Source organism: Acinetobacter sp. 5862 (genome assembly GCF_024494585.1).
Lineage (GTDB): Bacteria > Pseudomonadota > Gammaproteobacteria > Pseudomonadales > Moraxellaceae > Acinetobacter.
This window is the reverse complement of sequence record NZ_JANHGP010000034.1, coordinates 1-57,671: the sequence shown is the minus strand read 5'-3', so window position 1 is coordinate 57,671 and position 57,671 is coordinate 1. Positions and strand designations below refer to the sequence as shown.

Below are 57,671 nucleotides of genomic sequence, written 5' to 3'. Positions count from 1 at the left end.
CTAGTCGAACTACTTTGCCATGGCTATCTATAAGTTGAAATTTTGGTGCAGTTTCTGGCGATATAAGACGCATTATGATAAGACCATATATTTTAAAAGGTATGCATTGTGTTTAATATAAAAAAGCCCTGATTATTGATCAGGGCTTTTTAGAATCTTGGCTCTTCCACCTGGGCTCGAACCAGGGACCTGCGGATTAACAGTCCGTCGCTCTACCGACTGAGCTATGGAAGAATAGTAGTTTGGCTCTCCAACCTGGGCTCGAACCAGGGACCTGCGGATTAACAGTCCGTCGCTCTACCGACTGAGCTATTGGAGAATCTGATGCGCATTTTAGGGATGAATTTCAGATGCGTCAATAAGAATAATAAATAAAATGAATCGTTTGCTTGATAAATATGCTTTTTAATTTTTAATTATAAAAAAACTGCCCGAAGTGGGCAGTTTTTATTCAAGAAATAAAAATTATTTCTCAACACCTGCTGGTTGACCAGCAAGTTTTGCATTTGCATAGTCCCAGTTCACTAGGCTTTCTAGGAAAGTTGCGATGTATTTTGGACGTAAGTTACGGAAGTCGATGTAGTAAGCATGTTCCCAAACGTCAATGGTTAATACCGCAATTTGACCATGAGCAAGCGGAGTGTCTGCATTTGAAGTTTTGGTAATTGATAATTTACCATTGATTTCATCGGCAACCAACCAAGCCCAACCTGAACCGAACTGAGTTGTTGCAGCAGTGGTAAATTCTTCTGCAAATTTTTCATAGCTACCAAAAGCTTCTTCGATTTTAGCTGCGATTGCGCCTGTAGGCTTGCCACCACCATTTGGTTTCATGCTGTTCCAGTAGAATGTGTGGTTCCAGACCTGTGCAGCATTGTTAAAGATACCTGCTTTAGAAGCATCGCCAGCAGATGCTTTGATGATTTCTTCTAAAGTTTTACCTTCAAGGTCAGTGCCTTTGATTAGGTTGTTTAAGTTAACAACATAAGTATTGTGATGTTTATCGTGATGGTATTCTAAAGTTTCGCGAGTAATGTGCGGAGCTAAGTCATCATAGCCATATGGAAGTGCAGGTAAAGTAATGGTTGTCATGTTCCAATCCTTGCAATTGCTGGGTTTTAAGTTAAGTGGCTCTATTGTAGATGATTCCAAACATAATAGGGCAGTCTTTTAAAGAACGATATACAATAAAGGTTCAATTAAAAACGATAAATAAAATCGGATTCGTCAATTCTATTAAATTGGATTATTTAGTTCAAAATAGATCGTTTCTACAGCAAACTGATTTGTAATTGCTTGAGCAAGACGTTGTACGCCATATCGTTCCGTTGCATGATGACCACAGGCAAAATAATGAACCCCTAATTCTTTAGCTTCATAAAAAGTGCGCTCACTGACTTCGCCAGAAATATAAGCATCACAATCTTTTTCTGCTGCTTTATTAATAAAATCTTGAGCGCCGCCTGTGCAAAATCCTACTTTTTGGATTTGAGTTTTCTCGCTCGGCAAATGAATCACATTAAAATCAAAAATAGCCTGTAAATTTGTTTTAAATTGCTCTGGGCTTAATGGACTTTCCAAATAGCCTATATTTCCAATCGGATGCTTTTCGAATGGATCTAAAGCTTCTAGTTTTTGTAAACCGATTAAGTCTGCAATTGCGGCATTATTGCCAAGTGTGGGATGTGAGTCTAAAGGCAAATGATAGGCGATCAGTGAAATGTTGTTTTGAATGAGTTTTTTAATGCGATTGCCACGCATCCCTGTGATTGGGTAGGGTTCACCTTTCCAGAAATAGCCATGATGAACCAGCAAGGCATCCGCCTGTTGAGCAATTGCCGCATCAATGGCATCTTCAGAGGCAGTGACAGCACAAACAATTTTATTGACTTTGGACTTGCCCTCAATTTGTAGCCCATTCGGTGCATAGTCCTTAAACTCATTTGCTTTTAATGTCTGATTACACCACTGCACAATGTCATGCAAATTTGCCATGCGATTCCTCAAATGCTTTACATCTATACAAGTATCCATAAAACCATATTTTTGAATGTAACTAAAGCTAGACAAAACTTTTTTAACTTTTACATTGCTTTAAATCAATTTACTTTACAATATCTGAAAGTTGTTCTTCTTCAATAAATAAACTTGTCCATAACATAATTTTGCCTAGAGGATAATAAACGTGCGCCGTGCATTTACATGGTTACCTTGGGTTTTACTCGTTGTTGTTATATTTAGTTTTCTGGCTTGGCAGAAATCACATCAGCCGAAACCAACAGTCGCTGCTGATGGCGTCAAAATGCCTGCTGAAAAGGTTGAACCTCTGATTGATACAACTCGAACAGGTGGTGTTGTTTCGTATAGTGCTGCCGTAAAAGTTGCTGCGCCTGCTGTGGTGAATATCTTTACCACTCAGAAAGTGAAACAGATGAATCATCCTTTATTGAATGATCCTGTATTTCGTGAGTTTTTTGGTAATCAAGCCCCTCAACAGCCTCAAAATGAAAATAGTTTAGGTTCAGGTGTTATCGTTCGTGCAGATGGTTATATTCTAACGAATAATCATGTGATAGCTCAGGCAGAGCATATTGTGGTAGCATTGCATGATGGTCGTCGTGCTGAAGCGAAAGTCATTGGTACAGATCCTGATACTGATTTAGCTGTGATTAAAATTGAGTTAGACAAGCTTCCTGTCCTACCGTTTAAACTCAGTGGCAATGAAGTTGGCGATGTTGTACTTGCAATCGGTAATCCATTTGGCGTGGGACAAACAGTTACGCAAGGGATTATTTCGGCGACAGGTCGTTCAGATTTAGGTATCAATACCTATGAAGACTTTATTCAAACTGATGCGGCGATCAATCCAGGTAATTCAGGTGGTGCATTAATTGACGTTGCGGGGAATTTAATCGGCGTAAACACTGCGATTTTCTCTCAATCAGGCGGTTCGTTAGGGATTGGTTTTGCAATTCCAGCGAAAATTTGTCAGCAAGTATTAAATTCAATTTTGAAAGATGGTCGTGTTGTTCGTGGTTGGTTAGGTATTAGCTTAATTCCTAATACCATGGATGAGGACGTATTGGCTGCGAAACCTGTTGGAGTCGTTGTTGCTGATGTCTTGCGTGATGGTCCAGCAGATGCTGCAGGTGTAAAACGCGGCGATAAAATTATTCAAGTCAATAATGAGCAAATTACTTCAGCTTCACATTTAATCAACTATGTTGCATTGCAAGCACCACAAAGTGTGATTGATGTGGTGGTTGAACGCGATGGTAAGCAACAGAGCATGCAAGTTAAAGTTGGAGAGAGAAAAACCCAACAAAACGCGCAGTCGCAATATATCCCATTGCCTAAGCCTCAAGACTAATATGATCTTATGATTTAATTTGAATATGAAAGGCTACTGAGGTAGCCTTTTTATTTATGAAAAGAAAAAAGCTTGCTGATAAAGGTCGATCAGCAAGCTTTTTGCAAATTTTGGAGTTTTTTATTTTTTATTACACCATCGAAATTTGATGATTTGATGACAGTTTTTTTATAATTAGATTACAACGATTCAATATCAGTATTTATAATCCATTTGCAACCATAACTTTTGAGTATCTACAGAAAACTCTTCCGCTTGATAATCTGAGAATTTTGCTAGGGCAGACAAACCTTTAATAGGCAAAGCATGAGAATAAGAAATAGAGAATTCTTGACCATAATTCATATTTTTTTCATCACTACGATATTGATGTAGTTCAGTGCCTAATTTACCTTTATCAAATACATTAAAACTTGATGAAATGTACAAGTCAGTTAAACCATTCACGGGCGTTGCCAAGAATAAGTCAGCCCATCCGTTAAACTTATGTTTAGTCGCTAATGGGGTTTGAAATGCAATTTTTCCATCATCACTACCAAGCACTTCATAGCCAAGTGTGATTTCACCCAGTGCTGAGCCTTTATCCGTGATGCTATAACCTAATTCTAATCCATAATAATCAGCATCATAATTTATAGGTTGTTCAGCATATTCACTTTGTTTGGCATATTCAGCAACGTATCTAAAATTGTTTTTCTTACCTGTTAAGCGTAAGCCATAGGTTTGATTTGACCAAGCACTTAAATCCTCGAAATCCATCAAATACCCATATAGTGTTGCGTTCAACAATGGGTTGTAATTCATTTTAGCTTGAATTAAGTGAATTTGACTGTTTTGTTTACCATCTTGGGCTGCTACAAATTTAGGTTTTACATCTTCACTACCAAAAATAGTATTGACTTGATCAATATAGCCATAATACAAACCAAACTCTTTGCAAGGTTTAATATTTAAGCTAATCGCATCAAAGGTTTGATCATTTTGACGCCAAGCTACGGAGCCTACAAAGCGCTGATTATCTAAATTAATAGCTTGACGACCAATACTTAAATCAAACTTTGGACTATAAGCATATTTTAAATAAGCTTGATTCAATTGTAGGTTTTGAGGATCAGGGACTGTACTGTAGTTTGTTTCAGCATTACGTGTGCTATTGAAATGATCATTAATTTCGACAGTTCCTTCTCCTTGCACAAATGCGCTTAAGCCATGCCAAGAGCCAGTTTCCAGTGAAGGGCGTAGTCTCAAAGTCCAAGCATCAGCATTTTTTAGTTGGTTATCTTGGTCAACTAATTCGTAACGTAGGCGACTATCGAGAGAAAATTGAGTTTGACTTAAAAAGTTATCTGCGGCAAACGTCGTAGTTGTTAAAACACTGAGCATAGCAAAGCTAAGAAGATTCAATTTCATATTGAGACCCCTGAGAGATTATAATTTCTGGATTTAATTTTGATTGTGCAGGGGAAAGGTAAGTTTCCCCGCACTAAGTGAATGATGATTAAGAGGTGATAGAGTTGCGTTCAAGCATAGCTTGGTCAAACAGTTGTTGTTCTTTCGTTTTATGTTCTACAGAGAAGCGGATGAGAATGACACCGAAAGCGGCCACAGTTACAAGACCACCTAAAATCATGAGGCAAGTTTGAACATCTAGTAAGCCTTTAAGTAGGAAGCCTGCTGCAACCGCACCAACATTACCACCAGCCCCAATAATGCCCGCCACACCACCAAGTGCATTACGGTCAATGAAAGGAACTAAAGCATAAGTTGCTCCACAAGACATATGCGTGAATAGCGCGAAGACAGTCATGCTAATAATAGCAAGAGCTACAGTATTCATTTGTGAGAAGAGAATCAGGAACAAGCCTTCACATAAGATAAGAATAAATAATACTTTTGTACGACCATCTAAACCTTTTGAAATCGCAACTTTATCTGAAACAATTCCACCTAAAGCACGAGCGAATAAGGCAAGTAGACCGAAGATACCCGCAGTTAAACCTGCTTCTTTTAAACCCATGTTGAAGTGGTCAACATAGTACATTGCGGCAATGTTATGAATGAAGATTTCGATACCGAAACATGCTGCGTAAGAAACAAATAGAATCCAAACACGATAGTTACGAGCAGCTTGCATTAAGATAGCAACACCACCTTTTTTACCGCTACCAACTTCAACACCGTTTGCACGTAATTCTTTAAAGTCACCTTGTGGACAGTCTTGTGTAAGTTTCCAATAAAGTACACCAACAATTACCATCATAATGCCAGGTACAAGCAACGCAATTCTCCAACCCATTGCTTGTTCAACGCCAAACATCACAATTGCACCGAGAATTAATGGCATGATTGCTTGTGTTGCACCTCCACCCGCATTTCCCCAACCTGCAGAAGCCGCATTGGCTGTGCCAACAACATTAGGTGCAAACATGACACTAGTATGATACTGGGTGATGACGAAGCTCGCACCAATTGCACCAATCAAGAGACGGAAAAACAAGAACGATTCATAAGTATTTGCTGCTGCAACACCGAAAACAGGGATACTGCCAACAATGAGAAGAGCAGTATAGGTTTTGCGTGGTCCATACTTGTCACAGAGTGGGCCAACAATGAGTCGGATCAGAATTGTGATTGCAACCGCAGCGATATTGATGTTTGCGATTTGGTCTTTGGTTAGATTAAATTCACCTTTGATGACTGGCATTAAGGGTGCACAAGCAAACCAAGCGAAGAAACATACAAAGAATGCGAGCCAAGTCATATGAAAAGCACGCATGGCAGGCGTTGAAAAGCTAAATAATTTTATTTCAGTTGCTTTTTTAGCATTTAGATTCATTTTTGAAGACATAACCTTCCCCTGAACTGAACGAAATATATTTTTGCTATGCAATATTTCTGCATACACAAACCGAACAGAACGGACTTCATTGGCCGTCAGCAAATTTTTTTATGAATCATCGTTGATTCATGATGCTTTTTACTAAGCAAGGGGTGTGCCAAAAAATAAATTTGATCAAAATTTAAAATTAACTACATGATTATAAATATATAATTATATTTATAATATTATTTGTATTGATGAATGCTATTTATCAATGAATCTCATATGCTTTATTGATATTTATGTTTCTTCATTATTTCGAAAATGATTGCAATTGGTGCATGTTTTTTATGAATGATGATTTAAAAGGTGGCGATAAATAAAAAAACAGCCGAAGCTGTTTTTAAAGTTTTGTCTAAAAACGATAGCCAACGCCTAAATAAGTAATAAGTGGGTCTATATCAATTTTAGTATTTGCTTGGATCAACTCTTTACCTGTATTGCGGTCAGTCACATAAATTTTTGCTTCATTATTCATTTTTGAATAAGAAACTGACCCAACGGCAAACCAATTTGGATTGAAATCATAAGTTGCGCCTACTGTGACAATCGGAGCAAAAGTATCAGTCGCTTCCAATTCGACAATAGGATCTGCTGATGATGTCTTACCATCTAAGGCAGCTCCTGCTTTGCCGTCATGGATATTTTGGATCATGTGACCAGCTTTTACTAAATCAGATTCTATGCCCGAGTTCATTTTAAGATCATTAAAATAAGCATACATCACACCTGCTCCAACGTAAGGTCGGAATTTATTGACGCCTGATTTACCAAACTGGTAATGGAGTTCTACCGCAGGTAGCCAAGCACGTGCAGTTGCTGCTTTGCCTCCTTGGGTCAGATCTGTGATATGAAGATCCTGTTTTAAGTCAATATCACCTAAAATAGTACTTGCTGATCCACTTAATGGCGCGTATATGTCGCCTTTCCCTTTAATATCAACTTTTGGAGGAATTCCGGCCTTAATCTCTAGAGATAAATTATCAGTAAAGTGATAATTTGCCATAATACCAACGGTATCTACATTGTCTGCTTCTAAACCTGTTCCTTGGCTTTGCCAGTTAGATAATCCTTTAATGGTAGCTGTACCTGTTGCAAGACCCGATACAGTATCGGTTGGCCATAAATTAATCGCACCGTAAACGATAGGATTGGAATCTTTGACTGCTGCATCTAGTACGGCTTGTTTAGACACATCACCTACTTTAGATTGTGTTCCCTCAGCTACAGTCGTATTGATATTAATAGGATTTGCAGAACCTTGTGGCATGGCATGTAACCAACCAGCTGAAAGAGAGAAACGTTTGAAACCATCTCCATCTTTTAAACTAAAATAAGGTGACTCCGCAAAGCTCATAGTGGGTAGGGTTGCAGCAATTCCTACTGCAATGCATAGCATGCGTTTTTTCATAGTGAGGACTCCATGTCCGATTTATAAGGAACTTTTTATTCTGATAAAAATAACGTTTTTTACTAAATGGTTTGTTTAGTTAAAATTTAAAATTGTTATGCTTATGAAGACTTTTGTTTGATTTAGATGAATTAATGAAGAAATTATGAATATGAAAAAAAGCTACCGAAGTAGCTTTTCTTTAACGAAATAAATTACATAAAACGCGATAAATCTTCTTCAGGGCGAGCAGTAAGTACTTCGATGCCTGTTTCTGTTACCAAAATGGTATGTTCATATTGAGCTGAAAGCTTGTGGTCTTTAGTAACCACAGTCCATTTATCACCTAAAAGTTTTGTTTGCCAAACCCCTGCATTGACCATTGGCTCAATCGTAAACGTCATGCCTGCTTCTAAGCGCATACCCGTACCTTTCTGACCATAGTGTAAAACTTGTGGTTCATCATGGAAAACATTGCCAATACCATGGCCACAATATTCACGCACAACACTAAAACGTTCAGACTCAACATATTGTTGGATTGCATGTCCAATATCACCAAGATAGGAGCCGTGTTTAACCGTAGCCATACCACGATACATAGCTTCTTGTGCAACTTGGCAGAGACGATTTGCAAGAATAGAAGTCTCTCCACCGACGATATACATCATGTTGGTATCGCCGTGATAACCATCTTTAATGACTGTTACATCAATATTGAGAATATCACCATTTTTTAAAACTTTACTTTCAGAGGGAATACCATGACAAACGACATGGTTAACTGAAGTACAAATCGAATGTTGAAATGCTGGGCGACCAGGTGCAGCGCCATAGCCAACACATGCTGGAATTGCTTGTTGTACATTTTCAATGTGATTACGACAAATTGTATCAAGTTCTAGGGTATTTACGCCTGCTTTAATATACGGCTTAATCATGTCTAAAATTTCAGCCGCCAGTTTTCCTGCAACACGCATCTTTTCAATTTCTTCGGGCGTTTTGATTAATCGACGAGGAGCTGTATAAGTCGTGTTCATGATCTCTAAAAACTTTTGGTAATTTGCAAGCGTCTATGGTATAAATAGCCGCCTATTTTATCAAATGCTTTTCGTTACAATTTTGCTTATAAAAGTTGTGCGAAAAACTGATGAATAGTTATCAAAAATCCGCACATATATCGACACATTACTCTGGGTGCCTAGCAATAGGTGGAGAATGCGGATATATGGAGGCCTAACCCAAACTTTAAGGTAAAGAAAATGGCAGATTACAACGTAAGCATGCGCGACCTTCTTCAAGCAGGCGCACACTTTGGTCACCAAACTCGTTTTTGGAATCCAAAAATGCGTCAATATATTTTCGGCGCGCGTAACAAAATTCACATCATCAACCTTGAGCATACTGTTCCTGCGTTAAATGATGCTTTGAACTTTGTTAACAATCTTGCAAGCAAAAAGAATAAAGTATTGTTCGTTGGTACTAAACGTGCTGCTTCTAACATCATCCGTGAACAAGCTCAACGTGCTGGTCAACCTTATGTAGATCACCGTTGGTTAGGTGGTATGTTGACGAACTGGAAAACACTTCGCCAATCTATCAACCGTTTAAAAGATCTTCAAACTCAATCTCAAGATGGTACTTTTGCTAAGCTTACTAAACGTGAAGCTTTAGAGCGTACTCGTGAGATGGAAAAACTTGAACGTGCTTTAGGCGGCGTTAAAAACATGGGTGGTTTACCTGACGCATTATTTGTAATCGACGTTGATCACGAAGCGATTGCAATCAAAGAAGCGAAAAACTTAGGTATTCCTGTAATCGGTATCGTTGATACAAACTCTAACCCAGATAACGTTGATTATGTTATTCCTGGTAATGACGATGCGATCCGTGCAGTAACTTTATATGCATCAGCTATGGCAAATGCAATTCTTGCTGGTAAAGAATATGCTCAATCACAAGCGAATGCACAAGCTAAAGGCGATGACGCTGCAAAAGACGCTTCTGAGGCTTAATGCGGTTTGACGCAAGCTTGTCATTTTTGCGACATGTAATGGTGGCAAATTAAGCGTCGAGATTGCAAACGGTCCAGAGTTTCTTTGGGCCGTTTTTGTTGAACAGATTTATTTTCTACCGATTTTAGGAGATCAACATGACTGCAATTACTGCAAGCATGGTAAAAGAATTACGTGACCGTACTGGTCTTGCAATGATGGAATGCAAAAAAGCATTAACAGAGGCAGGCGGTGACATTGAACTTGCGATTGATAACCTTCGTAAATCAGGTCAAGCAAAAGCTGCTAAAAAAGCAGGTAACATTGCTGCTGATGGTGCGATCACTATCATCCAAAACGGTAATAAAGCAATTCTTGTTGAAGTTAACTGTCAAACTGACTTCGTTGCTAAAGACGAAAACTTCAAAAACTTCTCTGATAAAGTTGCTGCTGCTGCACTTGCTGCAAATGAAACTGATGCTGCAAAAATTGCTGAACTTAAGCTTGAAGATGGCGCAACTGTAGAAGAAGCTCGTGTTGCACTGGTTCAAAAAATTGGTGAAAACATTCAAGTTCGTCGTGCTCAAATCGTTGAAGGCGAAAACTTGGCTGTTTATAAGCACGGTTTAAAAATCGGTGTTGTTGTTTCTTACACAGGTGATGCTGACACTGGTAAAGGTATTGCAATGCACGTTGCTGCGTTCAACCCAGTTGCTGTAAATGCAGAAGCTGTTCCAGCTGACTTGATCGCTAAAGAGAAAGAAATTGCTGAAGCGAAAGCGTTGGAATCTGGTAAGCCAGCGAACATCGTTGAGAAGATGGTAAGTGGTTCAGTTGAGAAATACTTGAACGAAGTTGCACTTGACCGTCAAATGTATGTAATCGACAACGACAAGAAAGTTGCTGATGTATTGAAAGCAACGGGTACAGTTGTAGCTCAATTCGTTCGTTTCGAAGTGGGTGAAGGTATTGAGAAGAAAGCTGAAATGAGCTTTGCAGAAGAAGTTGCTGCTGCTCAGGCTGAAGCTGCGAAGTAATTCGTATCTTTTCAAAAAACCCAGCCTTGTGGCTGGGTTTTTTATTGGTTCTTTTTTACATCCCCAAACTATGACTCATCGTGTTGCTGTTTGAATTGTGCCAATGCCTCAATTCGATACTGAATGAGCATTTCGCCAATCTCAGGCCCTGTGATGTGTTCAGGTAAATCCTGTGCCCGAATATTCCGTACAATTTGCATTGCATCCAGAATATATTGGGCCTGTGGGTAAGGACGGTCTTCCAGACCTAGGCGGCCTTTTGCGTCACATTCACATGCTTGTACAAATGCCTCAACCTTTTCTGGTTTCCGTAGAACGTCCAAACGTTGTAGTAAACGCCATAAAGTACCTGGTTTTAAACTCTTAGCCTGATGGCACTTTAAATGCTCTTTACAGACGGTGAGGGCCAGACTCTTGAGTTGAGAGGGAACCTTTAAGCGGTCACACACCTCTGTTACGGGTTGCAAACCACGTTCCTCATGCATGATATGGCGTGGCAGCTCTTCAACAGGGGTCAATGCCTTGCCCAAATCATGGACCAGAACAGCGAAGCGTACATCTAGTCCATAGTTGGCCTGACAAGCTTGTTTTAGTGCCATTAAGGTGTGTACACCACAATCTATTTCAGGGTGGTACTCTGGGCGTTGAGGAATACCAAATAATGCATCTATCTCGGGAAACAGTACTTTTAGTGCATCACAATCTCTTAATGTTTGAAAATAGATATCGGCATGATCTTCCATTAATGCACGAGAAGTCTCTTTCCATACACGTTCAGGTGTTAAAGCATTCAGTTCCCCTGAATTGGCAATCCTTTTCATTAATTGCAAAGTTTCTTCTGCAATTTCAAATCCATAACTAGCATAACGAGCAGCGAAGCGAGCAACACGTAGCACACGTAAGGGATCTTCTGTAAATGCATCTGAAACATGGCGTAGGATTTTCTGATCAAGATCTTTTTGACCACCATATGGATCATAAACTTGTCCAGTTTCATCCATTGCCATTGCATTGATGGTTAAGTCACGGCGAATTAAATCTTCTTCTAATTTAACAGTGGTATCAGTAAAAAATTGGAATCCGTGATAGCCAATGCCTGATTTTCTTTCAGTACGTGCTAGTGCATATTCTTCTTTTGTTTTTGGATGAAGAAATACAGGAAAATCCTTTCCAACGGGTTGGTAGCCTTCAGATAATAATTGTTCAGGTGTTGCTCCAACCACAACATAATCTTTTTCGTGATAGGGATGCCCGAGTAAATGATCTCGAACAGCACCGCCTACTAAATAAACTTGCATAAAAAACCTCTATTCTTCACACAATCATGCTACAGAATAGAGGTTTTCTCAAGCACTAAGCATAGCTTTTAATGTTAAAAGCCATGCTTAAACTGTATCAGTTTTGGCTTTGCTGAATTTCAGCAACAGTTAAAGCTGTCATATTCACCAGACGACGGGTAGTTGCTGTCGGTGTTAAAATATGAACTGGTTTTGCTGCGCCTAACAAGATTGGACCAATCGTTACATTATTACCAGATGTTGCTTTTAACAAGTTGAATGAAATATTTGCAGAATCTAAATTCGGCATAATCAACAAGTTTGCTGAACCTTTAAAGCGTGAATTTGGAAATGCAAAATGACGAATATTATCATCTAATGCAGCATCACCGTGCATTTCACCTTCAACTTCAAGTTCAGGCGCTTGTTCAGAAAGTAAACGATAAACTTCACGCATTTTCTGAGCACTTGGATCAACTTGATCGCTTCCAAAACTTGAGTGAGAAAGCAAAGCGACACGAGGGGTCATACCAAAACGACGCACTTCTTCGGCTGCTAAAATAGTCATCTCTGCAAGTTGTTCAGCAGTTGGATTGGTATTTACATAGGTATCGGCAATAAACAAGTTACGATCTTCAAGCATTAATGCATTGAGTGTAAAGAATGTACTACGACCTTCTTTTAAACCGATCACGTTTTTAACGAAATCTAAATGGATATCGTAGCTCGCATAAGTACCACATAGCATACCATCAGCTTTACCGAACTTAACTAGCAGTGCGGCGATTAAGGTTGAACGACGACGTGCTTCACGTTGCGCATATTCAACAGTTACGCCTTTACGTTGCATTGTATTGTAGTAGTCTTTCCAGAAATCATCATATAAAGGATTGTTTTCTTGATCGACGATTTCAATATTGACACCGTGCTGTAAGCGTAAACCGAGTTTTCTGATATTGTCTTCAATAACGGCTGTACGACCAACAAGAATTGGTTTAGCCAGACCTTCATCTACAACAATTTGAACCGCACGTAATACACGTTGATCTTCACCCTCGGCATATGCAATACGCTTAGGGTCAGTTTTCGCTTGTGAGAAAATTGGTTTCATTAAGAATGCTGAGTTATATACAAACTCAGAAAGTCTTTGACGATATGCAGAGAAATCTTCAATTGGACGTGTCGCAACACCAGAATCCATTGCAGCTTTAGCAACCGCAGGCGCGATTTCTAAAATCAAGCGTTGGTCTAGAGGGCGAGGGATCAAGTAATCACGACCGAATGATGCAGATTTTTCACCGTAAGTCGCAGCATCTGCTTCAATATGTGCCATACGTGCAATCGCATGTACACAAGCAATTTTCATATCTTCGTTGATCGTTGTAGCACCGACATCGAGTGCACCACGGAAAATATATGGGAAACAAAGTGCATTGTTTACTTGGTTTGGATAGTCTGAACGACCAGTTGCCATAATCACATCTGGACGAACTTCGTGCGCATGTTCAGGTAAGATTTCTGGATCTGGATTTGCAAGTGCAAAAATAATTGGGTTTTCAGCCATTTCTTTAACCATTTCTTTGGTTAAAATTCCCGCTGCAGAAAGACCCAAGAACATATCTGCGCCAGCCATTACTTCATGTAATTGAGTCGCAGAAATATCTTGAACGTAACGTTTTTTCGATTCATCAAGTCCTTCACGTGAAGTTGTTAAAAGGCCACGAGAATCAGCTACAATAATATTCGATTTATTTACGCCTAATGCACAAAGTAAATCTAAACATGACAATGCAGCAGCACCAGCACCTGATGCAACGATTTTAATTTCATCAATTTTCTTGTTCACAATCTGCAAGGCATTCAACAATGCTGAGCCTACAATAATACTGGTACCATGTTGATCATCATGGAACACAGGAATCTTCATGCGTTCACGAAGTTTCTTCTCGATATAGAAACATTCAGGTGCCTTGATGTCTTCCAGGTTGATACCGCCAAACGTTGGTTCCAATGCGGCAACGATATCCACGATCTTGTCTGGATCATTTTCCGCAATTTCAATATCAAATACATCAACACCAGCAAACTTCTTGAATAGAACGCCTTTACCTTCCATAACAGGCTTAGAAGCAAGAGGACCAATGTTTCCTAAACCAAGCACGGCTGTACCATTACTCACGACGGCAACCAAATTTCCACGTGCTGTATATTTTGCAGCAGCAGAAGGGTCACGTTCAATTTCCAGACATGGAGCAGCAACACCAGGAGAATATGCAAGCGCTAAGTCTCGTTGGTTTACGAGTTGCTTACTCGGTGTCACGCTGATTTTTCCAGGCGTAGGAAATTCATGGTAATACAAAGCGGCTTCTTTTAAAGATTGATCGTCCATCTGAGTCTCGATTGTTCCGATAATAATCAGGCATATACATGGCTGATGATTATATTAAGATAAGTGCACAAGAATATAGCACTAGTTCATGTTTTCGCCCAGTCAAAAAAGCTTATTTTCACTGAACGTATAGGCTTATTGACAATTTATATTGAGTGTAAATTAAACTGCCAAAAGCTCAAAATATGGTTTTAACTGGAATATCTTGCAATTGCTAGACGCATATGTTGCTGTAAGTATTCAGTTGCATGTACGGCAGTTAAGGGTTTGGCAAATAAGTAACCCTGTAATATGTCACAGTTTTGTCGTTTCAAATATTCACATTGCTGTTCTGTTTCAACGCCTTCAGCGACAACTTTTAAGCCAATTGTTTTACCCATGGCAATCATAGCATTAACAATCGCATCTTGTTTTGCATTACCAATTTTTGAAATAAATGCCCGATCAATTTTTAAGATGTCAATTGGATATTCGGTGAGGTAGGCGAGGGAGGAATAGCCCGTTCCAAAATCATCTAGTGCAATGGAAATATTGCGTTCCTTGAGTGCACATAAAACTGTTTTGACATTTTCCGTATTTTCCAGAAAAGCGGATTCGGTAATTTCCAACTCAAGATCTTTGCCTGAAATTGCATAGGTATCCAGAACCGTGTCAATATCATGCAGTAACTGACCTCGCAGGATTTGCTGTGCCACAATGTTTACAGCAATATGAATATTGGAGAAACCCAGTTGTTGCCAAATCTGGATTTGTTTTGCCGCCTCATACAGCACAAAGCGTCCAATATCTGAAATTAGGCTGGTACTTTCTGCCAGAGGAATAAAGATATTTGGCATGATCAACCCCTTTGTTGGATGCTTCCAACGAATCAGTGCCTCAAAACCATTGATCTGGCAATTGGAGGCAGTAATTTTGGGTTGATAATAAACAACCAATTCATTGTTCTGAATGGCTTTTCTTAAATCGAGTTCCAGATCAGTGTGTCTTGCCACGAAGTTGGTACGTTCGCTCGAATAATAACGAATGGTGTTGCCACCCAAGCGTTTGGCTTCCGTCAGTGCCTGTTCGGCATGAGTGTTGAGGTTATCAACCTGACGGCCATGCTCTGGATAAATCGCCACACCAATGGAGATGCTGACCACATATTCCTGCTCCGCAATATAGAATGGCTTGCTAAATGCCTCGACAATATTGTTGCACAGTTGATGTATCTGTGGATGGAGTGGTGACATCTCGTAAATAATCGCGAAATCATCCGCGCTTAAATGTGCGACCAGAAGAGCATTAATATTACTAATCCGTAAACGTTGTGCAGCCTGTTTAAGCAGTTCATTTCCTGCCTGATTGCTCAATAATTCATTCAATGCACGGAATCTGTCGATATTCAGTCGAATTACCGCAAGATGCTGAATGGATGCTTCATTGACCAGATATTGATGTAATTGCTGGTGGTAGTAGAAACGATTTGGTAAATCCGTCAGGGTGTCATAGTTGGTGAGATAGGAAAGACGCTGTTCCTGATGCTTACGTTCAGTCTGGTCAGACACGATGCCAATATAGCTAATGACCCGATCAGCCTCGTCTTTCACCGCATTAATATGCATCCATAAAAAACAGGACTTCTCAGAAAGATAGGTTTCCTGAAATTCACCCTCATATTCCTGTTCTTCATAGAGGGTGTCCAGAATCGAGAGGTGGAAATTATGGTGATGCTGTTTATTTTGTTTGGTAATTTCAAAAAGTTCTTTGTTTAGAATGGTTTGCTTATCAAGTCCAGTCAGTTGTTGGTATTTTGGGTTGACCTCGATGTAGCAGAAATTTTCATCCAGAATAAAAATGCCTTCAGAAGCCTGTTCAAAAACGCTGGCAGCCAGTTTTAAACGTTCCTGATGCTTTTTCTCCTGATTAATGTCACGGTAGATGCCCACCATACGCAACGGCGTTCCATCTTTGGGATTTCTGAGAATGACCTGTCCAACATCATGGATCCATGTCCATTCACCATTATGGCGTTTGATACGGAAAGTCTCCTCATAGCGTTGTGTTTGTCCATACAAATGGCTATACAGGGTATTTTTAACCCGATCCACATCATCTGGATGAACGATTTTATGCAGCAGGGTGTAGTGGTTTTCAGACTTGCGTGTAACCGCTTGACTATGGGCGTTGGTGACACCAACCGTATGGTTTTCCAGATTCCATTCCCAGGGACGAATACCCGCAGTTTCATGGGCAAAAGCCAGATTTTGACGGTGTTCTTCCAGACTTTCATTCATCTGGGTCAGATCAAAAGTACGTTCACGGACCTTTTGTTCCAGCAAATGATTATTGAACTGGAGTTGTGCTTCTATGTCTTTGGATTTGTTGACCTCACGCTGTAGCTGTTGGCACAGTTCCTCTGTCCATTGATTGTGTTGTTCCGCCACATCAATCAGTTGCTTGTTTTTATCCAGAACCTGAGACAGGCGCTGGTGAATATTAAAGGTGGCCTGAGCACAAAGCAGGGTGGCAAAAAAGGACAGGTAATAGGCAATATAAAATAGGGTATATTCTTGGTCTCTATTTATAATCTGAGAAATCACCAAGGGGCTGATGCTTGGAATGAAGAACAGGAAGAAGTAACGGATATGCTGGGTTAAAAAAGTCAGCGCAATAATATGTGAAGAGGTGAGCAGCAGGGCCGTCAAGGTCAGGATGTGTGATGCGGAAAGATTCGGGACATCCTTAATCAATAGGTAATTGATCACAATGGTGCTGATCCCCAGCAATAACCCCGTGAAAAAGCAGATCACCTGAAAGGTAATGTTGGTTTTTCCAGCAAAGCGACTTGATGAGTAATATCTTAATGAAAAGTGACAGACTGCGTAAAAAATGAGTAATAGTGTAAGAGTAAGGGTCGTCCATGTGGTAAAGACATTTGCACTAAAGGAATAGAAAGAAGCAAATAACACATAATCCAGAAGCGCAATAAAAAATACACTTAAAACGAATAGGCGTACGTGGTTAGGATAGTTGATCTGATCCGTATAAATAAACTGCGGAATTTTTTTTTCTTGAACCCCTGACATATAAAGAATAATCCTTTTCATTTTTATCTGTGTTGGGCCTATAGACGTTGCTGTATATCAACATCATTGTGTTTTATTTTAAATTACCGCTAAAGCAATTGGAAAGCAATCCAAAACCATTATTTGGCCAAAAAGTGATAATTTAAAATGGATAAGGCGACAACTGGAGCGGTTTCAGTCCTTAAAACACGGTCTCCAATACACCAGCTTTGAAAATGATTCTGGTTTGCAGTTTCAATTTCTGCTTCACTCAAACCACCTTCTGGACCAATCAGTAGGGCTAAATCAGGTTCACTATTCAGCAATACATTTTCCTGGGCTTTATTTGGTGCCAAAACCAAACGGGTCTGTGGCAGTTTCGAGCTGACCCAATCTGTTAAGGCAATGGGGGCGAGAATTTCTGGAACAATGTTCATACCGCATTGTTCACATGCTGCAATGGCCACAGACTGCCAGTGATCAATCTTCTTTTGATCACGGTCGTATTTCAGGCGCATTTCGCAACGTTCGCTGGTCAACAGTTGAATGCTGGTCACACCAAGTTCAGTGGCTTTCTGAATCGCATAATCCATGCGATCCCCCTTGCTCATCACCTGGCCTAAAACTACTTTAAAAGGAGGGGTTCGATTGGCTGGCTCAAAATGGTCAACTGACACAACTGCATTTTTCTTGTTGATTTCAGTGAGCGTCACGCAGTATTCACCACCTTTTCCATTGAAAAAGATGGCCTGTTCCTGCTCTTTTGCACGGAGCACGCGCACCCAGTGATGAAACACCGATTCCGTCAATTCAATGCTATTGCCAGTGTTTAATTCGGCTTCGATGTAGAAACGGTTCATGTCTGGGGAATGCTCATGCAAATTAGTTTAAGCCAAGATCAACAACGAGTTGTCGAGTTGGCTCTGTTTGGTTCATTGAATAAAAGTGTAAGGTCGGTGCTCCGCCAGCAATTAAACGTTCGCAAAGTTTAACAATCACTTCATGACCGAATGCTTTAATACTTTCACTGTCATCACCATAGGCAGCAAGTTGCTTGCGAATCCAGCGTGGGATTTCTGCACCTGTGCCATCGGCAAAGCGGATCAGGTTGCTTGCGTTGGTAATCGGCATAATGCCTGGTGCAATGGGAATATCCACACCAGCTTTAGCAATACGTTCGATGAAATAGAAATAAGCATCTGGATTGAAGAAAAATTGGGTAATACCTGCGTTCGCGCCTGCATTCACTTTTTCAACAAAACGTTGAATGTCACCATCAAAGCTATCAGCTTGCGGATGCATTTCAGGGTACGCAGCAACTTCAATATGGAAATGATCACCTGAATGTTCACGGATAAAGCGAACAAGATCTTGAGCATAAGGTAATTCGCCAAGACCAACTTGACCTGAAGGTAAATCACCACGCAATGCTACGATACGGTCAATCCCTTGTGATTTATATAAATCTAAGAGCTCAGCAATACGAGCTTTATCATCGCCAATACAAGAAAGGTGAGGGGCTACGGGCGTACCTTTGCCATTAAAATCATGAATGGCTGCTAAAGTGCGTTCACGAGTAGAACCACCAGCACCATAAGTAATGGAGAAAAACTCTGGGTTTAATCGCTGTAATTCTTGGTGAACGATACGTAACTTTTCAGCGCCAGCATCAGTTTTTGGCGGGAAAAATTCAAAAGAAATAGGAACACGTTTCATCATTTCAAATCCTTTTTTAATCGCTTAGACATTATTTTAGAAAAAAGGGCAGTCCGTAAACGTCTGCCCTGATTTTCTTAGTATTTATAAGCGTCAGATTTGAATGGACCTTCCACAGCAACGCCGAGGTAATCTGCTTGTACTTGCGTTAACTGGGTGAGTACACCACCAAAGCCAAGCACCATTGCAGCAGCAACTTCTTCATCTAATTTCTTAGGAATCAGTTCTACACGGATTTTCGCAGCTTTTTGATCTTCAGGAAGATCAGCAAATTTCTCAGCGAACAAGTGCATTTGACCTAACACTTGGTTAGCAAAAGAACCATCCATAATACGTGATGGGTGACCTGTTGCATTACCAAGATTCACTAAACGCCCTTCAGAAAGAAGGATTAAGTAATCATTTTCATTTTCTGAACGATACACTTGGTGAACTTGAGGCTTAACTTCAACCCACTTGTAACCACGTAAGTATGCAGTGTCGATCTCTGTATCAAAGTGACCGATGTTACACACTACAGCACCTGCTTTTAAGCTATCTAACATTGCAGAATCACAAACGTGGTAGTTACCTGTTGTCGTTACGATAAGGTCAGTGTTTTGAAGAAGGTCAAGGTTGATGTCTTCTTTCTTGCCTGTTTGAACACCATTTTTGTATGGAGATACCACTTCGTAACCGTCCATGCATGCTTGCATTGCACAGATTGGATCAACTTCAGTTACACGTACAATCATGCCTTCTTGACGAAGTGATTGTGCAGAACCTTTACCTACGTCACCGTAACCGATTACAAGTGCACGACGACCAGATAACAACATATCTGTACCACGTTTGATTGCATCATTTAGAGAATGGCGGCAACCATATTTGTTGTCGTTTTTAGATTTCGTTACCGAATCATTTACGTTGATTGCAGGAACTTTTAAAGTACCATCACGTAACATTTCATACAGACGTTGAACACCTGTTGTTGTTTCTTCAGTTACACCGTGGATTTTTGCAATCACTTCAGGGTATTTTTCGTGAACAAGTAGTGTTAAATCACCGCCATCATCAAGAATCATGTTGGCATCCCAAGGTGTGCCATTTACATTGATTTGTTGTTCAAGACACCACATGTATTCTTCTTCAGTTTCGCCTTTCCAAGCAAACACAGGAATACCCGCAGCAGCGATAGCAGCAGCAGCGTGATCTTGAGTAGAGAAGATGTTGCATGATGTCCAACGAACTTCAGCACCTAACTCAACTAGGGTTTCAATGAGAACCGCAGTCTGGATGGTCATGTGGATACAACCGAGAATTTTTGCACCAGCAAGTGGTTTTGACGCTGAATAACGCTTACGTAAACCAATCAAAGCTGGCATTTCTGCTTCAGCAAGTTTGATTTCTTTACGGCCGTAGTCAGCAAGGGAAATATCAGCGACTTTATAATCTGTAAATGAAGCAGTAACCGCGTTCATCAGGATCTCCTAGAAAAATAGTATGGATCATTCTGTTCGCGGATGCCGTTGTTGGTTAAAACGAGTGTTCAACCGATCGTCGAGCCTGGCAAATTGATCTTTAGCGCCAATCAATTGTCGCAGCATCCCTCGACTAGGACATTATGATACTTGGAAATTATAATTGTTCCAACGTTATTTTGATGACAGTTGGTTAGAAAGCGAGAAATCAGCAATAAGATGAAAACTAAAAAACAGGTCAGTTATTCATACCATAGGATTTCATATCCATATGAAACCCTAGTTTATGTAAGGATAAAATCATTATTATGCTTTTAAGTGGTCTTCGAATTCTTCGCCCAGTTGCATTGCCAAAGCATTACCCGATAGGTCACCTGTGACCAATCCATATTCTTTTTTAAAGCTAAAGGTAAATCCGCGATTATCTGTCAGATTCTTAACGGAATATCCCAGTTTTTCCAGCCAAATACGAAAGGCCAATAAATTTTTTGCTTTAACAACTCTATTTTTCATGTGAGAACTCCTTGTGAACCTGAGTTTATTAATAAGGGTCGCCGAAAATTTTTTAAAGGGGGAGTACAAACATTTATTTTTCTGCATGTAAATTATGTAAAATTAGCGTAATTTTTATGAGGAAAATTTTATCTGTCGTTTTTTTAATTGATTGTATTTATTATTAAAATTATTTTTTACGTGCTTCGATAAGATAATTTTCTGTAAAAATCCATTTAATTCTAAATGTAAAAAATGATTTCATTTTTCACTTTTTAAAGACTAAATTTTAGCCTTTAAAAAGTAGAACTTTAAAATTAGAACTGATCTTTAAGCGCTCTGATCCGTGCGAAATCTTCGGCACTTTCTGTGCGCAAGAAAGGATTTGTTTCAAGCTCTAATTCAATTGTACTTGGCAGAGTAATTTGTTCTGAATCTCTCAATGCTTTTACTTCTTTTATGCGTTCTTGTAGTGCAACATTATGAGGTTCAATTGTTAATGCAAACTCTGCATTTGCAAGCGTATATTCATGGGTGCAGTAAACCTTGGTTTGGATTGGCAAGGCGGCAAGCCGATTCAGTGAATGATACATCTGCTCAGCTGTACCCTCAAACAGGCGACCGCAACCCATTGCAAACAGAGTATCACCACAGAACAGGGTATCAATTTTTTCAATAAAATAAACAATATGACCGAGGGTATGACCAGGTGTGGCAATAATCTCAACTTTTAAAGCATTAAAGTGAAAATGGTCATTATGTTGCAGTGGATTCGATATAAACGAAATTTTACTGAGTTCATCACGTGGGCCATACACCAGAATATTTTGCTCAGCCAATAGACCTTGTACGCCATCAGTATGATCGCGATGCCAATGTGTTAACCAGATTTGCTTCAACTCAAGTTGATGTTGTTCGCAAAATGCAGTCACCAAATCTGCGTCAGTGGGGTCAATCACAACAACTTCTTGTGTCGTGGTATCTTCCAATAACCAAATATAGTTTTTTAAGGCATTTTTTACGTCAATTGCATGAGTCTTATAATGCATAGCCGAGTCCTAAATATTTGTTTCATGCTGGGTTGATGATAAAGACCATCACCTGTGTCTAGTGTAAGTGGAAATATTAAAGAGTGCAAAAATAGTGTGTTATGTAACTGACGGTTTAGGCTAAATTCTGACACCTTTAAGACCAGAAAATCTTTAGAGTTGACAAGTGTAGTATTTTAAATAAATATGGTATAAAAGTTTTATAAGTTAATGATTTATATTCATCTTTAAATATATGGAACAAATGCGAAAATAATTTAAAAAGATTGCTTAACAACATAAGGACAGGGCAATTTCTCAGGATGAAATGCAAATAAATCATAACAATAAGAGAGGAAGTTATGTCTGATTTGGTTGATCACGAAGTGGTGGTGATTTTTAAAAAATATTTGCATCCCTTGTGTGCCAAACTCACTGAAATGCTGAATGAGCACTTTAGTCATCAAACCGAACGTCGCGGTTGCGGTTATACTCAGGCAACACGTGTGATTGCCGAATTTGTCTCACAGCCGCGTGATGTGCTTGGTTTTCAGGATTTACGAATCTTTGATGATTATGAAACCAAGGGACTGAGAAATATTTTAAACCAGAGCTCTTGCTATGGCTTGGAACTTGCCACTTGGCGCAATCTGGATATACATGCCGATGTGCAGCAGTGTCTGCAACGCCTAAATCCAGAAGAGACATTTGCCCAGAATTTAAGGCAGGAAGTGGATTTTCAGGCCAAATTAAGAAATATCCATCAATATGCTGAACTTGAGGAAAGTATTCTGATTTGCCAGTTGCTTGCTGATATTATTTTGCCGCAGGATGCACGGACGATTGAGATGATTGAATGCCATGCGCTGGAAGAAAAACCCAAAGTTGGATCCTGCCCAATGGCAGAGAAATTCTTTCTACGGATCGCACATCATCGTTTATTGAGACAGGGTGAAATTAATATTTTTGTCGATGAAAACCACCAGCCAATTATGATGGAAAAGCTGAATATGGGGGACAATCATTCCTGTATTAGTTTGGTACCATTGATGATGAATGGGGTGCGTTTACCCGCAGGTAGCCTGTTTTCTGCAAACTATGACATTGAACAACTGGAAAAACATAAAAATAAACAATATAAAGGCTATGTGATTCCCATCTCTGAAATGAATGGTTTCTGGTTTTTGCGTCTAACCACTTTGGCAGTGTCACCTAAAAACCGTGCCCGTGCATTTAACTCTCACTTTAAACAACAGGTGGATAATGGATTATTTCGACCTGATACGACTGAATTGAGCCAACTTATTGAAATTGCTAAAGATCAAATTTATGTAGGGCATCCATGCTAAAAGCTTGTTACTCACCACGCTATTTTGCAAGAACACATACCAACAGTATGGAAAAACTGACAGCCGTCGCTGATGTGCTGCGAACTCATCAAATGGTTGATTTAATTGATCCAGGTTTAATTGATACTGAGATATTAAAAAAACTACATAACCCAGAATATGTGGAAGCCTTTTTATCGGGAGAATCTGCATTTGCAACCATACAGGGCTTTAAACCGTGGAATGAGCAATTAAGGGACGCAATCCTATCAGTACAGGCAGGGCAGTTGCTTGGCGCTGATATTGCCTTTAAAGAGGGGATTGCGGCCAATATCGCACAGGGTTTTCATCATGCCAGTTATGAGTCTGGTGCTGCATATTGTACCTTTAATGGTTTGGCTCTGGTTGCTAAACAAAATCCTGAAAAACGTATCTTTGTGCTGGACTGTGATCAGCATGGCGGAGATGGAACGGCAATATTTACCAATAGACTCACCAATCTGGTCAATTTCGGAATTTTTGGGATTCGTTTTGGTTGCAAGGCAGGGGAGCGTAGCCTGACTCGCTATATTCATCCCAAGCAGGGCAACTTTGATTTATATCGGGAAGCGATTTTTGAAGCGTTTCAATATGCCTCACATTGGGAAGCAGATCTAATCATCTATCAAGCTGGTATGGACTGCCACCAACTAGATAAATATGGCTCAAAATGGTTTACCACTGAGCTGTTATATGAGCGAGATCGCTTAGTTTTTGAAATGGCAAAAAAAATGAAAATTCCATTACTGTTTGTATTGGCAGGCGGCTATCAGGCACTTGATGATTTAGTGCCTTTACATGTTAATACATTCAAAGCTGCAAATGAAATTTACTTTCCTTAAAATAGAAAGGTACAAAAAAAGCCCTCAAAATGAGAGCTTTGTCTGTTGCTGTGATTAGCGTAATTTTGCTAACCAATCACCAAATGATTGAACCAGTTGAACTAAAATTAGCAGTACAATCACGGTTAAAATAACAACACTGGTATCAAAACGTTGATAACCATAGGAAATAGCTAAATCACCGATACCTCCTGCACCAACTGCGCCAGCCATTGCAGTTGCACCAATTAAGGAAATCGTCCCTGTGGTCAGGTTCAAAATTAATGAGCTACGTGCTTCGGGGATAATAAATTTAAAAATGATCTGCCAAGGTGAGGCACCCATAGCTTGAGCTGATTCAATAATACCCTCATTCACTTCAAGTAATGAAGTTTCAATCAATCGCCCTAAATACGGACCTACATAAATGGTGAGGGGAACAATCGCAGCCCAAGTACCAATCGAAGTTCCAACTAATAATTTAGTTAATGGAATAACTGCAATAAGTAAGATGATAAATGGTAAAGAACGTAGTGCATTTACAATTGGGTTGAGAAAATAATAGATCGCTCGGTTTTGTAAGATACCACCTGTGCGAGTGACAACTAAAGTTACACCTTGAATCAATCCCCAAATACAACCAAAAAGCAATGAGAAAAAAACCATTTGAAAGGTTTCTTGTAATGCCGTAACGAATTGATCAATTGAAAGGGAACTGTGCCAAAACGGCGCAGAAGCTTCAGTAAGCCACTGTACGATTAAATCTCTCATTGGCTTACTCCTGATTGTTCAACTTTCACGCCTTGTTGCTCAAGAAACTTAATAGCGTCTTGAATAGTCGCTGAATCACCCAAAAGTTGAATAAACATCTGTCCAATCACAGTGCCATTGATTTCAGTCATGTTGGCAAAAAGAATATTTAGGCTCAAATCAAATTGCTTAATCACAGCTTGAATGACGGTTTCTTGAGCAGATGTCCCCAAGAATTGCAGACTATAAATACTATTGTGATGCTTATGTTCAAGGTTATTGAGGATATTAATTGGTAACTGTTGTTGCAAAACTGTTTGAATGAAGGTCTTTGTAGTCGAATGCTGGGGTTGACTAAAAATATTGAGGGTAGGGCCTGTTTCAATCACATGACCTGCTTCCATGACTGCAACATAGTCACAGACTGACTCAATTACGTCCATTTCATGGGTGACCATCACAATGGTAATCTTTTGTTCTTTATTAATCTTTTTTAATAGTGCTAAAACGGATTGTGTGGTCTGAGGATCAAGTGCAGAGGTTGCTTCATCACACAGTAAAATTTTGGGATGGTTTGCAAGCGCGCGGGCGATACCTACACGTTGTTTTTGCCCTCCTGAAAGTTCATCAGGATAGGCATCTTTCTTGTGCTTGAGATCGATGAAATCTAATAGTTCTGCTAGGCGCTTTTCACGATCAGCTTTGTTATGCCCCAATAATTTGAGTGGCATTTCAATATTTTCAGATACTGTTTTAGTTTGCAGTAAATTGAAATGTTGAAAGATCATGCCGATATTTGCACGTTCTTGACGAAGCGTACGCGCATCCATTGCAGTAAAGTCTTTCTGATTGATAATCACTTGTCCCTGAGTCGGGCGTTCAAGCAAATTAATCAAACGGATCAACGTACTTTTACCTGCACCACTATAACCAATAATGCCGAAGATGCTGCCTTCTGGGATCTCTAAATTAATTTGATCCAGTGCGTTGATCGTTTGACCTTTCAATTGATAGTGTTTCGAAATGTTTTTAAATTGGATCATGTTCGTCAGTAATAAGCAAAAAAGAAAAAACAGGCAAATATCTTTGCCTGTTTCATTGAAAATATTATATTACGATTTTGCTTCAGTGAGATAGCTTGTCGGTTTGTTTACATCAACTTTTGTACCTGCAAAATGTTCTTGCACATACTTTTTCACAGCTTCTGTATGATAAAGTGCACCAACTTTTTGTAGTACTGCATCATCTTTACGAGATTCAGCAGTTGCTAAAACATTGACATTCAATTTAGTGCTTTGATCAATTGGTTCGTAATAGATTGCGTCTTTAAGAACGTTCAAACCACCTTCTAAAGCCAAAGTATTACCTAATAGAATCGCATCAACTTCGTCTTTTACACGTACAGCTGTCGCCATTTGAATTGGCTTGATTACGATTTTTTTACTATTTTCGATAATGTCAGCAGGCGTGCCTTTCACAGGATCGAAATCAGCTTTTAATTTGATTAAACCTGCACTTTGTAAAAGTAACAATGCACGTGATTCGTTTGCACCGTCATTTGGGATTGCAATGGTTGCACCTTGAGCAAATTCTTCAACTTTTTTGACTTTGCTTGAGTAAATGCCCATCGGTTCTAAATAAGTCGTTGAAACAGGTGCAATCTTATCTTTATTTGCTGCATTAAAAGCAACAAGGTAAGCGTAAGATTGGAAGGCATTAATATCAACTTCTTTATTAGCAACAGCTGTATTCATTGCAACATAGTCAGTGAAGTTTTTGACTTCAAGTTTAATACCTGCGGCTTTGGTTTCAGGTAAAGTTGCAATATAACGCCAAATATCAGCATCTGAGCCAGTAGATGCCATAACAACAGTTTGTAATCCACCAGCATTCGCTTTTTGCTTAGTAGATGCAGTATCAGGCTGTTTACTGCATGCTGCAAGTAATAACACCGATACACTTAAAAAAAGGCTAATCAGCTTTTTCATGTATAAATCCTAGTCGGAACAATGCCGAGAAAATCTTCACTTCTCTAGCATCAGGAATCGCAATGGTTTTGTATGTTGTAAATTGGCATCATCATTCAAAATTATTTTGGATTTTGAATCTAAGACGTTTTACAACATTGAAAAATAGATGATTGTTCATGTTCTACTCTAATGCTATTAGATTAAGAAGAAGAGCCAACCAAATTATTCTTACGCTAAATCTCGAAGTAGATGAAATGTCACAATTTAAAATTAATATTCTAAATATATGATAATGATCAAAAAGAATCTTAACTATAGTTAACAATTCATCTATTAATTTATCAATCATACCAATAATTTAGATCTTGTTATAGTAGTTGTACTAGATACTTTAAAGTCTAACGGTATGATTATTTAAGAAAAATTATGTTCTAAGTAAATATAAATGAATGATAGTTTTATGAATTTTTCTGAATACAGATTGCAAATGGTTTACCTTAAATTGGATATATATTTTTCTGAATTTGTTATTTATATAATGAATATAGATACTTGATTTATGCACTATTTGTGAATAAAAGAGCCTTCCGAAGAAGGCTTCCTTTCATCGTGATAAGGCTTATTCAGCTTGTTCACGTGCAATCGCACGGTAACCAATATCGCTACGATATTGCATACCTGTAAATGTCACTTGACCACATACTTCTAAAGCATTGATCTGCGCTTCAAGTACTGTATCACCTAATGCTGTTACACAAAGAACGCGACCGCCAGCTGTGATGATATGGCCATCTTCTGTCGTTGCCGTACCTGCATGGAAAATCTTAGTATCTTCTGGAGATTGACCAATACCTGATATCACATCGCCTTTGCGTACAGTTTCAGGATATCCTTCTGCTGCTAGTACAATACCGATTGATTTGCGATCATCCCACTCAGCTTCTTTTGGAAGATTGCCAGCAATACCCGCTTCAACCAAATCTACTAAAGATGATTTTAAGCGCATCATAATCGGTTGAGTTTCTGGATCACCGAAACGACAGTTAAATTCAATAACGCGTGGTTGACCTTGTTCATCAATCATTAAACCAGCATATAAGAAACCTGTGTAAACATGACCATCTGCTGCCATACCATCAACAGTAGGACGCATAACTTCATTCATTACACGTTCAAATACTTCTGGTGTAACAACTGGAGCAGGAGAGTACGCCCCCATACCACCCGTATTTGGACCTTGGTCGCCTTCAAAAATACGCTTATGGTCTTGTGAAGTTGCCATCGGTAAAATGTTGTTGCCATCGATCATACAAATGAAACTTGCTTCTTCACCTGCAAGAAATTGTTCAATTACAACACGTGAACCAGCGTCACCGAATTTGTTGCCTGCAAGCATATCATCTATCGCAGCAAAAGCTTCTTCGTTGGTCATTGCAACGATTACACCTTTACCTGCCGCTAAGCCATCCGCTTTGATCACGATTGGTGCGCCATGCTGTTCGATATAAGCTTTTGCAGCATCAACCTCAGTAAATACATCATAAAATGCTGTAGGGATGTTATGACGTTTTAAAAAATGTTTAGCGAATGCTTTAGAACCTTCAAGCTGTGCAGCGTACTGGGTCGGTCCCCAGATTTTTAAGTCTGCAGCACGGCAGGCATCAACCACACCATTAACCAAAGGTGCTTCAGGACCAACAATCACCAATGCAACATCATTTGCCTTTGCAAATTCGATAATGGCAGGATTATTTAAAATATCGATGTCAACGTTTTCACACTTATCTTCGGTTGCTGTGCCTGCATTACCTGGCGCAACAAAAACTTGTGTTACTTTTGAATCTTGTGCGATTTTCCATGCAAGTGCATGTTCACGGCCACCGCTACCCAAAACTAAAATATTCATTATTAAGTTATTTCCTTTTTCCGTATTTAAGAATATACCTGTTCAGAATAAAAAAGTCCCCCTAGGATGCGATTTAGATGTCGCAAGAAAGAGGGACTTAGGGGGTATTAATGACGGAAGTGACGCATACCCGTGAATACCATTGCGATACCAGCCTCATCAGCGGCTGCAATTGTTTCTTCATCGCGCATAGAACCACCCGGTTGGATAATACATTTAATGCCAGCTTTAGCCGCATTATCAATACCATCACGGAATGGGAAGAATGCATCAGATGCCATGACCGCACCTTCAACCACTAAGCCAGCATGTTCAGCTTTGATTGCAGCAATACGAGCAGAATTTACTCGGCTCATTTGACCTGCACCCACACCAATCGTTTGACGATTTTTAGCATAAACAATCGCATTTGATTTCACATATTTTGCTACTTTCCAAGCAAAGATAAGATCATCAATTTCTTGTTCAGTTGGTGCGCGTTTAGTTACTACTTTAAGATCATCTTTGGTGATCATACCTAAGTCTTGATCTTGAACTAACAAACCACCATTCACGCGTTTATAGTCAAGTTGAGCGGTACGTGCATCGATTGCAGGAAGTTCACCACAGACTAACACGCGTACATTCTTTTTCGCGCCAGTAACTTCAAGTACGCCTTCAGCAATACTTGGTGCAATAATCACTTCAACAAATTGGCGATCCACAATGGCCTGTGCAGTTGCAACGTCTAATTCACGGTTGAATGCAATGATGCCACCAAATGCAGATTCAGGATCAGTTGCATAAGCAAGATCATAAGCCGCTTGGATACCATCTAATGAAACTGCAACACCACATGGGTTTGCGTGTTTAACGATGACACAAGCAGGTTTTGCAAATGATTTAACACACTCAAGTGCTGCATCTGTATCTGCAATATTGTTATAAGACAATTCTTTGCCTTGTAATTGTTTCGCAGTTGAAACTGATGCTTCTGTAGCATTTGCTTCAACATAGAATGCTGCATTTTGATGAGGGTTCTCACCATAACGCAAATCTTGAGCTTTATTAAGTTGGGTATTGAACGTGCGAGGGAATAAATCTGCTTCACCTTCAGCTTTGCCAACACGAGCACCAAGATAAGATGCAATCATGCCATCATATTGTGCTGTGTGCTCAAACGCTTTTACCGCTAAGTCGAAACGAGTTTCGTAGGAAAGTCCACCATTTGCTTTTAACTCAGCAACAACTGCATCGTAGTCAGCAGCATTGACGATGATACCGACTGAAGCATGGTTTTTTGCCGCTGCACGCACCATGGTTGGACCACCGATGTCGATGTTTTCAATCGCATCAGCAAGTGAACAATCTGGTTTAGCCACAGTCGCAGCAAATGGATAAAGGTTGACCACAACCAGATCAATCGGATCAATGTTGTGTTCTTGCATCACAGCTTCGTCTAGACCGCGACGTGCCAAGATGCCACCATGAATTTTTGGATGTAGTGTCTTAACACGACCATCCATCATTTCAGGAAAACCTGTATGTTCAGAAACTTCTACTACAGCGATATTGTTGTCTTTAAGCAACTTATATGTACCACCCGTAGATAAGATTTCTACCCCTAATCCAGCAAGGTTTTGAGCAAATTCAACGATTCCAGTTTTGTCGGAAACAGAGATTAAAGCACGTTTGATAGTCATGATTCTAGTCAACAGTTTGAAGTCTACAGATTAAAAATAAAAGGCAAAAAAAATGCCCACGAAAACGTGAGCATTTTATCAATTATTCACTCATTAAACCGTGAGCTTTTAACTTTTTACGTAAAGTTCCGCGGTTAAGGCCTAAAATCTCAGCAGCGCGCGTTTGATTGCCACGAGTGTATTCTAAGACCACAGATAAAAGAGGTTTCTCCATTTCTGCTAAAACCATGTCATAAACTTGAGATGGTTGCTCACCTTGCAATTGTGCAAAATAATGACGAACTGCGCGATCTACATGGATGCGAAGAGCGACATCAGATTGAGCCGTAAAAATAGGAGATTTGCTATTCATGCGTGTTAATCCGAAAAATCAAAATACCACTTGGATAAAGTGATATGTAAATGTGGTCTAAATTACTGAGTCCTGTTTTAGATCCTAAAACAGTGACTCTAAAACAAAGGGACTATTAGCTTGCCACAAATCCTCGATTTGTGTAAAAAATAAGCGTAACAATAGTTAAATATTTGTTACAGCCTACTTTCAAAAACAAAAAAACCAACAATGCGCTTATGTGTTAGAAGCACAGTTCGTTTAACGATTTTATTGTCTATAAATAACGAGGAGTAAGTGGGTTAAGCATTCGTGGCGCGTATCATACCACTGTCTGCGAAAAAGTGAGCAAATTAACTGCACTTTTTTTTATTTTTTTGTCATTTTCCTACGCTTTTAAGGCTGTACAATTTCTAAACTATAATCATCGAAGCTATTTTTACTCTTTGGCACTATAAATTCGAATCTAAAAGGGCTATTCGTTGGGATTCTTTGGATGCTTTTTAAACTATCCACTAAATAATCCTGTGGCTTTAGCGTGATATCGGTGATGACTTCTCCATTTTCTTTTAGAATCACTTTAATAGAGGGGATCACAAGACTATCTTTGTGACGGTTTACTAATACACCCGTGAAGCTTGTTTCATCTTTTCCTACACGTTTAATTTTTACTTTTTCAAAACTAAGAAATTTATATTGTTCATTCTTTATTTTGCACGTTACTACACTGCAAGCATAGTTAAAGATGTGATTCAATGCTGGACTATCATGCATGAGTTTTGGATTGAACCATAAAATCTGAAAAGCAAAAACTAGAATTAATGCAATATTGCCTAATCCCCACAATGTGTAATAAAGCCAGCCATGTTGTTTATGATTTTGTTCATGGAGGATTAATAAGTTATCTTCTGATAAGTTCAAATTAGGCAATGCCGTAACAGGTTCAGTATTAAAGTAATTTAAATTATTTAAATAAGTCAATAAATCAATATTTGAGTTTTCAATTTTCTGATCAAAAATACTCAAAATTTGCATTTGCTTTTCAGCAAAGCTGCTATCAGGTTGGATAGAGGAGAATAGTGAACGATTGGTTTGTGTAGGAATCGTTTCGTTTGTCTCTGTATTTAAAAGATTGGTCAGTGCATTAAAGTTAATAACGCACTTAGGACAACAAACCATGCCCTGAGCAACACTGAGTTGTGAAGGGGTCACTTTATACACGGTTGAGCATTTAGGGCAGCGGGTTTGTTTTTCACTCATGAGGAACAATATTCTCAAATTGTTGTTTTGCGTTTTCCTGAAATGCGACACCAGTTCTCTTCTCGCTTTTCGATCTCTAATATATCAAAAAACTCAGAGTAAACACTAGAAACATCAGCAACTTGCTCTTCGATTACACCGGCAAGTGCGAACTCTCCCTCATTTTTAATTAAAGTTGAGAATTCTGGCGCTAAAGCCATTAGAGGCGCAGCTAGAATATTTGCAACTAGTATGTCCGATTGTTGACCTTTAAACTCGTTATTGAATTCTTCTGGTAAGCCAACGTACAGACGCTCAAGTACACCATTCAACTCTGCATTTTGTTTTGTTGCTAGAACAGCCTGTGGATCAATGTCTGTGGCATATACTTTTTTAGCACCTAATAGAAGAGCAGCAACACCCAAGATGCCTGACCCACAGCCGTAATCAATCACGATTTTATCTTTTACATCAGTCTTACCTAGCCATTGTAAGCATAGGAATGTACTGGCATGGTTACCTGTACCGAATGCTAAGCCTGGATCCAGTTTAATGTTGGTTGCATCCGCTTCAGGTGGCTCTAACCATTCTGGTACGATCCAATATTTTTCACCAATTTGAATTGGTTCGTAATAATCCATCCATGCGCGTTCCCAAACTTGGTTTTCTAAATACTCATGGCGCATTGGAACATCAGGGAGTTGTGCTTTTAAAAATGCTTCTAAAGTATCAACATCAATTGGGTCATCTTCTTCTTGTTGATAAATGCCCGTTACAATGACTTTATTCCAAAGAGGGGTTTCACCTGGTAATGGCTCAAGCAGTGCTTGATCTTCGGCATCATCTAGCGTAACGCTGACAGCACCCAAAGAAAGGAGCAAAGTTTCAGTTAGTTCAACTTGTTCTTGATCGACAGTAATATGAATTTGTAGCCAGTTCACAGGAAAACCTAAGTTAATGTATTTTGGTTATTGTAATAGATTCAGACCATGCAGAGGGATTATAAAATAGACTGATTACAATTTTAAGATGTTTTTTCAAACATAATTCTTTTGATATAGCATGAACAAAAAATAAGGATGCTGAACAGCATCCTTAAATAACTATATATAGGTGTCCAATTTCTTATGGAGCTGTTTGTTCAATTTGTGGAGCTGATTGTTCCATTGGAGGAGGTGTCATTTCCATAGGCTGAACAGGCGCACTCACTGGTCGAGGTTCTGATTGTGTTTCTGAAATCTTAGTTTGAGTTTCAGGCATTGCATTATTCGCAGGCATTGGAGGTTGGAATGCTAATTTACCAGCTTCATTTGGCTCACATGTACCATTAAAGACAACACCTTTGTAGGCAAATGAAATCATATCACCTTGTTTTTTGCCCTTACATACTTGTTGATACTTTTGAGTTTGTGCATCAACTGTGGTTTTTGCATTGGTTTGTGCTGTTACAGCAAAACACAGGCTACAAATAAGCGTCGAAAATAAAAGCTTAGTGTTCATATCATTTTCCTAAAGTATTTGTTATGCACTAATAATGATAAGAATTTTTTGAATCGGAACAGTGGATATCAGGTTAATAGTTATAAGTCCATGTGTTAACAATGCATGAAAAGTGCAACATTAAGTTTTATTTTGTATATATTTAAATCAAGCTAAGCAGATGGGGATTACAAGAATATTGACGGATTTTGTCAACTTAATAGAAAACTTCTGTATAATACTCTGTCATTTTTTAAATACACATTACCACTATGCACTATCCTAAAGTTTACGACGTTATCGTAATTGGTGGCGGTCACGCTGGTACGGAAGCTGCGCTTGCGGCGGCTCGTATGGGAAGACAAACATTATTGTTGACGCATAATATTGAGACTTTGGGGCAGATGAGCTGTAACCCAGCGATTGGTGGTATTGGTAAATCGCACTTAGTTCGTGAGATAGATGCGCTTGGCGGCGCAATGGCACTTGCTGCTGATAAGGGCGGTATTCAATTCCGTATTTTAAACTCGCGCAAAGGTGCTGCTGTGCGTGCGACGCGTGCTCAAGCAGACCGTGTCCGTTATAAAGCCGCAATTCGTCATACTTTAGAAAACCAAGCGAATTTGGATATTTTCCAACAAGCTGCGGATGATTTGATTGTTGAAGGCGATACCGTAAAAGGTGTTGTGACCCAAATGGGTATTCGTTTTGATACCAAAACCGTTGTACTCACCACGGGTACTTTCTTAGGGGGTGTCATTCATATCGGGTTGCAAAATTCGAGTGGTGGTCGTGCAGGTGATCCTCCTTCGATTGCTTTGGCGCATCGTTTACGTGAGTTAAAACTTCCAGTAGGTCGTTTAAAAACGGGTACACCACCGCGTATTGACGCGCGTACTGTTGATTTCTCTGTGATGACACCACAACCGGGTGATTTCCCATCTCCAGTGATGTCATTTATGGGTGATGTATCGATGCACCCTGAACAAGTGAACTGCTACATCACTCATACCAGTGAAAAAACACATGAAATTATTCGTGGTGGTTTAGATCGTTCACCTATGTATACAGGTGTGATTGAAGGGGTTGGTCCTCGTTACTGTCCTTCGATTGAAGATAAAATTCATCGTTTTGCTGATAAAGATTCGCATCAGGTGTTTCTTGAGCCTGAAGGTTTAGATACGCATGAGCTTTATCCAAATGGTATCTCAACCTCATTGCCATTTGACGTTCAGTTCAATCTTGTACGTTCGATTCGCGGTATGGAAAATGCTCATATCTTGCGTCCGGGCTATGCGATTGAATATGACTATTTCAATCCACAAGCATTGAAATTTACACTTGAAACCAAAGCGATTCAAAATCTGTACTTTGCGGGTCAAATCAACGGTACGACAGGTTATGAAGAAGCGGGTGCACAGGGCTTGCTTGCAGGCTTAAACGCTGCACGCCGTGCGTGGGAACAAGAAGAGTGGACACCAAAACGTGATCAAGCTTATATGGGCGTATTGGTTGATGACCTGATTACATTGGGAACCAAAGAACCGTACCGTATGTTTACTTCTCGTGCTGAATATCGTTTGATGTTGCGTGAGGATAATGCCGATCAGCGTTTAACCTCTATTGGTCGTGAGCTTGGCTTAGTGGATGATGAGCGTTGGGCTGCATATAGCGAAAAAATGGAAGCAGTTGAGCGCGAAACTTCTCGTTTACAACATTTATGGGCTGCGCCAAACAATCCAATGGGTAAAAAATTCGTTGAAATGACGGGTGCTGACCTGAGCAAGGAATGTAGTGCGATTGATTTGTTGAAACGTCCAAATATCAATTTCAGTCAAATTGCAGAGTTAACGGGTTCGGAAGTGTCTGAGCAGGTGGGTGAACAGATCGAGATTGCGGTGAAGTATGAGGGGTATATTAACCGTCAGCATGATGATGTTGCACAGATGAAGCGCCTTGAGGAAACCCGAATTCCTGCTGATTTTGAATACGATGGTGTTTCAGGTCTGTCCCGTGAAATTACACAGAAGTTGAAAACCGTACGTCCAGAGACTTTGGCACAGGCCAGTCGTATTCCTGGCGTAACACCTGCCGCGGTTCAGTTGGTGATGATTACAATCCGTAAAAACAATATGGCGAAAAAGTCAGCCTAACTTTTGGGATATAATATTGATATTGAAAACACCCTTTAATCAAAAGGATGTTTTTTTATTGGCTTATTTAAAGCTTTAGTAGGCGGCTTAGGTGTATTTAGATGAAAAACTGGATATTTTTATGTGTTGCAATTATAGCGGAAGTGATTGCAACCTCAGCTTTAAAAAGTAGTGAGGGTTTTAGCAAACCGATTGCCTCCGTCATTGTGGTACTGGGCTTTATCATTGCGTTTTATTGCCTGTCACTTACACTCAAAACTATTCCTGTTGGGATTGCCTATGCCATTTGGTCAGGGGTGGGTATTGTTCTGGTGACGACAATAGCGTGGATTGTATTTGGTCAGAAACTGGATGTGTGGGGAATTATTGGCATTGCATTGATTATGAGCGGCGTTCTTGTCCTGAATTTGTTGTCGAAAACAAGTTCGCATTAAACTGGTAAGTCAGTCAAAGCAGAAATTTGAATTGCTTGTAACCAGACAGGAAAATCAAAGGCACTTACAAAAAATGTAAATGTAAGTGCCTGAATGGCTTACTCCGTCACTTCAACGGTAACACTATACGTGTATGTTTGAGCAACAGGTGGTTTGGTATTGTCACTATTCGCTTCTGGATAAGTCGCGGTAATTAAATAAATGCCTGCTTCGCTAAATTTAATCTCGACTTCACCTTTTGCATTGGTTTTCACGTGCGGTTGTTCACGTTTAGCATTGGGTTGATAGCTGCTCGCACCTTTAAAGACATCAACTTCTAAGTTAGGAACAGCTTTGCCATCCATTAAAACTTGTGCTTTAAGTGATTCACCAGCAAATAATTCATTTGGGTGTGTTAAAAACTTAAATTCAAAACCTTTATTTTCAACTTGTGGAATTGGGCTTGGTTTGCCTTTTGTCACAAAGCTTTCAGCAAGATAATAGTTTGTTGTTTGAAGTGTTTTTGCATTAGCCGTGATTTGATCCTCTGTCACAAAACGTGGTGGTTGGCTTGCTTGCTGAGGTGCTTTTTGTTCAGCATTTGCTTGAGGTTGCATAGGTGCAGCATTTGCAGGTCGTGATGGACGAACACGTAACCAACGCCCATCAACTTGAGCATATTTGGTTGGATTACCAGTCGCTTCTTTTGTGCGAATGCGATAGGTACCATCATTGGTTAAATTGAATTCAGCGATATTAAACTTTTTGAGTTCAGCTGCTGCATTGAAAGATTCAGTTTTACCTTCAGGCGTTGTGACTTGATAGCTGGTTTTAAAATTTCTACTTGCGACAAAGAATTTTTCTACTGTAATACCACTTTGAAAGCTCACACTGTCAGATTTGCTATCGAAGACTTCAGGCAGTAAAAATGGGCTGGCAGTATGAGCAAAACTCAAGGTTGGTAACAGCGCGAGTAATCCAGTCGTAATCAAATGACGCATGAAAAATTCCTTAAAAGAGAAATATACAAAATGCAAAAGATTTGCCACAATCTACTTGATAACGAGTATCAATTGCAATATTATTTCGATAAATTTTTAATCGTCATGTTCAAAAACTAAGTTGATGATTAAAAGTTATTCCTCTCTTTTAGCTTAATTTTTAATGAAGATTAATGTTATTGATTTTATTGAAAAATTTAATGAAATTATATCATAGACTACGTTAAGTGTTGAGACAGAAAGAGAAGAGCATTACTTTAATTGAGCGACCAGTAGATTTTAAGTAAATCTTGGAAAATGGAATCCCCGTATGTCATCAACTCAACAAATTTTTCGTCCAATACAGATAATTTTTCGTTTATCTCCGTTGATGGCTGCGTTAACAGTTTTGATGTCCCCATTTACGGCGACTCAAGCAGATGAACTAAGTATAAATATAAAAGATGCACATCAATTATCCGCGCCAATCCAATTACCAAGTTATCGTTTTCATCAAGATCATGTGCTAGGCACATCTTTAGATGTTGTTGTCACAACGACCCAGCAACAAGATGCAGAAAAAGTTTTACAAGCAATTCAAACAGAAATTGCGAGGCTTGATCAGATTCTTTCTGTTTGGCGTGCTGATAGTGAAATCAGCCAATTAAATCGTGAGCAGCAAATTTCGGCTTCATCTGAGCTTTATGATGTTATCGCAGCTTGTGAACAGTGGCGCAGTGCAACGTGTGGCGGTTTTGATGCACGTTTGGGGCAATTGATCCAATTATGGGAAAATAGCAATCAAGTCCAACGCTTGGATGACAATACTCAAGAATCTTTATTGCGACAGTTACAGACGCAAAGTATTGAACTGAATCCTGTAACCAAGCAAATTAAAACAGCATCAGCTATTAAAATCGCCCCTGATGCTTACGCTAAAGGCTATGTGATTGACCGTGCTTTGTTAGCAGCTAAACAAGCAGTGCCACATTTACAAGGTATTCTGATTGATATTGGTGGCGATATGCGTGTATGGGGGCAATCACCTCAACAAGCGGGTTGGAAAGTTGGTGTACAAGACCCAAATGAACGTTTTGATAATGTTGCACCAACTCAGGTACTCAACCTGAAAGATCAAGCTGTAGCTTTTAGTGGTCAGGGCTATCGTGGGTTCGCAGATCAATCACATTTGTTAAATCCACATACAGGACAACCGATTCAAAACGTTGAACAATGTGTTGTGGTTGGACAATGTGCTGCTGATTCAGATGCTTTAGCAACAGCATTAACCGCAATGCCTGCGCATGAAGGGATGCAACTGATTGAACAACTCGTCGGTTATGAAGCTCAACTTGTTGCAACTGACGGCACACGTTATCAAAGTTCAGGCTGGTCATCATTATTAGATGCCAATCAACCTGCTCTAATGCGTCATGTTGCGGCGAATGGCGCAGCAACAGCTTGGCCAAAAGGCTACCAAGCTCAGTTAGAAGTGAATATTCCAAAGATCGCAGTAGATAACTACCGTGCACCTTATGTGTCAGTTTGGGTTACAGATAGCGATAAAAAGATTGTGCGTACACTGGCTGTCTGGGGTAAAGATGAGAAGTGGATTAACTCTAACTATGTTTGGTGGCGTCGATATGGTCGTCAAATGCCAAACTTAGATGCTGTTGCAAAACCTTCACGTCAACCAGGACAGTATAAGTTGGCTTGGGATGGTAAAGACGAAGCGGGTAAAATAGTGAATGCAGGTAAATATATTATCCATATTGAAACCTCGCGTGAGCATGGTGATCATTCTTATCAAACCATTGAATTGAATGTCACACCAAAAGCTGCAACACAAACGCTGCCCGCTCAAGCAGAAATTGGTACAGTTAAATTGAATTTCCAACGTGGTGCTTAATTTCTAGCATCACTCCATTTATGAGGCTAGTCCCTTGTATCAACGCCCTGATTTTTACCGCCATGCACGCTATGTGCATGGTTGGCTTTCTGCCTTTGCCTTTATCGTTTTGATCTTCTTTGCTGCTACAGGTTTATTTCTCAATAATCCTGATTGGTTTAAATCAAAAAATGAAGAGCAAACCACCACATTCACTTTACCGCCAACACTGGTTGCGTCTCTGCAAAAACAAGAGAATCCAAGCCAAAGTATTGTGGAATACGTTCGTTCGAAACAGCCTTTGATTGGTCGTTATAAAAGTAGTGAAGTGCTAGACGGTGAGGTCATGATTCGTCTCGAAAGCCCAGCAGGTTCAACAGACTTATGGGTGTTGCTCGACAATGGTGATGTTGAGATAACGCAGAAACCAGCCACCACTGTTTCATTATTGAATGATTTGCATCGTGGCAAAAACGTTGGAACAGCTTGGCATTGGTTAATTGATATTAGTGCGATCATCATTATTTTATTATCTTTGGCAGGTTATATTCTGTTCCTGACCATTAAAACCCGTTTAGTGACACATCTGCTTTTAACGGCATGTAGTTTATCGGCAATTATTTTGCTCATTTGGTCTGCCATTTAAGGGTGAAAGGATGACTCAAGCTGTACTGACGATTATTGTGATATTGGCAATATTATTGAGTCTCCATCTTTTTATAATCGTTTGGTTGGTATGGCAACAAGGTCATGCGAAGCAAAAAACGAATCAAGATCATCCTGCTTATTTAGTGGTGTATGCCAGTCAATCGGGGCATGCTGAATCTTGGGCAAATCACACCGCTGAACAATTGCGTTTAATTGATCATCGCACTGCAATTCGAAATATTCAAGAACTGAGTATTACTGATTTAACGCAACATCAATGTATTTTATGGGTGGTGAGTACCTATGGAGAAGGGGATGCACCTGATGCAGCCCAGTCATTTGTCCATAAAATTCTGTCCCAATCTTTAGATTTATCGCATTTGTCATTTTCAGTGCTTGCATTGGGTGATCAACGTTACTCGAATTTTTGTCAGTTTGGGAAAACACTAGAACAATGGTTATTGAAGCAACAAGCTCAAGCTCTATTTCCAACAGTTTGTGTGGATCAGCTCAATAGTCGTGATTTAGAACAATGGTTGCTTAGCTTGGAGCAGTTAACCACCACTCAATTTTCTGCGCTATCCATTGAAAAAGAGCGCGTGGAATTAAGATTTGCTCATCGCCAATGCCTGAATAAAGGCAGTATTGGGGAAGCAATTTATAAAATCCAATTGATTTCTGAACAAGATTTAGTTTGGTCATCAGGCGATATTTTAGAAATTCAATGTGAAAATAATACGATTGATATTCAGAATTTTTTAGTAGCACAACAGCAAGAAGATGCAGTGGATTTCATACCTCAACTGCGCCGCTTAAATTTAAGAAAATTACCACCTCGCGCATCACTTTCATTTGCTGAATGGATTACACAATTTGAATCCTTAGCTCAGCGTGAGTATTCGATTGCAAGCTTACCTGAAAACGGTTTAATTGAATTGGTGGTGAGACAGCAACAGACTGAATCAGGTTTAGGACTAGGCTCAGGTTGGTTGACAGTGGGGTTGGAGCAAGACCAATCGCTGCAAGCCAACATACGTCATAATCCAAGTTTTCACTTAGTTCATGATGATCGACCACTGATTTTAATTGGCAATGGTACGGGAATCGCAGGTCTAGTTGCACATTTACGCCAACGTGAGCATTGGGGATATAGACGGAATTGGTTGATTTTTGGTGAAAGACAGCAGCAGTTTGATCATTTGTACCAAACAGAGATTCGCTATTGGCAGCAGCATAGTTTTCTGGAGTATGTGGATTATGCTTTTTCACGTGATCAAGCTGAAAAAATCTATGTTCAAGATCGTCTAAGAAAACAATCGGTTCAATTACAAGCATGGATTGCACAAGGCGCAGCGATATATGTCTGTGGTAGTTTACAAGGCATGGCGAGCGGTGTTGATCAAGTTCTAAAAGAGATTCTAGGGTATGAACAGGTAGAACAGCTTAAGCAGCAACAGCGTTATCAACGCGATGTGTATTAAGACGTTTGATTAATCGGGTTGGGCTAAGACTAGTGCTTTGATCTTGTCAGCTTTTTCAAAATGATCAAGTCGATGTTCAATGATCCACCAATGGGGCAGCTTCCATTAAGTGTTCAGGATCACCATTTTTATTGGCAAAAAAGCATAGAAAGAAAGTCTGACGTTACTGCCTTTTTTTGCAATTTTTTCATCGCAGACCTGTAGGATTTTGGCTTTGAGTTCGGTTCTCATATTATCCTCTAAGCACTGATGAAAGTAGGATGAAGATCATAGTATTCCCAATATCGAAAATTTTCATAGTTAGATTTTTAATATCTATTTTGAAATCTAAAAAACCAGCTATTTTCATAACTGGCTTTTGTTAATGATGAATCAATTTAGCCTAGGCAGTAAAGTTAGAACTTTTTCTCAACAGAGAATTGGAAACTCGCCATACCTTGATTTGTTCTTGCTTGATATAAACTACCGTCAGATTGATTGGTCAGTCGTTCTTTATAATCTGTACTGAGTAGATTGTTGAGATTTAAACTTGCCGCCCAGCCACCAGTGAAACGCTTGGTTGCACTGAGGTCTAATCCAAAACGTTGATTGGTGGTTCGATCATAAGGTTGACCATCTAAACCACGCGTAAATTCAGGTGTATAGCTCACATTGATACTGGTAGAAAGCTGCCAAGGCTTAAAGTTATAAGATAACCCTGCACTTGCATTATATGGGGCAACATCGCTGACTAAACGCTCATTGTGCTGTTCATCTTCAACTTTTGCACGAATCGTTGATATTTGCCCATTCAGCATAAATGAATGACCTGCATCCGTTTGTTTCAGGGCATAACGTCCAGAAAGTTCAACACCATAGGTCGTTGCTTGATTTTGGTTTTGTGGACGTTCAACATAACGTGACCCTTCAAGCGCAATCACCTTTTCGATGTAATCTTTAATTTCGCGATGATATGCAGTTAAACTCATACCACCATTCGCTGAGTCATATGCCAGAGTTGATTCTACAGCGCTTGTTTTCTCTGGTTTTAAGGCAGGATTACCGCCGCGATCAGGATTATTCAATGAACCAGCATCGCTATCTGTAGAAACAGTGACATTCGGAATTAGACGATCAGTTTTTGGACTGTTAAATGCTTGGCTCAGGTTGGTTTGAATCGACCATTGTTCGGTTAGATCAAAACGATAAGCAAGTACAGGGCTAAGATGTTGGTCCTGATAATCAACTAGACCAGAGCGATTTAACCATTCTTGGCGCGCGCCCAACGTAATGGTTTGTCGATCTGTAAAACGCCAGCTTCCCTCGGCATATAAAGCATAACGTTGCTCATCTAAACGATTGCTCACATTACTGTCTAAATTACTACTCCGTGTATCAACACCAAATTTGATTTGACGAGTCGGATCTAATTTGCGCATCCCATCATAAGCGAGGCCATATTCATGAATGGTTTCATCGGTATAAATGGTATTTTGAGGTGAACGGGTGAGTTGAGTTTCGGTTTGACGTTCAACGGATAGCCGAATCTTATCGCTTAAGTCTTTGTCTTTTCGTTCATAACGTGTATTTAGACGAATGCTATCATTTTTATCATCTTGCGTTTGATTGGCTGAATAACCATCCATTTTGATGTTGCGATAGAATAATTCGGCAATCAATTTTTGTTGATCATCGAGATCGTATTGCAAGCGAGGTGAAAACATTTGCATGCTTCGATTGACCGTGCGCGATTGTTCACGTGTACCCGCTGATGTTTCTGTTTTGGTTAGGGAGGTGTTATCAACCCACATTTGATTTGCAGAAACACTATATGACCATTGATTTTCACGACCGTCAGCTTGTAGGCTGATTTTTTGTTCGCTCTTTGATTGTTTCTCAGAATCCTCATACTTACCATAACCTACTTTTATCGAGCCACTGATACGACTATCGAGAGGTTCTTTCAAAATAATGTTGATAACAGCTGATGACGCAACAGACGCTTGAGCAACACTTGGCTGCTTCACGACTTCAATTCGTTCAATCATTTCAGGGGTAATCGTGTCAATAATAGACATCCCACCACGTGGTCCACCTTGCACAGGTTCACCATTGATAAGGAATGTTGGACCAGCTCCACCACGGAAACGCATCCCAGAAGTGCCGCCACCACCGCGTGGACCTTGTCCAGGTGTCGGAAGTTGAAATCCAGCAGCTCTACGTAATGCATCCATCACGGATTGATCGCCGTACTGTAGCATTTCATCACGGGTGATAATGGTTTTAGGTACAGCACTTATATCATCATCTTTTGGTTTCTGTGGCTCTGCCGATGCTTTAAACGATAGGGTAGGTAAAACTTGCGTTGCTGTTTCTGTAGGTGTTGTTATGTTGCTATCAGCGGCGAAAACTGAAGTGCTGATACTCAGTAATGCCGAGCTAAGTACACTCAATTTCCCAGAATAGAGTGGATATTTCATTCAAGTACCCCAAAAGAAAGATCAAATTATTTTGTGTAGCCTAATGTAAAATTGTGTAGAAAAATGGAATTTAGCTTAAATAAGCCTCAGATTTAAAAAAATTTTTTAATTATTTATGCGCTATTAAAGAGCATGATTTCGTAAAAATTGACTGCTTAATAAGCTATGAGAAAGAAATTATGCAAAATATGGTAAAAATAAGAATTATTTTCATTAATATTGTATTGTTTTTTATATTTTAAGTTTTTCTTAATATTTGTCTGATTTTTTGTTTGGAATTTTTATGACATCTCGATATGTTACGCTCTCTCACAAGCCTATTTTTAGATTTAGTGCATTAAGCTTAATGCTCTTACAAGCGCAGTACCTACTTGCCAACGAAAACAATATTCAGGCTGCGGTTATGCCAACGATTAAAATTGAAGCAATGAGTGAGCTTGATCCAATTAAAAGCTATATTGATTATGATCAAGCCAGCGTGACTCGAAATGGGCTAAAGAAAAAAGATATTCCTCAAACGATTGATACCATTGATGTTCAGAAATATAAAATCTATGGTGCAAATGATTTAAGTGTGATGTTACAGGGAACACCAGGGATATCAACGAGCTATGACATGCGTGGTGATGGCATCAACTTGCGCGGATTTAATGCAGATACTGGCGATATCTATCGTGATGGTGTCCGTGAAAGTGGTCAAGTTCGCCGTAGTACTGCCAATATTGAGCGCATTGAAATATTGAAGGGTCCAGCATCAGTCTAAAGGGATAGAGTTTAGTTTTATTGGACGTGCTTTAGATAACTTGTTTGTACGGGGAGGCTATAGCTATATGAATACAGAGATTTCTAAAGACAATAAAGCGGCCAATGTTGGTAAAGTACTCAATAATACTCCACGCCATACTGGAAACTTATTTATACGCTATTTACCAGTCGAGAAGATCTATGGTGAAATTGGCGCAACTTATGTTGGTGATGCGAAGATATATTCCAATGGCAATTTAGATAATACGCCTATCGATTTTCAAGGATTCACGCGTTTAGATGCTGCAATTGGTTATAACGCTGATCCTTGGAACGTTACGCTTGCTGTAAATAACCTAACCAATAAAGACTATTGGCGCTCAGAGTCAATGCCTGGAACACCACGTAATGTTCTAGTTCGATGAAATTATCAGTTTTAAACTTGTTTAAATCGCATATGAGTAAAAGCGTCTTTAGTTAAACTAAAGACGCTTTTTTATTTGATTTTTGATAATAATCCATCTTTAATTTTAACAAATGTTATAAAAAATGCTTAAATTTCAAGCTATCTAATTGAATTATATAAAATGCAATTGCATTAAGAATATAAATAATTTAAGATTTATTTGGATGAAAAATATACAAAATCAATTCATAAACAATCATATAATTGTTATTTATTTCTAATTTTGATTATTTAATGTTAATTAATTATCTTTTTTGTTTATTATTGTTAATATTCAAGAAAAGCATACAATAGAGATAATAATGAAGAAATTCCTTCCATTGCTTGTTGTTTGTTCGATTGTTGTTTTAGGTTACGCTGCATATGTAGATGCCCAAGATAAAAGACGCCAAGAGCTTACGAAAATTGTAAATGATGCGGAACACAGTTTGCATATGATCCAGAATAATCCTAATTATATCAAGCATACACATTTGTCATCGTATAAGAACGATCAATAGTCATTGATATTAATCAATAATTATTGCAATTCAGTGTATGTGTCTTTCTAAAATGTATGATAACTAGGCTTTTTTTTGATTTGAAGCCATCAAGTTTTGCTTAAAATCTGTTAAAATATTTACCATTGAATAAAAAGCTGCATCTTGTTATGCAGCTTTTTACATTTTGATAGCGGGTCAGATTTATACATCTTGTTGGTGTCACAAGCATTCGGCTGGCATAGAGATTGCTTTGTCGTTGTGTATGCCATTTCGCAAATTCAAAAAAGATTGAAATGCAAGTGTATAGATTTCAATTCCTAAGATCTCAGATTTTAACAGGTGCTATGTTATGACAACGCCTAATGCTTCGGTTGGTGTTTTAGAACGCTTATTTAAATTAAGTGAGAACAAAACCAACTTCAGAACAGAAGTTCTAGCGGGTGTAACTACATTTTTGACGATGTGTTACATCATTATTGTAAACCCACTTATTCTTTCCGAAACTGGAATGGATCATGGTGCCGTGTTTGTTGCAACCTGTTTAGCTGCTGCTATTGGTTGCTTGGTAATGGGGATTGTTGCCAATTATCCAATCGCACTTGCACCGGGGATGGGTCTAAATGCCTATTTTACCTATTCGGTCTGTTTAGGCATGGGTGTACCTTGGCAGACGGCGCTTGCGGCTGTTTTTGTATCAGGTTTAATCTTTTTGGCAATCAGCTTTTTTAAAATTCGTGAAGCGATTGTCAATGCCATTCCTATGTCGCTTAAATTTGCGATTGGCGGGGGTATTGGTTTATTTCTTGCCCTCATTGCGCTTAAAAATGCAGGCATCATTGTAGACAATCCAGCGACTTTGGTTGGTCTGGGAAATATCAAGCAACCTACGGTTTTACTGGCTTTATTTGGCTTTTTAATGATTGTGGTTTTACACCAGTTAAAAGTTCGTGGTGCGATCATCATTAGTATTCTTGCTGTGACTGGAATAGCGACAGCTTTAGGCTTAAATGAATTTAAAGGTGTTGTTGGACAAATTCCATCGATTGCACCCACCTTTATGCAAATGGACTTTGAAGGTTTATTCACTGCAAGTATGGTTGGTGTGATTTTTGTCTTCTTTATTGTCGATTTATTTGATAGTACAGGGACTTTAGTTGGTGTATCGCACCGTGCAGGTTTACTACAAGATGGTAAGTTACCTCGTTTGAAGAAAGCGTTGTTTGCTGATTCAACAGCAATTGTTGCAGGCGCAGCATTAGGTACATCTTCAACCACACCTTATATCGAATCTGCATCTGGCGTTGCTGCGGGTGGTCGTACAGGTTTGACTGCCGTTGTCGTTGCATTCTTATTTATTGGCTGCTTATTCTTGGCACCATTAGCTCAATCTGTTCCAAGTTTTGCAACAGCTCCTGCATTATTATTTATCGGTGTGTTGATGATTCAAGGAATCACACATATTGATTGGGATGATATTACAGAAGCAGTACCTGCATTTTTAACGATTGTATTTATGCCATTTACGTATTCAATTGCGGATGGTATTGCAATGGGCTTTATTAGTTATGCATTAGTCAAATTATTTACGGGCAAAGCAAAAACAGTTCCTTACATGGTTTGGATTATTGCTGCACTGTGGGTATTTAAATTTATTGCATTTGGTGGTTAAGCCATTTAAAAGTTATTGATAAAACCTTTAGAGGGTGTACCGAACAGGCAACACCCTTTTTTATTTAAACGTGGAGTTAATATGAATCAAATCGAGCTGATTCGTGCTTTACCCAAAGCCGAATTGCATGTGCATATTGAAGGGACTTTTGAACCAGAACTGATGTTTGCAATTGCACAGCGTAATCAGATTCAGATTCCGTATCAATCAGTTGAGGAAGTAAAGCAAGCCTACAACTTCCATAATCTTCAATCATTTCTTGATATCTATTATGCTGGTGCGAACGTGCTGGTGCATGAACAAGATTTTTATGATCTAGCTTGGGCATATTTCGAGAAATGTGCTGAAGATCGTGTCGTGCATACAGAGATGTTCTTCGACCCACAAACACATACTGAGCGTGGGGTTGAATTTGCAACGGTACTGGCAGGTTTAAAGCGTGCTTGTAAAGATGCTCAAGAAAAATTAGGGATTAGTTCTCAATTGATCATGTGCTTCTTGCGTCATTTAAGTGAAGAAAAAGCATTTGAAACACTTGAGCAAGCCTTGCCATTTAAAGATGACATTATTGCAATTGGTTTAGATTCAAGCGAAGTAGGGCATCCTCCTTCGAAATTTGAACGTGTTTTTGCTAAAGCACGTGAAGCAGGTTTCTTGATTGTGGCACATGCAGGTGAAGAAGGCCCACCAGAATATATCTGGGAAGCTTTGGATTTACTCAAAGTAAACCGTATTGATCATGGTGTTCGCTCAGAAGAAGATGAGCAGTTAATGGTACGTTTAATCGCAGAAAAAATGCCATTAACAGTTTGCCCTTTAAGTAATTTAAAGCTTTGTGTTGTCAATGACATGGGCGAGCATAACATCCGCCGTTTATTACAAAAAGGTGTGCATGTTACTGTAAACTCGGATGATCCTTCATATTTCGGTGGTTATATGAATGATAACTTTGTAGCAATTCAGCAGGCTTTAGATTTATCGAATGATGAGCTTAAGCAACTTGCAATTAACTCTTTTGAGGCATCCTTTATTTCTGATGATGAGAAACAGAAATGGATTGCAGAAGTAAAAAAGATTTAAATGTAAAAAAACCGCGTTAAGCGGTTTTTTTTATGTGTCAGGATTTATTTAGGTTGGCGCAACATACTCAATAAGACATTATCTTTATCAATGATGTGATGTTTTATTGCTGCTAAAGCATGACCAACAATAAGTAAACCTGCAAACCAAGAAAGATAAATGTGTAACGGTTTCACTATTTCAAGCAGGTCAGGATTATCTTGAACTAGGCGAGGAATTTCAAATAAATATAAAACAGGAGCTGGATGTCCAGCACTCCAGCTAAATAAACAGCCAGTAATTGGTAGCGCAAGTAGCATGAGATACAGTAAGAAATGGCCGATATGAGCCAAAGTCTTCATCATAGGTGACATGGTGTTTGGTAGTTTAGGGACTGGGTGGGTATAACGCCAAAAAATTCGAATCACAACCAGAAAGATAATGGTGGTGGCTATATTTTTATGTAGTGTAATAACATTGCCTTTGAAGCTTCCATCAACGTCATAGCTGAGAAAATTCCCACTGTAAAAGCCGATCAGCCAAGCTGTGATAAAAATAGCCGCCATCAGCCAGTGTAAAATTTGCGCTGTGCGAGTGTAATATTGTGCTGAGGTTGACATCGCAACATCCTAGCGGTGAATATGAGTTTTACGATTTTAAATAGCTCATTTTTCTTCATATACAGTGTATATGTAACAGAGCGTTTTACGTGTAGAGCAGTAAGTAAAATGCAACTTGATTGTTATATTATGTAAAGAATCTACACAGTCATTTCTTTCAAGTCATCCTTTAGGCACAATACGTGTGCTAAAATTTTGGATACAGGTTTGAGTTCGTGAAAAAATTATTCTTTATCGTACCTATGTTATTTGCTTTAAATGGGTGTGTTGCGCCAAATACTAATAATTCCACTGCAACAACATCTCAGCAGCTAGGTATGGCTGCATTAAAAATTGCTGTGAATGCAAAATGTATTAATGAGATCAATACATTACCAGCATGGAAAACAGCGACACGTTTAATGACATCTGAGCAACGTGAAAACATTCAAACGAATGTATGTGGATGTGTTAGTGAAAAAGCACCAAATAGTGTAACGACTGTTGAATTGGCCACAGCTGCGATTGATCCTACAGCGCGTGCAACGATTGTGAATCAAGTTGTTTCTAAAACAGTAAATGCCTGTGTCGCAGAAGTGTTGAAGAAATAATTCTGATGAAATACGCTAAGCAGAGCTAAGTTTGACTTGGTTCTGCTTTTTTACATGAAATTGATATGGTCTTGTAATTGAAGATCGTGTTAATAGACTTATATGATTAAATTATAAAAAATACCTACATTTAGAATAGGTTTTGTATGAATAAGAACAATTTTTTTATTCTTTTCTCTTTCTTTACCTTATTTGCAGGTGTTGACAAAGTGCTGAACCAACTAAACTGAAAATGGGTACGTCAGCAATACAATGTGCAGCACAAACCAAGTGTACTCATGATATCGATGATTTCGCGGCTTAGAAAGTTGCAAGTAAATTAATGACCAAGAACCAAAAACAACAGAAGAAAAAGCAAATTTGTAAATGTGTTGGTAAAAATACACCTACTGTATTATCTCCATCAGAGCTTGCTTTAGCGGCAGTTGATTCAAAAGCTAGAACAGCCTTAACAGGCGTTGCTGTCGCAAAAACGATGAACGCTTGCGTATCAGAAGTGATAAAATACAACAGTTTAAATAGGTTGTAATTAGTTGCTCTGAAGCAGCTAATCTTTGTGAGTAATATCATGTTTGTTGCTGGTGTAGATGAGGCAGGGCGTGGGCCTTTGGTCGGTTCAGTTGTTGCTGCTGCGGTAATTTTAGATCCCAATAATCCGATTGATGGTTTAAATGATTCTAAAAAATTAACTGAAAAGAAACGTGAAAAACTTTTCTTAGAAATTCAAGAGAAGGCCTTAGCTTGGTCAATTGCAGAAGCTTCCCACTCAGAAATTGACGAAATTAATATTTTACAGGCAACTTTTTTAGCCATGCGTCGTGCTGTAGATACCTTAAACATTCAGCCTGAAAAAGTGATTGTTGATGGCAACCAAATTCCGAAAGGAATTGAAATATTGTGTGAGGCGATTGTTGGTGGGGATGCAAGTCATGCGGAGATTAGCGCAGCAAGTATCTTGGCTAAAGTAACACGTGACCGCCAAATGCATGAACTAGATCAGCAGTATCCTAATTACGGTTTTGCAAAACATAAAGGCTATCCAACCAAAGCGCATTTTGAAGCAATTGCAGCGTATGGCGTGATTGATCAACATCGTCGTAGTTATGCGCCAGTAAAAAAAGCACTGGGTTTATAAATATATAAATGAGTATCCATAAACAATTAAAGCGACTAATAATTAGTCGCTTTAATTGTTAGAGAAGAATTCTGTACATTAACGATTGAAGTTATTATGTCGAGTAAAATCGTTATTATCTTCTTCAAAAGAAAGTTGATAATCTTGATCAAGATGTTGTAAATGCTCATGCATAGCACGTTCATGTTGGATACGTTGGTAAATTTCCTCACGATGCACTGAAACTTCTTTTGGAGCATTTACACCAATACGCACCTGATTACCTTTTACGCCAAGCACAGTAACACTGACTTGATCCCCAATCATTAATGTTTCTCCGACACGACGGGTCAGAATCAGCATGTTTATCTCCTTGCTAAACGCTTAAACTTGCGACAGGGAATTCATTATTTGAAAGCACAGCCTTAATATACAGAAAATTTTAACAGAAATATGTAAAAAACAGCTTTTTTTCGTAAGTTCTGTCGAGTTCTTCTGAAAAACCTCACAACTTAATATAGCAGAGCCACTGTAATAAAAACTATAGTGGCTCTGTATTTTTTACCATTTACTTGAAAGTAAATATGTTTATTGTGCTATGAATTAAGCACGTGCACTGCTTTCGCCATGTTCACGGTCTAAACCAAAAGCAGTATGTAGGCAACGTACAGCAAGCTCTAAGTAGTTTTCTTCAATGATGACAGAAATCTTAATTTCTGAAGTAGAAATCATGAGGATATTAATGCTTTCATCTGCAAGAGCTGTAAACATTTTGCTTGCTACACCAGCATGTGAGCGCATACCTACACCAACAATAGACACTTTTACGATGTCATCGCGAGTGACAACTTCACAGCCTTCAATGCTGCTTGCTGTTTGGTCCAAGATTGCTTTAGCTTTAGCAAGATCATTGCGATTTACAGTAAAAGTAAAATCAGTAGTACCATCTTCTTCAACATTTTGGATAATCATATCCACTTCAATGTTAGCATCACTAATCGGGGATAAGATTTTAGAGGCAATGCCCGGTTCATCTGGAACACCCAAAATCGTTAATTTTGCTTCGTCACGGTTAAATGCAATGCCTGCAATAATTGGTTGTTCCATGTCGTCTTCTGCCTCAGTCGTGATTAATGTGCCTACGTTTTGTTTGAAATCTTCATCAAATGCGCCGTCATTGTCATTATCAAAGCTTGATAATACACGTAATGGAACTTGATATTTGCCTGCGAATTCAACCGAACGAATTTGTAAAACTTTTGAACCTAAAGATGCCATTTCAAGCATTTCTTCAAAAGAGATACGGTCAACTTTTTTCGCTTTAGGTGCAACACGAGGATCAGTGGTATAAACACCATCCACATCTGTGTAAATTTGGCATTCATCTGCTTTTAATGCAGCTGCAAGAGCTACACCAGAAGTATCTGAGCCGCCACGACCTAATGTTGTAATATTTCCTTCAGCATCAAAGCCTTGGAAACCTGCGACAACAATCACACGACCAGCATCTAAATCAGCTGTCATGACATCGGTATCAATAGATTCGATACGCGCTTTGGTAAACGCGCTGTCAGTTTTAATACCAACTTGACGTCCAGTGTATGATTTAGCTTCTACACCAATTGAATTCAGTGCCATAGCTAACATGGAAATCGTTACTTGCTCACCCGTAGACACCATTTGATCAAGTTCACGTGGGTTAGGGGTGCTAGTAATGGCTTTAGCAAGCGCAAGTAAGCGGTTGGTTTCACCACTCATTGCCGATACAACCACGACCACTTTGTGACCGTGATCATGCCAACGCTTGACACGATGAGCAACATTTAAAATGCGCTCAGGAGTACCCATAGAGGTACCGCCATATTTTTGAACGATTAATGCCATAGTTGTTCCATATAAGCCATGACCCTGAGAGGCATCAGGGTCAGTTACACAAAAGTGAAGTTGTTATTATTGCTCAAGCCAAGCAGGCAATGCTGCGATTACTTGATCAAACTTCTCGTTAAGTGGCGCGCCACCTTGTGCTAAGTCAGGTTTACCACCACCTTTGCCACCAAGCTCTTGAGCTAAATGTTTGATGATGTCACCTGCTTTTAGAGTTGCAGCGTATTGTTTAGCGACGGAGGCGATTAAACTCACTTTATCACCATCAACACCAGCTAAAATAATGACTGCATCTTCCAATTTTGATTTTACGCTGTCATGAAGATTGCGTAATGATTTGGCATCTAAACCTTTTACTGATGTGATAAGCGTTTGACGACCAGCAATTTCTTTGACTTGATCTAATAAATCAGCTGCTTGGAAGCTGGCTAATTTTTGATTCAATTGTTCAATTTGCTTTTGCAGACTTGATGCTGTTTCAACAATTGATTCAACTTTTTCTACAGTTTGATCTTTTTGCGCTTTCAATAAAGCATTGATCGTCTGAATATCAGCTTCAGCTTTTTGAACAACTTCAAGTGCTTTGGTACCCGTTACGGCTTCGATACGGCGAACACCAGCTGCTACACCACCTTCAGAAGTGATTTTGAATAAACCAATATCACCTGTGCGCTTAACATGAATACCACCACAAAGCTCGATAGAGAAGTTTTTCTCTTCAATAATAGAACCCATAGAAAGTACGCGAACTTCTTCACCATACTTTTCACCGAACAGCATCATCGCACCTTTCGCTTTCGCTGATTCAATATCAAGTAATTCAGTGCTTACTGTCGTATTGGCAATCACTTCAGCATTGACCAAACGCTCAATCTGTTGCAATTGTTCAAATGAAACAGGTTGGTCATTAGCAAAGTCGAAACGCAAAATATCACTTGCAACCAAAGAACCTTTCTGTTGAACATGTTCACCCAGAATTTGACGTAAAGCGGCATGTAGAAGGTGAGTTGCAGAGTGGTTGCGTGCTGTTGCTGCACGAATATCCGCTTTAACCGTTGCTTCAACATTTTGAGTTGCTTTGAGGCTACCCATAGTGACGATACCTTGGTGTACAAAAGCACCACCAGATTTTTTAGTATCTTGTACTTCAAAAATACCTGTATCGTTCTTGAAGATACCAGTGTCACCAATCTGACCACCACTTTCTGCATAGAAAGGGGTTTGGTTCAATACGATCAGTGCTTCATCGCCTTCGTTGATTTCATCAACTTGAACGCCATCTTTATAGATCGCAACAATTTGACCTTGACCTTGAGTTGCATCATAACCGTCAAATTGAGTTTCGCCTTCAACTTTTACAATGCTGTTATAATCAACTGCAAACTTACCAGCATCACGTGCACGTTGACGCTGAGCAGCCATTTCAACTTCGAAGCCAGCTTCGTCAATTGTAAGATCACGTTCACGCGCGATATCAGCAGTTAAGTCAGTCGGGAAACCGTAAGTATCGTAAAGTTTAAATACAGTTTCACCAGCAATCACATTGCCTTTTAGCTGAGCCAATTCACCTTCAAGTAATTTCAAGCCTTGTTCAAGTGTTTTCGCAAATTGCTCTTCTTCTTTCAGCAGTTGCGCTTCAATGCGTGCCTGTTGTGCCGCAAGTTCAGGATATGCTTCACCCATGACTTCAATCAGCGGTTGCAACATCTTGTAGAAGAATGAACCAGTCGCACCGAGCTTGTTACCATGACGCACTGCACGACGAATGATACGACGCAACACATAACCACGACCTTCATTTGAAGGATTAACACCGTCAGCAATCAAGAATGAGCATGAACGTGCATGATCTGCAATCACTTTTAAAGAAGCTGGGTATTCAACTGGTTTATTTTGAGCTTTCGCTTCAGCTTCAATTGCAGTGGTATCCAAACCAATGATTTCAGCAGCAGCTTTTAACAGGTGCTGGAACAGATCAATTTCATAGTTTGAATTGACATGTTGCAGAACTGCAGAAATACGCTCCAAGCCCATACCTGTATCTACAGAAGGTGCTGGAAGAGGGTGCATTACACCATCCGCAGTACGGTTAAACTGCATGAAAACGTTGTTCCAGATTTCGATGAAACGGTCGCCATCTTCTTCAGGTGAGCCTGGTAAGCCACCCCAGATATGATCACCATGATCATAGAAAATTTCAGAACACGGACCACAAGGACCTGTATCACCCATTGCCCAGAAATTATCAGATGCGTATTTTCCGCCTTTGTTATCGCCAATACGAATGATACGTTCAGCATCGATTCCGATTTCTTTGTTCCAGATATCAAATGCTTCATCATCGGTATGATAAACCGTGACATATAAACGATCTTTCGGTAAGCCTAACCACTGTTCGCTGGTTAAAAATTCCCAAGCAAATTTCAGTGCATTTTCTTTAAAATAATCACCGAAAGAAAAGTTACCTAACATTTCAAAGAAAGTGTGATGACGTGCGGTATAACCTACATTGTCGAGGTCATTGTGTTTGCCGCCTGCACGTACACATTTTTGAGATGAAACAGCACGAACATAATCACGCTTTTCTAAACCTAAGAAACAATCTTTAAACTGGTTCATACCAGCATTGGTAAACAGTAAAGTTGGGTCGTTGGCAGGAACGAGAGAACTCGAAGCAACACGTGTATGCCCTTGCGATTCGAAGTAACGCAAAAATGCTTCACGGATTTCAGCGGATGTCATAAAACGAGTACTCACAACCAAGCGTCCATAATTTTTAAAAGTGCTAAATTATAACGGAAAATATGATCCCAACCAACGATTTTACAAGCAATATCATAAAAACTGTGTTTAAACTAAAAATCTATATTCAATAGCGCTGTTCATGTTTTACCATATAGCATAGAAAAGATGATGTTTTGATGAAAGGGCTCTGCATGCAACGTATCGCTATCAATGGATTTGGTCGAATTGGTCGAAATGTATTACGTGCGTGGTTTGAGAGTCCAAAACAATTTCAATTTGATATCGTTGCTATCAACGACATTGCCGATGTGCAGACTTTGGTACATTTGTTTAAATACGATACCACGCATGGACGTTTTGCAGGTCAAGTTGAAATTCAGATTGAAAATGAACAGATATTTTTAAATATTCAGTCCCATCAACGACAATTAAAATTACAGGTATTTAAACAGGCTCAACCTGAATTACTCCTTTGGGCAGATTTAAAAATAGATGTTGTATTGGAATGTACAGGTCTATTCCGTTCACGTGCTGATGCAACTCGGCATGTCGAAGCAGGGGCAAAGCGCGTGATTATTGGGGCTGCACCTTTTGATTCGGTCGATGCTGCAATTGTCTATGGTGTCAATCACAATGATGTGAAAGTAACTGATCAAATTATTTCCAGTGTGTCCTGTACTACACAGGCATTAGTACCGTTGGTCAAAATTATTGATGATGCCTTTGGCATTGAAACGGCATTGATGACGGAAATTCATGCAGTGACTGCGGATCAGTCAGTATTGGATCATGCCCATCGTGATTTGCGCCGTGCCCGTGCATCAGGACAAAATATTATTCCAACCACATCGAGTGCATTAGGGGCATTAAAACAAGTCATGCCAAAAATGGAAGGTCGAATTGATGGTTATTCGATTCGTGTACCGACCATTAATGTCGCAGCAATTGATTTAACTTTTGTTTCGCATTCACCAATTACAGTACACAAAGTCAATGAGGTTTTGAGTAAAGCAGCTCAATATGATTATGCGCAGATCATGCAAGTGACAGATGAAGATTTGGTTTCAAGTGATTTTAATCATTCGCCCTATTCTTTAATCGTCGATTTAACTCAAACCATGGTGGTGGGTCATCAAGCTAAAGTGTTTGCATGGTATGATAATGAGTGGGGATATGCGAATCGACTACTTGATTTGTGTGAATCTTTTTGTAATTAAATAGATCGTATATTAAAAAGAAAATTTGAGGATGAAATTATGACATTGATGTTGATTTGGGGTTTTCTGATTGTTTTATTGATGGCTGTTGCTTTTTTATTTTGGTTTCAGTTTAAAACGTCAACTGTACAAAGCCAAGATATTTATGTTGCGCAATTAGAAGAAAAAGTAGTGCATTTAGAGTTGCATCTAAAAAAGAGTCTGGAAATTATGCAGGATCTCGCTAAGAAAATGCATGTACAACAAGAAGTGTTAGATAAAACTGTTGCCAATATTGCTGCATTAGAAAAACAAAATGTTGAGTTGGTGAATGTCTTGGAGATTGTGGTTAAAGGTGGGAAGAATGTGTCATAAATGGGTATTCCTCAAATGGGGAATTGATAGTTTTTTTAATTAAATATTTGTTTTTAAAAATATTTTTATACAAATTTAAAACAAGAAAAGACTCTATATAGAATTGTAAAATTTATGCAAAACAATGATTAATTTTTGTTGGATGGTTAAATATTTTTTAATTATTATTTTGACTGAAAACTAACTTGAAGTGTGTTTTGGCTGTTGCTTATTATAAATCGTGCTTCACAAAGCATTGATCACTAAATACATAAGGATAATTGATAATGAAAAAAAAATAGTTTTAAAACGTACAGCAATTTGCTCAGCTTTATTTAGTGCGATTGTAATGGTCACAGGTTGTAATGATGATAATAGTTCAAATGACAATAATGGTGGGCAACAGCAAACAACGACTGAAAAATTGACAGGGACTGTTGCAACTGGAGCTGCTCTGGCTGGTGCGAATATTGAAGTGGTCAATAAAAATGGCACAACTAAATCAGTTGTTGCGGGGGCAGATGGTAAATTCAGTCTCGATGTTGAAAAGGGAGCACCTTATTTATTAAAGGCAACTAAAGGTACTGGTGAATCCCAAGTTACCCTATATTCTTATGCTTCGGCTGCTGGTAATGTCAATGTAACCCAATTAACCACACAGGCAATTTTGGCTGCCAACAAAGCGGATGAAAAACGTGATTACAACTCATTGGCAGAAATTTATACCAATTGGGCAAAACTGGCTAAAGACAGTACTAGTGATGAAATAAATGCTGCTATTGATAAAGCCGCAAAAGAAGTTGTTGCGAACTTAAAGACCGTATTTGATGCAAATATAGATACGAGTAAAGGTTATCCAAACATTTTTAAAACTGCGTTTAATGCAGATTCTACTGGTCTGGACAAGGTTCTGGATCAAGTTAAGATTAATGGTTTGAATAGTAAATGTACGGGTATTGGTAGCACATATACTTGTAATGTGCAGTATGTCGTCAATGGGCAAAACTTTGCATGGAATTATAGTAGACTTCCGTCATAAATCAAAAAACGTACAATTTATTTGATCTTAAATTAATCAGCAAAATTATTTAATTCAAGAG

49 protein-coding genes, 2 tRNA genes and 2 pseudogenes (1 of these 53 running past the window's edge) are annotated in these 57,671 nt (G+C 39.1%); 20 read left to right on the top strand and 33 right to left on the bottom strand.

The annotated features are described in order from the left end of the window. The 5 genes from NO346_RS06065 to NO346_RS06045 all read right to left on the bottom strand — a co-directional run. On the bottom strand, positions 1-73 hold the 5' end (the start) of the coding sequence (locus NO346_RS06065) for a peroxiredoxin (protein WP_256414596.1). Its footprint begins 482 nt before the window's first position; only the first 73 of its 555 coding nucleotides appear in the window; its start codon is at positions 71-73; its stop codon lies beyond the left edge, outside the window. 85 nt (positions 74-158) lie between these two features. After that, positions 159-234: transfer RNA gene (locus NO346_RS06060), tRNA-Asn, on the bottom strand. A gap of 9 nt (positions 235-243) precedes the next feature. Then, positions 244-319, bottom strand: a tRNA-Asn gene (locus NO346_RS06055). A gap of 146 nt (positions 320-465) precedes the next feature. Beyond that, complete coding sequence (locus NO346_RS06050; RefSeq protein WP_256414595.1) at positions 466-1,092, bottom strand: superoxide dismutase; 627 nt, start codon at positions 1,090-1,092, stop codon at positions 466-468. A gap of 144 nt (positions 1,093-1,236) precedes the next feature. Next, positions 1,237-1,995 (bottom strand): Nif3-like dinuclear metal center hexameric protein, encoded by a 759-nt coding sequence (locus tag NO346_RS06045; RefSeq protein WP_256414594.1) that lies wholly within the window; start codon positions 1,993-1,995, stop codon positions 1,237-1,239. Between the two features lie 190 nt (positions 1,996-2,185). Between NO346_RS06045 and NO346_RS06040 the strand changes: the two genes are divergently transcribed. Next, complete coding sequence (locus NO346_RS06040) at positions 2,186-3,370, top strand: trypsin-like peptidase domain-containing protein (RefSeq protein ID WP_256414593.1); 1,185 nt, start codon at positions 2,186-2,188, stop codon at positions 3,368-3,370. Positions 3,371-3,565: 195 nt separating this feature from the next. Here NO346_RS06040 and NO346_RS06035 read toward each other — a convergent pair whose 3' ends face one another. The 4 genes from NO346_RS06035 to map all read right to left on the bottom strand — a co-directional run bounded on the left by NO346_RS06035 (position 3,566) and on the right by map (position 8,681). Then, positions 3,566-4,780: an alginate export family protein gene (locus NO346_RS06035; protein ID WP_256414592.1), complete on the bottom strand. Its 1,215-nt coding sequence runs from the start codon at positions 4,778-4,780 to the stop codon at positions 3,566-3,568. Positions 4,781-4,868: 88 nt separating this feature from the next. Continuing rightward, positions 4,869-6,218 (bottom strand): MFS transporter, encoded by a 1,350-nt coding sequence (locus NO346_RS06030; RefSeq protein WP_087544872.1) that lies wholly within the window; start codon positions 6,216-6,218, stop codon positions 4,869-4,871. A gap of 388 nt (positions 6,219-6,606) precedes the next feature. After that, positions 6,607-7,662: an OmpW family protein gene (locus tag NO346_RS06025; RefSeq protein WP_005161091.1), complete on the bottom strand. Its 1,056-nt coding sequence runs from the start codon at positions 7,660-7,662 to the stop codon at positions 6,607-6,609. Positions 7,663-7,856: 194 nt separating this feature from the next. Further along, the gene (gene map / locus NO346_RS06020; RefSeq protein WP_004661270.1) at positions 7,857-8,681 is read right to left on the bottom strand and encodes a type I methionyl aminopeptidase; all 825 of its coding nucleotides are present in this window, start codon (positions 8,679-8,681) and stop codon (positions 7,857-7,859) included. Positions 8,682-8,903: 222 nt separating this feature from the next. Between map and rpsB the strand changes: the two genes are divergently transcribed. Together rpsB and tsf are read left to right on the top strand one after the other, a co-directional pair. Further along, positions 8,904-9,656, top strand: coding sequence for a 30S ribosomal protein S2 (gene rpsB / locus NO346_RS06015; RefSeq protein ID WP_004661273.1), 753 nt, complete (start codon positions 8,904-8,906; stop codon positions 9,654-9,656). A gap of 137 nt (positions 9,657-9,793) precedes the next feature. Then, complete coding sequence (gene tsf, locus NO346_RS06010) at positions 9,794-10,672, top strand: translation elongation factor Ts (RefSeq protein ID WP_087546794.1); 879 nt, start codon at positions 9,794-9,796, stop codon at positions 10,670-10,672. 68 nt (positions 10,673-10,740) lie between these two features. On the opposite strand, the gene NO346_RS06005 is transcribed toward tsf, so the two are convergent. The 8 genes from NO346_RS06005 to gloB form a co-directional block, all read right to left on the bottom strand. After that, the gene (locus NO346_RS06005) at positions 10,741-11,970 is read right to left on the bottom strand and encodes a multifunctional CCA addition/repair protein (RefSeq protein WP_256414591.1); all 1,230 of its coding nucleotides are present in this window, start codon (positions 11,968-11,970) and stop codon (positions 10,741-10,743) included. A gap of 97 nt (positions 11,971-12,067) precedes the next feature. Next, complete coding sequence (locus NO346_RS06000) at positions 12,068-14,338, bottom strand: NADP-dependent malic enzyme (RefSeq protein WP_005161082.1); 2,271 nt, start codon at positions 14,336-14,338, stop codon at positions 12,068-12,070. Between the two features lie 191 nt (positions 14,339-14,529). Then, positions 14,530-17,406, bottom strand: coding sequence for an EAL domain-containing protein (locus tag NO346_RS05995; protein ID WP_256414590.1), 2,877 nt, complete (start codon positions 17,404-17,406; stop codon positions 14,530-14,532). Positions 17,407-17,525: 119 nt separating this feature from the next. Further along, on the bottom strand, positions 17,526-18,245 hold the full coding sequence (locus NO346_RS05990; protein WP_256414589.1) for a 16S rRNA (uracil(1498)-N(3))-methyltransferase: 720 nt from the start codon (positions 18,243-18,245) through the stop codon (positions 17,526-17,528). A 22-nt stretch (positions 18,246-18,267) separates the two neighbouring features. After that, a complete protein-coding gene (gene metF, locus NO346_RS05985; RefSeq protein WP_256414588.1) occupies positions 18,268-19,104 on the bottom strand; it encodes a methylenetetrahydrofolate reductase [NAD(P)H] in 837 nt (278 codons plus the stop codon). A gap of 74 nt (positions 19,105-19,178) precedes the next feature. Beyond that, positions 19,179-20,561 (bottom strand): adenosylhomocysteinase, encoded by a 1,383-nt coding sequence (ahcY, locus tag NO346_RS05980; protein ID WP_256414587.1) that lies wholly within the window; start codon positions 20,559-20,561, stop codon positions 19,179-19,181. Positions 20,562-20,867: 306 nt separating this feature from the next. Then, the gene (locus tag NO346_RS05975; protein WP_004638493.1) at positions 20,868-21,074 is read right to left on the bottom strand and encodes a hypothetical protein; all 207 of its coding nucleotides are present in this window, start codon (positions 21,072-21,074) and stop codon (positions 20,868-20,870) included. 296 nt (positions 21,075-21,370) lie between these two features. Continuing rightward, the gene (gene gloB / locus NO346_RS05970) at positions 21,371-22,102 is read right to left on the bottom strand and encodes a hydroxyacylglutathione hydrolase (protein WP_256414586.1); all 732 of its coding nucleotides are present in this window, start codon (positions 22,100-22,102) and stop codon (positions 21,371-21,373) included. A gap of 341 nt (positions 22,103-22,443) precedes the next feature. Here gloB and NO346_RS05965 point away from each other — a divergent pair, with 341 nt between their 5' ends. Further along, entirely contained in the window at positions 22,444-23,430 is a 987-nt protein-coding gene (locus NO346_RS05965) for a hypothetical protein (RefSeq protein ID WP_256414585.1), read from the top strand. Beyond that, the gene (locus tag NO346_RS05960; RefSeq protein WP_005161065.1) at positions 23,424-24,290 is read left to right on the top strand and encodes a hypothetical protein; all 867 of its coding nucleotides are present in this window, start codon (positions 23,424-23,426) and stop codon (positions 24,288-24,290) included. Before NO346_RS05965 ends, NO346_RS05960 begins: the two co-directional genes overlap by 7 nt. Positions 24,291-24,344: 54 nt before the next feature. Here NO346_RS05960 and NO346_RS05955 read toward each other — a convergent pair whose 3' ends face one another. The 9 genes from NO346_RS05955 to NO346_RS05915 form a co-directional block, all read right to left on the bottom strand. Beyond that, the gene (locus NO346_RS05955) at positions 24,345-25,040 is read right to left on the bottom strand and encodes a methionine ABC transporter permease (protein ID WP_004661291.1); all 696 of its coding nucleotides are present in this window, start codon (positions 25,038-25,040) and stop codon (positions 24,345-24,347) included. Further along, a complete protein-coding gene (locus NO346_RS05950) occupies positions 25,037-26,062 on the bottom strand; it encodes a methionine ABC transporter ATP-binding protein (RefSeq protein ID WP_005161062.1) in 1,026 nt (341 codons plus the stop codon). The genes NO346_RS05955 and NO346_RS05950 overlap by 4 nt, the downstream gene beginning before the upstream one ends. 69 nt (positions 26,063-26,131) lie before the next feature. Beyond that, entirely contained in the window at positions 26,132-27,007 is an 876-nt protein-coding gene (locus NO346_RS05945; RefSeq protein ID WP_256414583.1) for a MetQ/NlpA family ABC transporter substrate-binding protein, read from the bottom strand. Between the two features lie 601 nt (positions 27,008-27,608). After that, complete coding sequence (gene purD / locus NO346_RS05940) at positions 27,609-28,895, bottom strand: phosphoribosylamine--glycine ligase (RefSeq protein ID WP_256414582.1); 1,287 nt, start codon at positions 28,893-28,895, stop codon at positions 27,609-27,611. Between the two features lie 107 nt (positions 28,896-29,002). Next, positions 29,003-30,577, bottom strand: a complete 1,575-nt coding sequence (gene purH, locus NO346_RS05935) for a bifunctional phosphoribosylaminoimidazolecarboxamide formyltransferase/IMP cyclohydrolase (protein WP_256414581.1) — start codon at positions 30,575-30,577, stop codon at positions 29,003-29,005. 82 nt (positions 30,578-30,659) lie between these two features. After that, positions 30,660-30,929, bottom strand: a complete 270-nt coding sequence (fis, locus tag NO346_RS05930; protein ID WP_001086304.1) for a DNA-binding transcriptional regulator Fis — start codon at positions 30,927-30,929, stop codon at positions 30,660-30,662. A gap of 375 nt (positions 30,930-31,304) precedes the next feature. Beyond that, positions 31,305-32,168 (bottom strand): DUF3426 domain-containing protein, encoded by an 864-nt coding sequence (locus NO346_RS05925; protein WP_256414580.1) that lies wholly within the window; start codon positions 32,166-32,168, stop codon positions 31,305-31,307. Positions 32,169-32,182: 14 nt separating this feature from the next. Continuing rightward, a complete protein-coding gene (gene prmA / locus NO346_RS05920; protein WP_004955154.1) occupies positions 32,183-33,088 on the bottom strand; it encodes a 50S ribosomal protein L11 methyltransferase in 906 nt (301 codons plus the stop codon). Between the two features lie 184 nt (positions 33,089-33,272). Beyond that, positions 33,273-33,647: a hypothetical protein gene (locus NO346_RS05915; protein ID WP_004912249.1), complete on the bottom strand. Its 375-nt coding sequence runs from the start codon at positions 33,645-33,647 to the stop codon at positions 33,273-33,275. Between the two features lie 251 nt (positions 33,648-33,898). On the opposite strand from NO346_RS05915, the gene mnmG reads away from it, so the two are divergent. Continuing rightward, positions 33,899-35,779, top strand: a complete 1,881-nt coding sequence (gene mnmG, locus NO346_RS05910) for a tRNA uridine-5-carboxymethylaminomethyl(34) synthesis enzyme MnmG (RefSeq protein ID WP_256414579.1) — start codon at positions 33,899-33,901, stop codon at positions 35,777-35,779. Positions 35,780-35,880: 101 nt separating this feature from the next. Further along, entirely contained in the window at positions 35,881-36,213 is a 333-nt protein-coding gene (locus NO346_RS05905) for a multidrug efflux SMR transporter (protein ID WP_256414578.1), read from the top strand. 98 nt (positions 36,214-36,311) lie between these two features. On the opposite strand, the gene NO346_RS05900 is transcribed toward NO346_RS05905, so the two are convergent. Beyond that, positions 36,312-37,193, bottom strand: a complete 882-nt coding sequence (locus tag NO346_RS05900) for a DUF4198 domain-containing protein (RefSeq protein ID WP_005161041.1) — start codon at positions 37,191-37,193, stop codon at positions 36,312-36,314. A gap of 310 nt (positions 37,194-37,503) precedes the next feature. Between NO346_RS05900 and NO346_RS05895 the strand changes: the two genes are divergently transcribed. The 3 genes from NO346_RS05895 to NO346_RS05885 are packed head-to-tail and all read left to right on the top strand — an operon-like array spanning position 37,504 to position 41,189. Beyond that, positions 37,504-39,081 (top strand): DUF2271 domain-containing protein, encoded by a 1,578-nt coding sequence (locus NO346_RS05895; RefSeq protein WP_256414577.1) that lies wholly within the window; start codon positions 37,504-37,506, stop codon positions 39,079-39,081. Positions 39,082-39,115: 34 nt separating this feature from the next. Then, positions 39,116-39,706: a PepSY-associated TM helix domain-containing protein gene (locus tag NO346_RS05890; RefSeq protein WP_256414576.1), complete on the top strand. Its 591-nt coding sequence runs from the start codon at positions 39,116-39,118 to the stop codon at positions 39,704-39,706. Between the two features lie 10 nt (positions 39,707-39,716). Beyond that, entirely contained in the window at positions 39,717-41,189 is a 1,473-nt protein-coding gene (locus NO346_RS05885; RefSeq protein WP_256414575.1) for a sulfite reductase subunit alpha, read from the top strand. Between the two features lie 9 nt (positions 41,190-41,198). Here NO346_RS05885 and NO346_RS05880 read toward each other — a convergent pair. Together NO346_RS05880 and NO346_RS05875 are read right to left on the bottom strand one after the other, a co-directional pair. Next, positions 41,199-41,420 (bottom strand): annotated as a pseudogene (locus NO346_RS05880) (DUF6500 family protein). Between the two features lie 164 nt (positions 41,421-41,584). Then, entirely contained in the window at positions 41,585-43,648 is a 2,064-nt protein-coding gene (locus NO346_RS05875; protein ID WP_256414574.1) for a TonB-dependent siderophore receptor, read from the bottom strand. 283 nt (positions 43,649-43,931) lie between these two features. Here NO346_RS05875 and NO346_RS05870 point away from each other — a divergent pair. From NO346_RS05870 to NO346_RS05855, 4 genes and pseudogenes are all read left to right on the top strand, one after another. Then, positions 43,932-44,817: pseudogene (locus tag NO346_RS05870) on the top strand (TonB-dependent receptor domain-containing protein). Positions 44,818-45,160: 343 nt separating this feature from the next. Continuing rightward, positions 45,161-45,358 carry a hypothetical protein gene (locus tag NO346_RS05865; RefSeq protein WP_005161023.1) on the top strand — a complete coding sequence of 66 codons (198 nt, stop codon included), beginning with the start codon at positions 45,161-45,163 and terminating at the stop codon, positions 45,356-45,358. Positions 45,359-45,689: 331 nt separating this feature from the next. After that, entirely contained in the window at positions 45,690-47,009 is a 1,320-nt protein-coding gene (locus tag NO346_RS05860; RefSeq protein WP_005161017.1) for an NCS2 family permease, read from the top strand. Between the two features lie 81 nt (positions 47,010-47,090). After that, positions 47,091-48,089, top strand: a complete 999-nt coding sequence (locus NO346_RS05855; protein ID WP_005161014.1) for an adenosine deaminase — start codon at positions 47,091-47,093, stop codon at positions 48,087-48,089. 44 nt (positions 48,090-48,133) lie between these two features. On the opposite strand, the gene NO346_RS05850 is transcribed toward NO346_RS05855, so the two are convergent. Next, entirely contained in the window at positions 48,134-48,688 is a 555-nt protein-coding gene (locus tag NO346_RS05850) for a cytochrome b (protein ID WP_005215347.1), read from the bottom strand. 215 nt (positions 48,689-48,903) lie between these two features. Between NO346_RS05850 and NO346_RS05845 the strand changes: the two genes are divergently transcribed. The 3 genes from NO346_RS05845 (at position 48,904) to rnhB (ending at position 50,413) form a co-directional block, all read left to right on the top strand. Continuing rightward, positions 48,904-49,278 (top strand): hypothetical protein, encoded by a 375-nt coding sequence (locus tag NO346_RS05845; RefSeq protein ID WP_005161007.1) that lies wholly within the window; start codon positions 48,904-48,906, stop codon positions 49,276-49,278. A gap of 322 nt (positions 49,279-49,600) precedes the next feature. After that, positions 49,601-49,807 carry a hypothetical protein gene (locus tag NO346_RS05840; protein WP_256414573.1) on the top strand — a complete coding sequence of 69 codons (207 nt, stop codon included), beginning with the start codon at positions 49,601-49,603 and terminating at the stop codon, positions 49,805-49,807. Positions 49,808-49,846: 39 nt separating this feature from the next. After that, positions 49,847-50,413, top strand: coding sequence for a ribonuclease HII (rnhB, locus tag NO346_RS05835; protein ID WP_249570073.1), 567 nt, complete (start codon positions 49,847-49,849; stop codon positions 50,411-50,413). Between the two features lie 78 nt (positions 50,414-50,491). Here the strand turns inward: rnhB and csrA are convergent, their stop codons facing one another. The 3 genes from csrA to alaS all read right to left on the bottom strand — a co-directional run bounded on the left by csrA (position 50,492) and on the right by alaS (position 55,033). Continuing rightward, positions 50,492-50,755, bottom strand: coding sequence for a carbon storage regulator CsrA (gene csrA, locus NO346_RS05830; protein WP_004661337.1), 264 nt, complete (start codon positions 50,753-50,755; stop codon positions 50,492-50,494). A gap of 240 nt (positions 50,756-50,995) precedes the next feature. Further along, a complete protein-coding gene (locus NO346_RS05825) occupies positions 50,996-52,276 on the bottom strand; it encodes an aspartate kinase (protein WP_004661340.1) in 1,281 nt (426 codons plus the stop codon). 66 nt (positions 52,277-52,342) lie between these two features. Continuing rightward, positions 52,343-55,033 (bottom strand): alanine--tRNA ligase, encoded by a 2,691-nt coding sequence (gene alaS / locus NO346_RS05820; protein WP_256414572.1) that lies wholly within the window; start codon positions 55,031-55,033, stop codon positions 52,343-52,345. Between the two features lie 179 nt (positions 55,034-55,212). Here alaS and NO346_RS05815 point away from each other — a divergent pair, with 179 nt between their 5' ends. The 3 genes from NO346_RS05815 to NO346_RS05805 all read left to right on the top strand — a co-directional run bounded on the left by NO346_RS05815 (position 55,213) and on the right by NO346_RS05805 (position 57,610). Continuing rightward, positions 55,213-56,238 carry a type I glyceraldehyde-3-phosphate dehydrogenase gene (locus NO346_RS05815; protein ID WP_256414571.1) on the top strand — a complete coding sequence of 342 codons (1,026 nt, stop codon included), beginning with the start codon at positions 55,213-55,215 and terminating at the stop codon, positions 56,236-56,238. A gap of 39 nt (positions 56,239-56,277) precedes the next feature. Then, positions 56,278-56,592, top strand: a complete 315-nt coding sequence (locus tag NO346_RS05810) for a hypothetical protein (RefSeq protein ID WP_256414570.1) — start codon at positions 56,278-56,280, stop codon at positions 56,590-56,592. Between the two features lie 328 nt (positions 56,593-56,920). Then, positions 56,921-57,610: a carboxypeptidase-like regulatory domain-containing protein gene (locus NO346_RS05805; protein WP_256414569.1), complete on the top strand. Its 690-nt coding sequence runs from the start codon at positions 56,921-56,923 to the stop codon at positions 57,608-57,610. Positions 57,611-57,671 lie beyond the last annotated feature (61 nt).

What these genes read in the sequence shown, in the direction of transcription:
- NO346_RS06050 (WP_256414595.1), bottom strand. Translation starts at nt 1,092, where the DNA reads ATGACAACCATTACTTTACCTGCACTTCCATATGGCTATGATGACTTA.
- NO346_RS06045 (WP_256414594.1), bottom strand. Translation starts at nt 1,995, where the DNA reads ATGGCAAATTTGCATGACATTGTGCAGTGGTGTAATCAGACATTAAAA.
- NO346_RS06035 (WP_256414592.1), bottom strand. Translation starts at nt 4,780, where the DNA reads ATGAAATTGAATCTTCTTAGCTTTGCTATGCTCAGTGTTTTAACAACT.
- NO346_RS06030 (WP_087544872.1), bottom strand. Translation starts at nt 6,218, where the DNA reads ATGTCTTCAAAAATGAATCTAAATGCTAAAAAAGCAACTGAAATAAAA.
- NO346_RS06025 (WP_005161091.1), bottom strand. Translation starts at nt 7,662, where the DNA reads ATGAAAAAACGCATGCTATGCATTGCAGTAGGAATTGCTGCAACCCTA.
- map (WP_004661270.1), bottom strand. Translation starts at nt 8,681, where the DNA reads ATGAACACGACTTATACAGCTCCTCGTCGATTAATCAAAACGCCCGAA.
- rpsB (WP_004661273.1), top strand. Translation starts at nt 8,904, where the DNA reads ATGGCAGATTACAACGTAAGCATGCGCGACCTTCTTCAAGCAGGCGCA.
- tsf (WP_087546794.1), top strand. Translation starts at nt 9,794, where the DNA reads ATGACTGCAATTACTGCAAGCATGGTAAAAGAATTACGTGACCGTACT.
- NO346_RS06005 (WP_256414591.1), bottom strand. Translation starts at nt 11,970, where the DNA reads ATGCAAGTTTATTTAGTAGGCGGTGCTGTTCGAGATCATTTACTCGGG.
- NO346_RS06000 (WP_005161082.1), bottom strand. Translation starts at nt 14,338, where the DNA reads ATGGACGATCAATCTTTAAAAGAAGCCGCTTTGTATTACCATGAATTT.
- NO346_RS05995 (WP_256414590.1), bottom strand. Translation starts at nt 17,406, where the DNA reads ATGTCAGGGGTTCAAGAAAAAAAAATTCCGCAGTTTATTTATACGGAT.
- NO346_RS05990 (WP_256414589.1), bottom strand. Translation starts at nt 18,245, where the DNA reads ATGAACCGTTTCTACATCGAAGCCGAATTAAACACTGGCAATAGCATT.
- metF (WP_256414588.1), bottom strand. Translation starts at nt 19,104, where the DNA reads ATGATGAAACGTGTTCCTATTTCTTTTGAATTTTTCCCGCCAAAAACT.
- ahcY (WP_256414587.1), bottom strand. Translation starts at nt 20,561, where the DNA reads ATGAACGCGGTTACTGCTTCATTTACAGATTATAAAGTCGCTGATATT.
- NO346_RS05975 (WP_004638493.1), bottom strand. Translation starts at nt 21,074, where the DNA reads ATGAAAAATAGAGTTGTTAAAGCAAAAAATTTATTGGCCTTTCGTATT.
- gloB (WP_256414586.1), bottom strand. Translation starts at nt 22,102, where the DNA reads ATGCATTATAAGACTCATGCAATTGACGTAAAAAATGCCTTAAAAAAC.
- NO346_RS05965 (WP_256414585.1), top strand. Translation starts at nt 22,444, where the DNA reads ATGTCTGATTTGGTTGATCACGAAGTGGTGGTGATTTTTAAAAAATAT.
- NO346_RS05960 (WP_005161065.1), top strand. Translation starts at nt 23,424, where the DNA reads ATGCTAAAAGCTTGTTACTCACCACGCTATTTTGCAAGAACACATACC.
- NO346_RS05955 (WP_004661291.1), bottom strand. Translation starts at nt 25,040, where the DNA reads ATGAGAGATTTAATCGTACAGTGGCTTACTGAAGCTTCTGCGCCGTTT.
- NO346_RS05950 (WP_005161062.1), bottom strand. Translation starts at nt 26,062, where the DNA reads ATGATCCAATTTAAAAACATTTCGAAACACTATCAATTGAAAGGTCAA.
- NO346_RS05945 (WP_256414583.1), bottom strand. Translation starts at nt 27,007, where the DNA reads ATGAAAAAGCTGATTAGCCTTTTTTTAAGTGTATCGGTGTTATTACTT.
- purD (WP_256414582.1), bottom strand. Translation starts at nt 28,895, where the DNA reads ATGAATATTTTAGTTTTGGGTAGCGGTGGCCGTGAACATGCACTTGCA.
- purH (WP_256414581.1), bottom strand. Translation starts at nt 30,577, where the DNA reads ATGACTATCAAACGTGCTTTAATCTCTGTTTCCGACAAAACTGGAATC.
- fis (WP_001086304.1), bottom strand. Translation starts at nt 30,929, where the DNA reads ATGAATAGCAAATCTCCTATTTTTACGGCTCAATCTGATGTCGCTCTT.
- NO346_RS05925 (WP_256414580.1), bottom strand. Translation starts at nt 32,168, where the DNA reads ATGAGTGAAAAACAAACCCGCTGCCCTAAATGCTCAACCGTGTATAAA.
- NO346_RS05915 (WP_004912249.1), bottom strand. Translation starts at nt 33,647, where the DNA reads ATGAACACTAAGCTTTTATTTTCGACGCTTATTTGTAGCCTGTGTTTT.
- mnmG (WP_256414579.1), top strand. Translation starts at nt 33,899, where the DNA reads ATGCACTATCCTAAAGTTTACGACGTTATCGTAATTGGTGGCGGTCAC.
- NO346_RS05905 (WP_256414578.1), top strand. Translation starts at nt 35,881, where the DNA reads ATGAAAAACTGGATATTTTTATGTGTTGCAATTATAGCGGAAGTGATT.
- NO346_RS05900 (WP_005161041.1), bottom strand. Translation starts at nt 37,193, where the DNA reads ATGCGTCATTTGATTACGACTGGATTACTCGCGCTGTTACCAACCTTG.
- NO346_RS05895 (WP_256414577.1), top strand. Translation starts at nt 37,504, where the DNA reads ATGTCATCAACTCAACAAATTTTTCGTCCAATACAGATAATTTTTCGT.
- NO346_RS05885 (WP_256414575.1), top strand. Translation starts at nt 39,717, where the DNA reads ATGACTCAAGCTGTACTGACGATTATTGTGATATTGGCAATATTATTG.
- NO346_RS05875 (WP_256414574.1), bottom strand. Translation starts at nt 43,648, where the DNA reads ATGAAATATCCACTCTATTCTGGGAAATTGAGTGTACTTAGCTCGGCA.
- NO346_RS05865 (WP_005161023.1), top strand. Translation starts at nt 45,161, where the DNA reads ATGAAGAAATTCCTTCCATTGCTTGTTGTTTGTTCGATTGTTGTTTTA.
- NO346_RS05860 (WP_005161017.1), top strand. Translation starts at nt 45,690, where the DNA reads ATGACAACGCCTAATGCTTCGGTTGGTGTTTTAGAACGCTTATTTAAA.
- NO346_RS05855 (WP_005161014.1), top strand. Translation starts at nt 47,091, where the DNA reads ATGAATCAAATCGAGCTGATTCGTGCTTTACCCAAAGCCGAATTGCAT.
- NO346_RS05850 (WP_005215347.1), bottom strand. Translation starts at nt 48,688, where the DNA reads ATGTCAACCTCAGCACAATATTACACTCGCACAGCGCAAATTTTACAC.
- NO346_RS05840 (WP_256414573.1), top strand. Translation starts at nt 49,601, where the DNA reads ATGACCAAGAACCAAAAACAACAGAAGAAAAAGCAAATTTGTAAATGT.
- rnhB (WP_249570073.1), top strand. Translation starts at nt 49,847, where the DNA reads ATGTTTGTTGCTGGTGTAGATGAGGCAGGGCGTGGGCCTTTGGTCGGT.
- csrA (WP_004661337.1), bottom strand. Translation starts at nt 50,755, where the DNA reads ATGCTGATTCTGACCCGTCGTGTCGGAGAAACATTAATGATTGGGGAT.
- NO346_RS05825 (WP_004661340.1), bottom strand. Translation starts at nt 52,276, where the DNA reads ATGGCATTAATCGTTCAAAAATATGGCGGTACCTCTATGGGTACTCCT.
- NO346_RS05815 (WP_256414571.1), top strand. Translation starts at nt 55,213, where the DNA reads ATGCAACGTATCGCTATCAATGGATTTGGTCGAATTGGTCGAAATGTA.
- NO346_RS05810 (WP_256414570.1), top strand. Translation starts at nt 56,278, where the DNA reads ATGACATTGATGTTGATTTGGGGTTTTCTGATTGTTTTATTGATGGCT.
- NO346_RS05805 (WP_256414569.1), top strand. Translation starts at nt 56,921, where the DNA reads ATGGTCACAGGTTGTAATGATGATAATAGTTCAAATGACAATAATGGT.